We start from the raw sequence: 41971 nt of genomic DNA on the forward strand, positions 1-41971 counted from the left end.
GGCATACCGCAGGGATCATGAGACGTCAGCCCCTACGACACCACGCTTTGAAGGTCAGTAACGGGCCCGCGATCATGGGGGCGGGCTGTACAACGCCCGCGAGTCAGTAAGCGACCGCAGGCATCGCGCGCTGGGGGCCCATGACCACGGCCGCACTCGTCCGATGGCACGAGATCACGACGGCGAACGGGCTTGGCCTGGTCAAACTGCTACAGCGGATGCACGCGGACTGGACTGCCGCCGTCCCTGGCGTGCTGCGGGTTGGTGCGCCATGGTCCCGACCGGCGACCTGCTCGACCTCTTCCCCCTCGGGGCGCCGTCTCGACTCACTCCACCTTTCAACCTGAGCTCGAACCTCGAGCGATCAACGAAAGGCCCGAATCAGGCGACAACCCAGGAGGCCGTTTCCTCCAGCCCAGGAGCGTCGGGACTCGGTGTAAGAGCTGCTCTCCGGCCGCCTCGTCCCCCCGGTCCGCGCGCCGGATGATGTCGCCGAGTGCGTGCAGGTGACGAATCGCTCGCAGGACGGGCAACTCATCCCACTGCCGGATGTCGTATCCATGCCGACCCCTTGGGCGGTGTTGGCCAGGCCGATCTCGCGAGGGCTGAACGCTGCCTCGTCCCAGTCGCCGAGCCGCACGCCGTCGCCACGCCAGAGCGTGTTTCCGGGATAGGCGTCGCCGTGGATGTGACCCTGGCACGTGGACTCCGCCATCCACCTGACCGGGATACGCCGACGCCCCGCGCCCGGTGCGGATCCGGACGCGGGGCGTCAGCGCATCGTGCGTCAGCGATCGGCGGCGTGCGAGAGGAAGGCTGCCCACTGCTCGGCACCGAAGGCGAGCTGGGGGCCCTGCGCGCGCTTCGAGTCCCGTACGTGGATGGTCCTGCGGGCGAAGGCGACCTCCACGCACTCCGGGCCGTCGTTCGTGCTGTAGCTGCTCTTGAACCACTCCAGCGCGGAACCCTTCCCCGTCGAGGGGTTGGTCATCATGTCTCTCCCAGCGCTTTCTCGATGAAGGCCAGCGACTCACGGGGCGTGAGGGCCTGGGCCCGGATGATGCCATAGCGGATCTCGTGGATCTGGACCTCCTTGGGATGGGAGATCAGCCGACTGGTGAGCTGGACCTCGTTGTGTCCCACGGTGTCCCCTTCCTTGAGCCGGAGCAGCTGAAGCGACCCCGCAAGGCCGGCGTGGTCCTCGCGATCCGTAGGCATCACCTGGATCTCCACGTTCCGCCGCCGACCGACCTCCAACAGGCGTTCGAGCTGCTTCCGCATCACCATTCTGCCCCCGAGCGGGCGGCGCAGTGTCACCTCTTCCTGGACGAAACTGAAGACGGGAGCGGGCTGCCGGTCGAAGATCTCCTGCCGTGCCAATCGAGCGGCGACAAGGCGCTCGACCTCCTCCTCGGTGAAGGGCGGGCGCCGCATCCCGTACAACGCCCTCGCGTACTCCGGCGTCTGCAACAGGCCGTGGACGACAGAGTTGGCGTAGGCACACAGCTCGGCCGCCTCCCCCTCCAACTTCGCCAGATCCCGAACCTTCTTCGGATACCTGGCCTCCTCCACGTCCTTCTTCAAGCCGGCGATCAACCCGCCCGCGTCCAGCACTCCATCGGCCGCCTCCAGAAACGTCGGACTCGGCGCCCGCCGCCCCCGCTCCACCGAGGACACCTGTTCCTCGCTGTACCCGATGGCAGCCCCCAACTCGGCCTGCCGGAGCCCCTTCCGCTCGCGGCACGTCTTGACAACGCGCCCCACCGTCCGCAGTACCGCCGCCGACTCCTCGTCATCGGCCCCGTACGGCTCCATCCCGTCCCCGCCCTGCGGTTCAAGTCCCGTCACGCCCACGTCCGGACACCTCCACGTGCCGCCCGTACTCAACTCCCGCCGACCGACGACGTAACGCCACCCCGCCCGGACGGAGCCGGACAGCACCCGGACAGTGACGCCACGTACCGCTGTCGTCACTGGTCAGCGTAGAGTCGCGCGACCACGCTGAGTGACATGAACGCCGATATTGCCCCCACGACGGCCCCGCAGGCCGCCCCCGCCCGCCAGTTCGTGATCCGTCTCTCGGCCACACCCAGAGGCGCCCGCCTCGCCCGGCACCTGACCGCCGAGCAACTCCACACCTGGGGCTGGCCCTACGGCACCGACGCCAACCACACCGCGACCCTCCTGGTGGCCGAACTCGCCGCGAACGCCGCCCAGCACGGCCGGGCACGCGGCCGTGACTTCCGCCTGCGCCTCACTCTCCACCCGGACCTGGCACTCCGTATCGAGGTCACCGATGCTCGCCCAGACCGTCGCCCACCCGTCCCCGGCGACCTCCCGGCGCCTTCCCCGGAGTCGGACTCCGGCCGAGGCCTCGTCCTCGTCGAGGCCCTGTCCACCCACTGGGGAACGACCGGCAACGACCCGTACACCAAGACGGTCTGGTGCGAAGTCGCTCTCGGGTGACCTCCGCTGCCCTCGCGACGCACACGGCCCTCAGGGCCCATCGGTGATCATCACGGATCTCGCGACGTTCGCGTTCGAGGAGGGGCTCGCAGCGCTCAGGTCCCGACACCCCGGCGTCGATGCGTCGACCGTGACGGCTGCGACGGGGTGCCCATCGACCCGGCGAAAGCAGTCGAAAAGACACCTCGGCCCACGCGCGGAGAGCTCGATCTGCTTCGCACCGTGATCGACCCGTCCGGTCTCGTCCTTCGACCCATGGCGCGGTGACTCTGAAAGATCGCGCGGGCTCCGTGCCCTGCGTCCGCCGGCTTGGCTGATCAGAGGGCAGCGCACAGCGCTTGCTCGGTCTCGATGAGCCGCCATCGTCGTCCAAACAAGGATCTTGCCCGGGTCGGGTCGTGCACCGCCGTGGGCCGCCGCCACCGGCCCAACGCGACTGACAGCGCACGGTTCCAGTCCCGCGCACGGTCCAGCCCCCAGACGCCGCACGGCCTCGGCAAGGACCACCGCACCGGCGTGCGAAACCACCGCCGAGCCCGCCGCTTGGACCCGGACGCGCGGAGAGAACCCGGGAAGCCGCTTCACCAAGAGAGTGCTCCTCGGCTCGACCGTTTTGGAGCCTCAGCAAGTCCGGTCGTTCCAGCTTCAGGAGCACTTTCTGCGTCTACGTCACCCTCTCGTGAGCACTGCCCGCGAAAGGCCCGGGTTAGCGCTCCAGTTCGTGTCGAACTTGGGCAGGGCGTCGGGGGCGAGGTCGGCGACCGCGACACGAAGCGCGGCAGGGTGTTCGCCGCAGGGGCGAGCGGTGGCCTCAGTAGTGGTAGCGGGCCTTGAGGATCTTGACTGAGTGGTTGCTGGCGTACCTCAGGGGTGAGGACGTGACGGTGTGTTCTCGCGGCTTCGCGCCCGACCGCCCGTTCTTCGAACCGCCGAGCTGGACCGTGACCTTCACATTCCGCCCCTCCGCGCCCTCCACGGTGGGGGCGAGGCCCGGCGAGTGCATCCGTGTTGCGATTTTCGCAACTCGCTCGTACGGTGAACGCATGGGCGATGCTGTGACGGACCGGGTGCGGAAAGTGATGGGTGCGGCTTCGGTCAGCCAGGCGGTGTTCGCCGAGAGCATCGGGCTGGCTCCCGACAAGCTGTCGAAGTCGCTGAGCGGGGTCCGCAGGTTCACGTCTCTCGATCTCGCCCGGATCGCGGACTTCGGCGGCACCACGGTCGACTGGCTGCTGACCGGCCGGGAACCGGTGCGGCCCACCGTCGCGGCCCGCACCAGTGCGCCGGTGGTCGACGACCAGGGCCGCGGCAGGCTCAAGGACCTGGTCGAAAGGTTCGTCACCGCACACGAGGTACTGGACCTCCTGGGCCTGGCGCCTGAACTGCCGGAGCTGCCCTCCGTCCGTCCGGACCTCAAGCGATACGTCGACCAGGGCGTGGCCCTCGCGGACGACGCACTCGCCCGCCTCGCCGCCGCCGGTACGCCGGCGATCGAAGGCCTGGACACCGCCGATCTCCTCCAGGCTCTGGAGCGTACGTTCGGCGTCGACGTGGCGAAGATCGGCCTGCCGGACGGAATCGACGGCGCCGCCTGGCAGGCGGACGGGTTCCGCCTCATCATGATCGCGCGAACCAAGGTGCCGACCCGCCAGCGGTTCACCCTCGCCCATGAGCTCGGACACGTTCTGGCCAGGGACGCCCAGGACCTGCTGACGGAGTCCCAGCTCTCCCCGGGGCACCAGAAGGACCTGACCGAGGTGCGGGCCAACGCGTTCGCCGCGAACCTCCTCATGCCCCGGGACGAAATCAATTCGGTGGTGCGTGAGAAGGACGTCACGGACGAACAACTCACCTCGCTGGTGGTGCGCTTCCAGGTGTCTCCCAGCGCACTCGCCGCGCGGCTCACGCAGTTGGGGCTCATCGCCCCGGAGACGGCGGCCAGGCTGCGCGGCCTCACGACCCAGGCCTGCCACTGGCTGACCGGCCAGAGCGACCTCCTGGAGGCCCGCACCACCTGGGCGCAGACCAACCGACTGCCCTTCCGCCCGGCTCAGTTGCTGTACGAGGCCTACCTCGCGGGGGACACCACCCTGCGTCCGCTGGCCGCGTACACGGGCGTGGACGTCGACAGGATTCGTGAGGCCCTCGAACCTGAACCTGCACCGCAGGAGGGCGCGTCCAGCGGTACCGACCTGGACGAAGGGGACCTGGTCTACCAGCCATGACGCGTCACTGCTGGTTCCCCGACAACACCGTGCTGTGCAATTTCGCCGCCGTCGACCGTCTGAATCTGCTGGAGAAGGTGCTCGACGGCCGCGGTCGTTGGACACAGGCGGTCGCCGCCGAGGCCCAGCAGTCGACGCGGTACTGGCCGAAACTGGGTCAGGTGACGGCCGGTGGCTGGCTGGGCGAGCCCATCGAGATCGACGACCCTGCCGAGATCGCCGCGGTGGACCGGATCCGCCGTGTCGTCTTCGGCGGTTCCTCGTCCCGGCCGCTGCAGCACCTGGGTGAGGCGGAGACGCTGGTGGTCATCGAGCATCGCGATGGATTCGCGAGTTCTGTGTGGATCACTGATGACGGCGAAGCGGGCGACTACGCGCGCCGGAAGGGCATCACGGTCAAGGACACCGTCGGCGTCATGCGCGAAGCCGTCGTGGAGGGTCTGGTCCTGGCCGACGCGGGCCACGCCCTCCTCACGGGGATGCAGCAGGCAGGGCGCCACCTGCGAGGCGTCCCGCGCCGGTCGGAGGGCCTGTTGCGCTGACGGGGGAGGCGGGCCCGGCCCCGGTCCGGGGCGGCTGAGCGGATCGTCGGCGTCGAGACGCCCTGCAGCCCCGAGTGCGGCGTGCGGAAGTTCGGCGGACGGCTACCCGTCCTGGCCGGCTACCCGTCCTGGCCGGCTACCCGTCCTGGGCCGGCTACCCGTCCTGGGCCGGCTACCCGTCCTGGGCCGGCTACCCGTCCTGGGCCGGCCGCCCGTCCCGGTCCGTGCGGATCCGGGGGCACCGGCCGGTCATCGGCCGTGCGGGTTCCGGTGACGACCGTGCAGTACATGTCGTCGTCCGTGGACACGCGGGGGACCAGGCCGTGGTCCGCCATCGCCCGCGCGGTGAGGGGCGCCTGCTCCTCGCTCGTCTCGATCAGCAGGCTGCCGCCCGGCGCCAGCCACGCCCGTGCCCCGGCGGCCACCCGGCGGTGCACCTCGACACCGTCGGCGCCGCCGTCCAGCGTGTGCCGGGGCTCGTGGTCACGTGCCTCGGGCGGCATCATCGCGATCTCGTCCGTCGGCACGTACGGGGCGTTGACGGTCAGGACGTCCACGCGGCCGCGCAGCGAGGCGGGCAGCGCGTCGTAGAGGTCGCCCTCGTACACATGGGCGTCGAGGCCGACGTTCAGCCGGGCGCAGCCGACCGCGTTCGGGTCGATGTCGGCGCACGACAGCTCGATCCCGGGGACCCGCGCGGCGACGGCGGCGCCGATCGCCCCGGTTCCGCAGCACAGGTCGACGACGACCGAGCCCGGCCGGGCCGACTGTGCCGCCAGGTCGACCAGGAACCGGGTGCGCTGCCGCGGGACGAACACCCCCGCGGTCACCCGGATCCGCAGGCCGCAGAACTCGGCCCAGCCGAGGATGACCTCCAGCGGCTCGCCGGCCACTCTGCGGTGCACCAGTGCGTCCAGCTCGACAGGTGTCGCGGCGGCGTCGAGGAGCAGCGCCGCCTCCTCCTCCGCGAACACGCATCCGGCACCTCGCAGGGCGGCCACCGTGCGCGACAGCACCTCATCGGCGGGAAGGATCGACATCGAGGCCTTTCGGGAGAAGACGCCGGCCGGCGGCCGCGAACGCGTCACGTGCCGTCAGGCCGGGAGCGTGCCGCGTATCGACGTGCGGTGACCAGCGGGCGGGCAGCTTAGCAGGAGAGGCCGACGGCCTTCCTGGGCAGGGAAGTCGGCGCCGACCGCGGGCCCGCGGCCCCGGGGGCACCCCGACCACGACAGCCCGGAGCTGCCGGCCGGCACCCGCGTCCAGGACGGCATCCGTGGAGCGGGAGGAGGGCGGCGATCGGGGGAGGGGCGTGCGGGGTCAGACCGATCCGAGCAGGCCGTTGAGGATGCCCTTCTCGGCCAGGTAGAAGAGGAGACCGCCCGCGGGGGCGAGCACGGCGCACAGCCAGTAGCGGTGCGTCCCGGCACGCGCCAGGAAGACGGTCAGGAGCGCGGTGAGCAGCGCGCCGGCGGACAGGAAGACGGCCGCGTCCTTCCAGTAGGCGAGTCCCAGCCCGAGCCAGAGTCCCTCGCCCAGCACCACCATCGGGGTGACCGCGCCGGCCACCGCGCGCAGATCCCCCCGCCCCCGCCGCACCGTCCACCCGGCCCAGCCCAGCAGGGGTCCTCCCGCCAGCCCCGCCAGCGACCACACGGCGGCGCCGCCGAGCCCTCCGCTCCCGAAGGTGCCGCCGAGCGCCGATGCCGTGTAGTAGCCGCCGCAGGTGGCCAGCATCATCAACGCACCGGCCCCGACGGCGAGTCGGCGACCCCCGATCAGCGCACCGGCCAGGGCGGTCCAGATGATCCAGGTGGAGATTGAGTTGGTCGCCCGGTCCAGCAGGGGCGTCGTCCCGTGCACGGCGTACGTCGCCCAGCCGAGCAGCAGACCGAAGGCGGTGGCCGCGGGGAGAACGGTGACGGGCGCGTCGCGACGGAACGCGGTAACGGAAGCCATGAGGCAGGACTATACATGGCGTGTATACGCATGGTGTATACATGGCATGTGTAGCGGGGGGGGAGGGGTGGTCGGGGACGGCGCTCGGCGGTCCGCGGTGCTCCCGGTACGGCGGTGGCGGCGTCGTACCGGGAGGTGCTGGTCAGCGGTGAACCGCCGGGTTCCTGTGGGTGGCCGTCACCCCGTCGCCGGGCTCGGTGAGGCCGTGCTGTTCGGCGGCGGAGTGAGGACGACCGGTGGCTGGCCCGCGACGGCGGGCGGTGGGGTCAGGTTCTGGGCCGGGACGTTGGGCGAGGTGGTTTCCTGGACGAGGACCTGGCCGAAGTCGACCAGGCCGGTCTTCTCCACCGCGGAGATGTGGTCCAGGACGGTGCTGTTGACCTGGTCGGCCAGCGCCCGGACCAGTGAGTTCCTGGTGGTGGTGCGGACAGCGGCGACCGTGGTGAGGAACTGGCCGTTCGTCGTGCGCACGGTCGTGGCCAGGTCCGTGTCGAACTGCTTGCCGGTTTCCGCGTTCAGCCGGGACGCGAAGCTCTGCTGCTGCGGCGACGGCTGGTTGGGCAGGTCGATGCCCAACTGTCCGGCGGCCGTGCGGCAGGCGGCGTCCAACGCGGCGTCCCCGGCCACCAGTTGCTCTCCGACGGCCCTGACCGCCTTCGTCGTCCCCTTCTTCAGCGCCGTCTGGCCGACGGGGTACTCCCACAGCCCGGCCGCGCGCACCTCGACCACGAAATCCCGGTCCGCTTCTGTCAACGGCCCGGTCGCCGGGGTGGCGATGACCCGCGAGGGCGCGCTGCTGACCTTCTGCACTCCGAGCATGGAGGGGTAGAGGAGGGAGCCGAGGGTGAAGCTGAGCGCACCACCCACAAGGAGAGATCCCGCCGCCTTCCGTGAAACGAGCACTGTGTCTCCTGATCCGGTAATTCGGATCCCGCACGCACGGACATACGGATGCGACGGTCCGCAGAACCTTTTGGGCTCGTCATGAATGGGTAAAGCGACCGGCCCGGCGCCGCGAAGAGGGGCCGTTCGGCCCTATCGGCGGCCAGGGAAGGGACTGTTGGCCCTATCGGGACGGGGTACCGCTCGGTCGATCATGGTGCGGCGTCCGGGAAGGGCCAGGTCCAATCCCGCACTTATGGTCCTTCCCGGCGCGTCCACGACACCACGTGAGTCGACGACAACGACTGAGTCGATGACACCGAGGGAGGGGAGGGGCGCCGTTCGGGTGACGGTGTGCTGACGTCGGTGGTCTCGGCCGGGCGGAGTCGCGCCCGGAGTCATCCCCGGGCCGTGGTCGCCGCTCCTCTCGCAGGATGCTGGTGCCCGCGGGACAGCCGGGCCCGGACGGGGCCCCTGGGCCACGATGGACCGCCCCATCGCGCACAACCTTCGGCCGGGCCGCCGGTCTGAACAGACACAACACACGAACGCGAGCTACCGGGGGGTAGTCATGCGACGGACAGGTACTGCGCTGGCCGCGATGATCCTTGCGGGCGGCGGTCTGCTGGCCGGTACGGTCCCGGCGGTCGCCGCGCCGACGGCCGTCAACTGCGCCGTGACGTGGGGAAGCCTGGACAAGGCCGGTGACTCCGCCGCCGGCAGGCGGCTGACCGACGTGCGGACCGGACAGCACGAGTGCTACGACCGGCTGGTCTTCGACGCCCAGGGCACCTCGGCCGCCGCGATCGGCTACAGCGTCCGCTACGTCGACGTCCTGCACCAGGACCCGTCCGACGCCGTGGTGCCGATCAAGGGCGGAGCCATTCTGGAGATCATGCTCTTCGCGCCGCGCTACGACCCCGCGACCGGCAAGCCCTACCCGCCGCTGCCGGCCGTCGACGTCACCGGGTACCGGACGTTCCGGGAGTTCAAGGTCACCGGTGGGTCCGAGGGCTACACCCAGGCGGGACTGGGCGTGCGCGCCCGGCTGCCGTTCCGGGTCTTCCAGACGGCCAACCATCTCGTGGTGGACGTGGCCCACACCTGGTGACGAGCGGCTTGCCTGGTGCGGGGTGACCTGCGCGGCGTGACCGCGTATGTCGTGACCGGTGCGTTGTGACCGCGTGCGGCCGGGGCGCACAGCGGTCACGGGGCCTGCGCTCGGTCACGGCTCCGAGAGGACGAGCTGGTCGGCCAGGCGCTGTGCCTGGCTCAGCAGGGTGCCGTAGGTGGCGACCTCGTCGGGGTCGGCGGGCCGGGACCTGGTCAGCTGGCGGCGCAGTTCGTCGAGCGCGCGGTGCAGGCCGTCGACGGCGTGGCGCAGCCGCTCGTCGCCCCGGTCGCGGAAACGGCTGTCGTGGTACAGCTGGAGCGCCTCGGCGGTCTGACGGAGGAAGGCCGCGTAACGGCGGGCGAGAGCGGGCTGTGGCCGGGCGGCCCTGCGGTCACCGGCCGAGGCCTCCAGGACGGTGCGGGTGACGCCGACGGTGTGCACGGCGGCGTAGTCCAGGACCACCACCGCGTCGTCGTAGTCCCTGCCGGGTGCGGCGGCCGCGCGGGTGCGGCGGCGCGGGTTGGCGCGCAGGCTCTCCCGGCTGTCGCCGAGCGCGGCACGGGCCTGGTCGACCAGCCGGTGCAGGCGCAGGGCACGTTCGTGCCAGGTGCCGGCCTTGTCGGCGTCCCACCGGCCCTCGGCCAGCCCGTCGGCCACGGCGTCGAGGATGCCGTGCGCCTCGCGGGTGGCGTCCCGCAGGGCCGCCCGGACGTCCCGCAGGTACACCGGCGGACGGATCAGCGCGTTGACGGCGACGCCGACCGCCGCGCCGAAGACGGCTTCGGTGACACGTGCGGCGGCGGTGGAGATGCCGACGTTTCCACCGGTGAGCACGAACAGGGCGCCGGTGGCCGCGTAGATGCCCTGACTGCCCAGCCGCTGCCAGCTGCCCAGCAGCACCACCGTGGGCAGGACGAGCGCCATCGCCAGCATGGTGTCGTGCAGCAGCAGCGCGGCCACGGTGGCCACGACCGTGCCCGCGGCGATCGCCGCGAGCTGCTGGAGCCCGTGCGCGATCGACCGGTAGACGGTCGACTCCACCAGGACGATCGCCACCCACGGCGCGACGAACGCCATGGGCGCCTGCAGCCACCAGCCGGCCAGCGCCCACGCGAGCCACGCCGCGAGCGCCGCCTTTCCCGACTGCACGACCAGGTCCCGCTCCCGGCCCGGCCCCGCCCAGGCACGCCGCACCGCCTGCCCGGCGGCACGCACCTGACGCTTCGCGGCCCGAGCCGCTGTTCCCATCCCGTGCATGCGACGGCAGGTGCCACCATGGGACCCGTCCATGCCACCGGTCCCGCCTCCCGGCCGACGCGGCGCCCGCGCCCGCCCGCCGACGTACACCGAGCGGTCACCAAAACTTCACACTTGGCGGAGGCTGACGGCGGCCGCGAGGGCAACCCGTTCGGTGTCCCCCATCGGAAGGGTGCCGTCGTGATCGCTGTCGCTGCGTCGCTGTTGCCCGTGCTGGGTCTGCTGCTGTACGGAATGGACCGCGTGGAGGACTGGCTGGGCGGCGGACCGCCGCCCGCGCGCCATGCCCGGGACCGCCACCTCCGCCTGGTCCACAGCGCCGACCGCCCCCCGACGGACCCGAACCCGGCCGACCCCGCCCCCCACCACGTCGACGCGGCCTGACCCACCGGTACGACCGGCGCTCGCTCCGACGTCTCGCCCGTCGTGCGCCGCAACCGCCCGGCGCACGACTCGGCAAGCGGTGCAGGGGCAGCGGCGAGCGATGGCCTCAGTAGGTGGTGTCGGGCCTTTCCGAGCTCAGCCAGAACAGGAAGTCCTCCCACACGGCCGGATCGAGGTGGACCCTCCTCACCCGGCCCTGTCCCGTGCGACGGCTTCCATGGGACTGGGCGTGCCCCTCGTCCTCGGCAACGTCCTCGGCCGTGTCGCCGACTTCGGCCCGGCCCAGGGCGCCTACGACGACAGCGGCGCCGTCGGTGTGTCCCGTACCTGGGTGCGTGTCGGTGGCACCGGGCGTGTCAGGACCGCCGGTTGAGACACCTGTCGGCCCGAGTCAGGTCCGTGCGACGGCACATGTGCGTAGGCTGTATCTCCGCGCGGAGCACATCGACATCCCGCGCTGAGCACATCGACGAGAGGTCCGATCGTATGTCCGAGTCACCCGGCACGGAGCTGGCGTCCGAATACAGTGCGCGGATCGCGCAGGACCTCGAACTCAACACCGAGAAACAGGACCGCCTCGCCGCCGAGATCGCCGCACTGGAGGAACAACTGCGCGCGGTGCGGGAGAACAGGGTGGTGCTGGAGCGGCTCCAGCAGGCGCTCGCCCCGCAGGCCGGCGCCCCTGCCTCCGCGTCCGGGCCCGCCGAGCCGGCTGAGGCGGGTGACGCCGTCGAGGCCGCCGTGCCGCACCAGCGGACCGAGCCCGTGCCCAACCGCCGTGCCGCCAAGCCGAAGAACCGCGCGGAGACGAAGCAGAGCCTCGTCGAGGCCGTGCACGCCCATCTCGCGCAGCAGTCCGAGCCGGTGTCCGCGGCCGACGTCGCCGAGGCGATCAGGGCCGGTCAGCCCGGCCGCACCATCAAGACGACGGTCATCCGCACGACCCTGGAGAACCTGGTCGCCAGAAACCGGGCCCGGCGCTCCAAGCAGGGCAGGGCGGTCTTCTACACCCTGTCGGCAGCGGAGGCACCCCACGGGTCACAGACACCGGAGGCCGAGGCCGAGGCCGAGGCCGAGGCGTAGATCCCGGCCGGGGTGTGCAGACGCCGAGACACATGTGCCGGCCTGTCTCACTCCGACGGGCCGAGCGATCGCTTCCGCACGCCCTCCAGGTGGGCCTCGAACACCCCCGCCGGGTCCGGCGTCAACGTCCGCAACGCCACCAGCGCGGTGATCACCACGTCGCACAGTTCGCCCTGGACGTCCTCCCAGGTGTGGGTGACACCCTTGCGCGGGTTCTGGCCGGTCGCGCCGATCACCGCCTGGGCGACCTCGCCGACCTCCTCCGTGAGCTTGAGCATGCGCAGCACGAGGCCGGTGTCGCCGTCGTGCGCGCGGTGGGCGTCCAGCCAGGTCCAGAGGCCCTCGATGGAGCCCCACAGGTCCGGGGCGGCGGCCGGGCCTTCCCGGGGGGCCGCGGGCGGTGGCGTGTGCTGTTTCCGTTCCGTCATGGCGGACAGCCTGCCCCACCCCGCCGTTACTCCTCGAACAGGGCCGCCTGCTCGCCCTCCTTCGCCCGCCGCACCCGCCGGTTCCGGGCGCCGATGACCATCGCCGTCGCCGCCGCCGTCGCGCCCAGGGCCGCCGGGACCATCCAGCCGCGGTCGAGGACGTGGCCGAGCGCGTGGTCCAGGGAGAGCCGGCCGGGGCCCGCGACCGCGAGGCCCGCGGCGGCCAGGCCCAGGGACGCCGCGTACTCGTAGCCGCCCTCCTGGGCGAAGAAGCCGTTCGGCTGGTGCAGGGCGGTCGCGCCCGCCATCGAGCCGGCCGCCGCGGCCCCCGCCGCCGGCGTCGCCAGGCCCAGCGCCAGCAGCGCGCCGCCACCCGCCTCGGCCAGCCCCGCCGCCAACGCGCTCTGCCGGCCGGGCGCGTACCCGACCGACTCCATGAACTGGCCCGTGCCCTCGATCCCGCCCCCGCCGAACCAGCCGAACAGCTTCTGCGCGCCGTGCGCGGCCAGTACCCCGCCGGTGCCCAGCCGGAGCAGCAGCAGGCCCACGTCACGTCGGTCGTAGCAGGTCACGAGAGAACTCCCATCGACGGCAACGGATCACGGGTCTCCACCGTCGCACCCGGCACACCCGGTCGGCCCGTCCTCGCCGCCGTTCGGGTGGCGGGCGGGTGGCGGGGCGCCCGGACCGGTGTGACGCTGACTGCCATGACGATCAAGACAGCCAAGCTCAGGGATCCGGCCGTCCGGGCCTTCGTCACCGCCGTCAACGGCAACGACCGCGAGCGTCTGCGCGATCTCCTCACGCCGGACGCGACCATGGCGGACGACGGCTCCGACCGGAACCTGGACGACTGGATCGACCGGGAGATCTTCTCCTCCAACGGCCACATCGACGTCGACAACGAGTCCAACGGCGGCCGTTCCCTGCTCGCCCACTACCGCAACGACACCTGGGGCGAGATGGTCACCCGCTGGGACTTCACGGTCGAGGACGACGGCCGCATCTCCCGCTTCGAGACCGGGCAGGCGTGACAGCGACGGCGCCCGGCGCCCCTCCTGTCCCGGCGCTCCTCCTGTCCCCGCAACTCCTCGTCCCGGTGACCCTTGTCTTCGTGTGCGCTTCAACTCCTAGCGTCTGAGGCATGGAAACCGACAGCACCACCAGGACCCTGGGACGTTCCGGCATCCGCGTCAGCGCGCTCGGCTTCGGCTGCTGGGCCGTCGGCGGTGAGTGGCAGGACGCCACCGGGCAGCCGCTCGGCTGGGGCAAGGTCGACGACGAGGAGTCCGTGCGGGCGATCCACCGCGCCCTCGACCTCGGCGTCACCTTCTTCGACACCGCCGACACCTACGGCGCCGGGCACAGCGAGCGGGTCCTCGGCCGCGCCCTCGGCAAGCGGCGCGACGACGTCGTCGTCGCCACCAAGTGGGGCAATGTCTTCGACGCGGAGACCCGCACCCTGACCGGCGGCGACGACTCCCCGGCGTACGTCCGCCGCGCCCTCACCGCCTCGCTGCGCCGCCTCGGCACCGACCACGTCGACCTCTACCAGCTGCACCTGTCCGACGCCGACCCGGCCCGCGCCGCCGAACTGCGCGATGTGTGCGAGGAGTTGGTCGGCGAGGGGCTGATCCGGGCCTACGGCTGGAGCACCGACGACCCGGCCCGCGCCGCCGTCTTCGCCGAGGGACCGCACTGCACGGCCGTGCAGCACACCCTCAACGTGCTGCAGGACGCCCCGCACCTCGTCACGCTGGCCGAGCAGCTGGACCTCGCGAGCATCAACCGCAGCCCGCTCGCCATGGGGTTGCTCGGCGGGCGGCGGGCGGCCGCCACCGCGGGCGACATCCGCAGCAGGCCGCCGGCCTGGCTGCCCGGGTTCGGCGACGGCGACGGCGCCGATCCGGCGTGGGTCGAGCGGGTCGAGGCCCTGCGCGAGGTCCTCACCAGCGACGGGCGGACCCTCGCCCAGGGCTCCCTCGCCTGGATCTGGGCCCGCAGCCCGCGCACGGTCCCGATCCCCGGCTTCCGGTCCGTCGCCCAGGCCGAGCAGAACGCCGGCGCGATGGCGAAGGGGCCGCTCACCGCCGGGCAGCTGGCCGACATCGACCGTCTGCTCGGGCGCTGAGCGGCCCCGGCGGGCCCGCGCGCGGAACTCAGCAGCCCTGACCGCCGCCGTACTGCTGCGGCACCTAGGGCTGGTGGCCGTACCCGGCCTCCGCCGGCTGACCGGCGTGACCGGCGGCCTGCCGCGCGTACCGCTGTCCGCCGTCCTGCTCGGTGAGGGTGATCCGGCCGGCCGTGATGGTGGCCAGGCGCGGGGCCCGGCGGGCGATGGAGGAGTCGTGGGTGACCATGACGAAGGTCAGCCCGTACTCGTGCCACAGGCCTTCGAGCAGGGCCATGATGTCGTCCCGGGTGCCCTCGTCGAGGTTGCCGGTCGGCTCGTCGGCGAGCAGCACCTTCGGCTTCTTCACCAGCGCGCGGGCGATCGCGACCCGCTGCTGCTGGCCGCCGGAGAGCTCGGCGGGGGCGTGGCCGAGCCGCTCGCCGAGCCCCACCGAGCGCAGGGCCTCGGCGGCGCGCTCGCGGCGCTCGGCCGGCTTCACGCCCAGCGGCACGAGCGCCGTCTCCACGTTCTCCTGGGCCGTCAGGGTCGGGATCAGGTTGAACGCCTGGAAGATGATGCCGATCTTCTCGGCGCGCAGCCGGGTGAGCTTGGTCTCGCTGATCCGGGCGAGGTCCTCGCCGTCGAGCTCGACGCTGCCCTCGGTCGGGCGGTCCAGGCCGCCGATCATCTGGAGCAGCGTCGACTTGCCGCCGCCGGTCGGGCCCTGGATGACGAGCTGGTCGCCGTCCTCGATGGTCAGGTCGACGCCGCGCAGCGCCTCGACCGTCTCCTTGCCCCGCGTGTAGCGCTTGGTGACTCCGGTGAGTCGGTACATGGGGTTCTCCACTGGGTGCTTCGCCGTAAGGGGTGGGGCGGGGGTCACGAGACGCTGCGCAGGGCGTCGGCCGGGCGCATCCGGGAGGCGCGCCAGCCGCCCATCGCGCCGGCGATCAGACCGCCGGTGACCGCGAGGCCGACCGCGAGTCCGATGGTGGTGAGGGAGACCGGCGCGGAGAGCGCGATCTCCAGGGTGTTCTGGGAGGCCTGCCCGCCGGGACCGCCGCCCGGACCGCCGCCCATGCCACCGCCGCCGGTGCTGCCCAGCTGGGCGGTGAGCTTCGGGCTGACCGCGGTGACCGCGTAGGCCGCGCCGACGCCGAGCGCGATGCCGAGGGCGCCGCCGATCAGGCCGTTCACGATGGACTCGCCGACCACCTGGCGGGTGACGTTGCGGGACGGCCAGCCGAGCGCCTTCAGGGTGCCGAACTCACGCACCCGGCGGGAGACGGCGGAGGAGGTCAGCAGGGCCGCCACCAGAAAGGCCGCCGCGAGGACCGCGACGGACAGCCACTTGCCGACGCTGGTCGCCAGGCTGGAGGCGGTGGAGAGGGAACCGGAGACGGTGGACGCCAGATCGGCGGAGGTGGTCACCGTCGTGCCGGAGATGTTGGCGGTGATCTCCTTCTTCACGGTGGAGATCTGCTGGGAGTCGGTGGCCTTCACATAGATCGTGGTGACCTGGTTCTTGGCGCCGGCGAGGGTCTGCGCGACCTTCAGCGGGACGAACACGTCGGTGTCGGACTCGCTGCTGTCCGGGGTCGCGATCCCGATGACGGTGACCTTGGTGCCGGAGATCTTGAAGGTCGAGCCGACCTTGTACTTCTTCTCCTTGGCGTACGACTTGCTGACCACCGCGACCTTGGCGCCGGTCTGCGCGGAGGTGAAGGTCCTGCCCGAGGTGAGCTTCATCGTGGACAGCGGGCCGAGGCCCTGGTGGGCGACGTCGACACCGACCACGGAGTAGCTGTTGACGCTGAAGTCGGCGCCGCCGCCCTGCACCTGCGGCGCGCCGCCCGAGCCGCTGCTGCTGCCGCCGCCCGGCTGCCCCTGGCCGCCGGTGCCGCCCGAGCCGCTGCTGCTACCGCTGGTGGAGGACTTCGCCTTGCCCTGGGTGAAGGAGCCGTCGACCTTGGTGACGTTGAGGGAGAGCGCTCCGACCGCGCTCTCCACGCCCTTCTGCCCGGCGACCTCGGTGACCAGGGACGACTTCAGGGCCTGACCCCCCTGCGTCTGCACCCGGTCCGAACTCTGCGTGGAACTGCTGCTGGACCTGGCGTCGAACCTGAAGTTCGGGCCGCCGGAGCTGCCCGAGGTCGGCGCGGTACGAGCCTTGGTGACCGTCATGTCGGTCCCCAGGCCGTAGAGCGACTTGAGGACCTTGTCCTGCGCCTGGGTCATGCCGGCCGACACCGAGTTGACCGTGATGACCAGCGCGATTCCGAGCGCCAGACCCAGAGCGATGACCAGGGCCGCCTTCTTCCTGCGGCCCAGCTCGCGCTTGAGATAGATGCCAAACATCCCGTTCCTCGAAGGTTCTTGGCGCCCGCTGTGGACGCGAGCTCAAGTTAGGGAGCAACCTTTGAGCCACACTGGGTAAAAGATGTGTCAGAGCTGAGAAACGGGCAGGTCTCAGCGAACTTTCATAAGACGGCACATTCATCCGCCGGGGAGTCTGCCGGGGAGGGGTCCTCCCGGCGGACCGCTGCCGGCTGCGGTGTACGGTCCCGGGATGCGTGCTTCCTCTCGGCTGACCCGGCGTGCCGTCCTCGGACTGACGGCCGCCGCTCTTCCCGTCTCGGCGGCGACCGACGCCTCGGCCGTCCCGGCCGCCACCACCGCCTCCGCCGCCACCACCGCCTCCGCCACCGTCATAGGCGGCGAACGGCTGGCCCGCGGCGGCATACAGGTGGACGGGGCCACCGGCCTGCCCAAGAAGATCACCGCCCGCGCCTGGCTGATCGCCGACTGCCACAGCGGCGAGGTGCTCGCCTCGTACAACGCGCACCGGCGGCTGGCGCCCGCCTCCACGCTGAAGATGCTGTTCGCGGACACCGTGCTGACGAAGTTCGAGCGGACCGAGCGGTACCGGGTCAAGGACTCCGACGTCTCCGACGTCCCGGCCGGCTCCAGCCTGGTCGGCATCAAGCCCGGCCTCACCTACACCGTCGAGCAGCTGTGGCAGGGCGTCTTCCTGCGCTCCGGCAACGACGCCGTGCACGTGCTCTCCCACATGAACGGCGGGATCGCGAAGACCGTCGCCGAGATGCAGGCCAAGGCGGCGGACCTGCAGGCCCTGGACACGCACGTGGTCAGCCCGGACGGCTTCGACCACCCGGGCCAGCTGTCGTCGGCGTACGACCTGACCCTCTTCGCCCGGCACGGGCTGAAGGACGACGACTTCCGCGGTTACTGCGGCACGCGGACGGCGAACTTCCCGGCGGGCGGCAAGAAGACCTTCCAGATCCAGAACACCGACCGCCTGCTCACCGGCGCCTGGGGACTCGGCGTCTACAAGGGCCTGTTCGGCGTCAAGAACGGCTACACCAGCCATGCCGGCAACACCTTCACGGGCGGTGCCACCCGGAACGGCCGCACCCTGCTGGTGACCGTGATGCACCCGGGCCCCGGCACCAACGCCGTGTACGAGCAGGCCGCCGCGTTGCTCGACTGGGGCTTCGGGAAGGGGAGTTCGGCGCGACCGGTGGGGGTGCTGGTCGATCCGCTGAGCGAGGGCGGGGCGAGCGCGAGTCCGTCGTCGCAGGGCAAGGGGGCCGCGGGGGCGGTCGGGACGGGCGCCGCGGCCGGTTCCGGGGCGTCGGGGCCGTCGCCGTGGCGGGTCGCGGAGGGCGGGGCGGTGACGCTCGCCCTGCTGGGCACCGGGGTGTGGGCGCTGCGCCGGCGCCGGCGGGCGGCCGGTGCCTCGGCCGCTCCCGCATCGGGGGACGCGCCGACCGGATCAGACGGCGTGCCGAAGGGATCGGGGGACGCGCCGGTCGACTCGGCCGACACCACGGCCGGTTGACGTCTCGCGGCAGCCGCTCCACCCACCGGTGCGTACCCGCGGTCCCAGACGCGGGTCCACCCCCACCCGGTACGGTGGAACGGCTGCCGCCTCCCCCCTGGGTGTGGTCGGCGGAATGCCAGAGCCTCAACTGTGAAGTTCTGGTGGAGGAGAGTTGAGCATAGGCCCGTTACCGGCCGCAATACCGCGGACGTCCGAATTCCGCTTGTGCAGGTTGAGGATTGTCCGACTGAACGGCGGTTCAGCCCCGGCCGACGTACGGCATCGTCGTCGCCATCACCGTCGCGAACTGCACGTTCGCCGCGAGCGGCAGCTCGGCCATGTGCCGCACGGTCCGGGCCACGTCGGCCACGTCCATCACGGGTTCCGGGGCGACCTCCCCGTTAGCCTGCAGCGCGCCGGTCCGCATTCCCGCCGTCATGTCCGTCGCCGCGTTGCCGATGTCGATCTGCCCGACCGCGATGCCGTACGGCCGCCCGTCGAGGGACAGGGACTTGGTCAGTCCGGTGAGCGCGTGCTTGGTCGCGGTGTAGGCCACCGAGCGCGGGCGGGGGGTGTGCGCCGAGACGGACCCGTTGTTGATGATCCGGCCGCCCTGCGGCTCCTGCTCCTTCATCTGCCGGAACGCGGCCTGCGCGCACAGGAACGCACCGTTGAGGTTGGTGTCCACGACATGCCGCCACGCCTCGTACGGCAGGTCCTCCACGGCCACTCCGCCGGGCCCGAACGTCCCCGCGTTGTTGAACAGCAGGTCCACCCGGCCGAACCGCTCCACGGTGGTCGCGAACAGCGCGGTCACGTCGTCGGGCCGGGACACGTCCGTCCGGACGGCGACGGCGGCGCCCTCGGGCACCAGGGCGGCCGTCTCCGCCAGCCGCTCCGGGCGCCGGCCGGCCAGGGCCACCGACCAGCCGGCCCGCAGCAGTTCCGTGGCGACGGCGCGGCCGATACCGGAGCCGGCGCCGGTGACCACGGCGATCTTCGGTTGCTTGGTGTTCATGGGGCCGCAGCGTAGGCGCTCCGCTGGGAGGGCCGTGTTCGGTGCGGGGCGTGTGGGGCGGGGGTTTTATGCCTCGCCCGGGTAGCGGACGCCTGTCAGTTCGCGCAGGGTGTCCAGGGTGCGCATGACCGCGAGGGTGCCGGCGTGCGGGACGAGGGGGGACTCCTGGTCGCCGGCGCGGACGGCGCGCATGGCCTCCTGGGCCTCGTGGCGGAAGGTGGTGCGGGGGCCGTCCTCCGGGGTGAGGGCGAACTCCTCCGGGGCGCGGCCGTCGCGGTGGAGCACGAAGCGCTCGGGGTTGAAGAAGCCGTCCGGGATGTCGATCCGGCCCTGGGAGCCGGTGACCGAAGCCGTGGTTCCGGTGCCGCCGGTGATGGAGCAGTGCAGCATTGCGAGAGCGCCGCTCTCCCAGGAGAGCAGTGCACCCGTCTGGAGATCGACGCCCTCGTCCGAGAGCACCGCTCGCGCCGACATTCCGTCCGGCTCACCGAGCAGGAGGTGGGCGAACGACACAGGGTACACCCCGAGGTCGAGCAGCGCGCCGCCGCCGAGCAGCGGGTTCCGCAGCCGGTGCGCCGGCGGGAACGGCCCCTCCAGGCCGAAGTCCGCCTGCACGGTCCGCACCTCGCCGATCGCGCCGTCCGCGACCAGTGCCGTCAGCCGCCGGATCAGCGGGTTGCAGTACATCCACATCGCCTCCATCAGGAAGCGGCCGTGCTCCTCGGCCAGTGCGACCAGTTCCCCGGCCTCGCGGAGGTTCAGCGTGAACGGCTTCTCGCACAGCACGTGCCGCCCGGCCTCCAGGCAGAGTCCGGCGGCCGCCCGGTGCGCCGAGTGCGGCGTGGCGACGTACACGATGTCGACGTCCTCGTCCCGGGCCAGCGACTCCCAGTCCCCGTACGCCCGACCGATGCCGAACCGCTCCGCGAACCCCGCCGCCGACTCCGGGGACCGCGAGGCCACCGCCACGATCTCCGCGTCGGGCAGATCGACCAGGTCCGCCGCGAACGCGGCCGCGATCCCGCCCGTCGCCAGGATCCCCCACCGCACGCTCTGCTCACCCATCCCGGCCGCCCCGCCCTCGCTCATGTGTTTCCCGGCACTCTGTACGAGCTGAGAGCATATGTGGGGGCCGTCGGTGTCCTCCAAGAGCCGCCCGGACCGCGAGACCGACGCACAGCGTGCGACCTGACACGAGAACAGACGGGGGACCCATGCCCGAGCAGCCCGCGCCGCCGACACCGGACGCGCAGGACGCGCAGGACGCGCAGGACGCACGCGTCGCGCGTGACGCGCAGGACGCCGCCGTACCCGTCGCGGACCGGCCCGCCGTGCCCGTCACCCCCGCCCTCCCCGCGGCCCGCCGGGCCGGGCTGCTGCTGGTGCTGGTCCTCGGCGGGCTCACCGCGACGCCCCCGCTGGCGATGGACATGTACCTCCCCTCCCTGCCGGAGGTCACCCGCTCCCTGCACGCCCCCGCCGCGACCGTCCAGCTCACCCTCACCGCGTGCCTCGCCGGGATGGCCGTCGGGCAGCTGGTGGTCGGCCCGATGAGCGACCGCTGGGGCCGCCGCCGCCCGCTGCTGGCCGGCCTCGCCGTGTACGTCGTCGCCACCGCCCTGTGCGCCCTCGCGCCGGACGTCTGGACCCTGGTGGCCTTCCGCCTCGCGCAGGGCCTCGCGGGCGCGGCCGGCATCGTCATCGCGCGAGCCGTCGTACGCGACCTCTACGACGGGGACGCCATGGCCCGGTTCTTCTCCACCCTGATGCTGGTCTCCGGGGTCGCCCCGGTCGTCGCCCCGCTGATCGGGGGGCAGATCCTGCGGGTGACGGACTGGCGGGGCGTGTTCGTCGTCCTCACGGTCGTCGGAGCACTGCTCTCCGCGCTCGTCTGGGTCCGGCTCCCGGAGACCCTGCCGCCGGCCGGCCGGCACGCCGGGGGCGCGGCCGCCGCCGTCCGCGCCATGCGCGCCCTCCTCGCCGACCTGCCCTTCACCGGCTACATGCTCGCGGGCGGCTTCGCCTTCGCCGCGCTGTTCGCCTACATCAGCGCCTCGCCGTTCGTGATCCAGGAGATCTACGGCGCGTCCCCGCAGACCTTCTCCCTGCTCTTCGGTGTCAACTCGGTGGGCCTGGTGATCGCCGGGCAGGTCAACGGGAAGGTGCTGGTGGGCCGGGTCAGCCTGGACAGGGTGCTGGGCGCGGGCCTGGCCGTGACCGTGCTCGCCGCGACCGCCCTGCTGCTGATGTCCGCCGGGGCCCTCGGCCCGGTGGGTCTCGCCCCGGTCGCCGCCGCCCTCTTCGTCCTGATGTCCGCGATGGGCTTCACCCTCCCCAACGCCCAGTCGCTCGCCCTGCAGCGCACCCGGCACGCCGCCGGTTCCGCGTCCGCGCTGCTCGGGACCTCCTCGTTCCTGGTCGGCGCGGTTGCCTCGCCGCTGGTCGGGATCGCCGGGGAGAGAACCGCCGTGCCCATGGCGATCGTCCAACTGGCGGGGGCACTGGTGGCGCTGGCCTGCTTCGTGGGAATGTGCCGTCCCTGGGCAGCACGGGGGAACGCCCGTGCGAGTGCGGAGGGAGCGGAGAGCTGAGCGTACCGAGACTGCGCGTCGAGACACCGGAACGGGCCGGTCTCGACCCCGCGGAACTCAGGCACCTGGTCCACGAGGTGCACGACCTCACCACCGGTGAGCGGCCCTGGGCGGCCGGGGCCGTGGTGGTCGCCGGACGCGGGCCCGTCATCGCCGTGCAGGAGGCGGCCGGCTGGGCCGTGCGCTACTCCGCGTACGACCCCGTGGCCGACGCCGGTGTCGAACTCCCGCCCGCCGCCCGGGTCCCGGCCACCGTCGACACCCCCTTCGACCTGGCCTCCCTGACCAAACTGTTCACCGCGGTCGCCGCCGTGCAGCAGCTGGAGCGCGGCACCCTCGGCATCGACGCCCGCGTCGGCGCCTACCTCCCCGACTTCCATGGGGCGGCCGCCCACGGCGTCACCGTCCGCCAGCTGCTCACCCACACCTCGGGCCTGCGCCCCGAGCTCCCGCTGTACGACTGCCCCGACGACGCGGCCCGCCTCGACCTGCTGCGCGCGGAGACGCCGAGCAGCGCTCCCGGCGCCTACCGCTACTCGGACCTCAACATGATCCTGCTCCAGCACGTCCTGGAGCGGATCACCGGCCGCCCCCTCGACGCCCTCGTCCGGGACGGCATCACCCGCCCGCTCGGCATGACCGCCACCGACTTCGGGCCCTGCCCGGGGGCGGCGGCCACCGAGGACCAGCGGCGGCCCTGGGCCAAGGCGGACCGGGGCATGCTGCGGGGCGTCGTGCACGACGAGAACGCGTGGGCGCTGGGCGGGGTGGCCGGGCACGCCGGCCTCTTCTCCACCGCCCGGGACCTGGCGATCTTCAGCAGGACCCTGCTCGCGGGCGGCGCGTACGGCCCCGCGCGCATCCTCGGCCCCGATTTCGTGGACCTGCTGCTGGCCCCGCCCGGCCTGGGTTTCCTGGTGGACCAGCCGTGGTTCATGGGCGGACTGTCGGGACGGGGCGCGGCGGGGCACACCGGGTTCACGGGGACGTGCCTGGTCCTGGACCGGGCGACGGACACGTTCCTGGTGCTGCTGGCCAACACCGTGCATCCGCGCCGCCGCCCCGGCGACAGCGCGCCGCGGGCGGCGGCGGCGGACCGCCTCGCCAGGGCTGTCCATACAATCGCCGGGTGAACCATCCCGTCCCACCGGCCGACCGGCTCCGCGCCGCCCTCGCCGACCTGCTCGACGGCCTGCCCCCGAAGCAGGCGGCCACGGCCGTCGAGCGGCTGATCACCAACTACCGCGGGGCCACCCCGACCGACGCGCCGATCCTGCGGGACCGGGCGGACGTGGTGGCGTACGCGGCGTACCGGATGCCGGCCACCTTCGAGGCGGTACGGTCCGCGCTGGCCGCGTTCGCCGACGCGGTGCCGGAGGGCTGGGCGCCGGGCAGCCATGTGGACGTCGGCGGCGGCACCGGCGCGGCGACCTGGGCGGTCGCCGACACCTGGGCGGGCGCGCGGCCGGTGACGGTCCTCGACTGGGCCGAGCCGGCGCTGGCCCTCGGCCGGGAGATCGCCGCGGGGGACCCGGCCCTGCGGGACGCGTCGTGGCAGCGCTCTCGGATCGGAGCGGCGCTCACCATCGAGAGCACTGATCTCGTCACCGTGTCGTACGTCCTGAACGAACTCGACGAGGCCGGCCGTGCCGCCCTCGTCGACGCCGCCGCGGCCGCCGCGCAGGCCGTCGTCCTGGTCGAGGCCGGCACACCGGCCGGCTACGCCCGGATCATCGAGGCCCGGGACCGCCTGATCGGCGCCGGCTTCCACGTCGCCGCGCCCTGCCCGCACAGCGCCGCCTGCCCGATCGTGCCCGGCACCGACTGGTGCCACTTCTCCGCCCGGGTCAGCCGCTCCTCCCTGCACCGCCGGGTCAAGGGCGGGTCACTGCCCTACGAGGACGAGAAGTTCAGCTACGTGGCCGCCACCCGCTTCGAGCCCGCCCCGGCACCGGCCCGGGTGGTCCGCCGCCCCCAGATCCGCAAGGGCCAGGTCCTGCTCGACCTGTGCGAGCCCGACGGGGAGCTGCGCCGGACGACGGTCACCAAGCGCCACGGCGACCGGTACAAGGCGGCCCGGGACGCGGACTGGGGAGACTCCTGGCCCCCGCGGTGACGAAGTTCCCGAACACCCCGCTTCGCACCCGGACGGGACGATGAGGCATCCTGGCCGGACCAGAGCGAGGCGAGGCGATAGATGAGCGCGACGTTCGGCGGCCCCAGCGGCCGGCAGGGCAGACTCTCCCGGTGGCTGCGCGGACGCCGCCCGAAGGAGGCGGCCGCCGAGGACCAGGGCCGCACGGCCCTGCTGCTCGCCGCCGCCGAGGCGGGCCTCCCGCTGGCCCCGGCCGCCCACCCGGCCCCCGGCTACGGCTGCTCGTGCGACCGCGTCGGCTGTCCCACCCCGGCCCGGCACCCGGTGTCCTTCGCGTGGCAGACGCAGTCCACCACCGACCGCGCCCAGATCGAGCGCTGGGCCCGGCACCAGCCGCAGGCCAACTTCATCACGGCGACCGGCCTGACCCACGACGTCCTGGACGTGCCCGTGGAGGCCGGCCGGCAGGCGCTGGAGCGGCTGCTCGCGAACGGCGTCGAGGTCGGCCCGGTCGCCGAGAGCGACGACGGCCGCATGCTCTTCTTCACCCTCACCCGCGGCACCCCCGAGGACGAGGACGAGTGGTGGCCCTGCGAGCTGGACTGCCGCCCCGAGACCATGGACGAGCATCCGGGGCTGCGCTGGCACTGCCGGGCCTCCTACGTCCTGGTGCCGCCCGCCCGGCTGCCCGGCGACGACGACCGGCGGGTGCGCTGGGAGCGTGGCCCCGAGCACGCGCTGCCCGATCCGCTGAGCCTGCTGGAGGTTCTCACCGACGCGTGTGCCCGCTGGGCGGGGGAGGAGGCCGGGCAGGTGGGCGTGCGTCACCGCTGAGCGGGGCGCCGGGTACACCGCCCCGCACCCCTTCGGGGCGCTCAGGAGCCCTGGGCTGAGGTCAGGCCCTGGATTCGGCCCAGGACGGTGACCTTGCCGGTGCCCGGTGGGTCGAGGGCTACCTGGTTGGAGACGAACTGCATGGTCAGCGACTGCTTGATCTCGCCCTTGGTCAGTGCTTTGACGTCCTGGTTCGGCGTCGGCACGGAGGTGCCCGCGGCCGCGGTCTGCTTGGCGTAGTAGCGGGTGGCGAAGAAGACCATCGCCCCGCCGTCGGCGGTGCGCAGCGCGAGCGGCGCGTAGTCGCCGTCGGTCAGCGCCTCGTCGATGTACTGGGTGGCCAGGCCCGGCTTGGTGGACTTCCTGCGGTCCGTGCGCCAGCCGCTGGTGTGCGGGCCGTCGGCGAAGACGGCGCCGCCGTTCATCAGGTACGTGGCGTAGTCCTGGCTCAGGCCGGCGGGGGAGGCGGCGAACCGGGTGCTGTTCGCCGGTACGGCCTCGGCCCACCCGTCCTTGTCGGTCCGGAACTTCGGTACCTCGTCCGGCGCGACCAGCGTCAGGTACGCCACCTGGAAGGGCTGGGCGAGGCTGGTGCGGGTGAAGACCAGCAGCCACCGTTCGTCGCCGCCCTTGTTGCCGTGCGCGTCGGCGAGGAACCAGCGCGGCCAGCCGGCCTTCTTCGGGATGGTGTAGGTGACGTCGTCGAACGTCAGAGGCGAGTGGCCGGAGTTGCCGCCCGGACTGTTGACGTGACCGGCCTTCAGGCGCGCGGAGTCGATGTCGGCGAGGGCGCCGGTGGTGTAGTCGGCGTCCAGGGAGCCGTCGTAGGCCTTGTCGGCCTTGTTGTAGGCGTCGGTGAACTGCCGGAGCGCCCTGGCCGCCTCGGCGCGGGTGGTGGCGGGGAGCACCTCGCGCTCCCCGTGCACCACCACGCATCCGCTCGCCGTCAGCGACATGGCGGTCAGCGAGACCGCCAGGAGCGCGTTCCGTTCACGCCTGCGGAGTCCGCGGGGCCGTCGAGGGCCGCGATCCCTGGTCGTCAGGTGCGTCATCAGGTGCCTTCACCTTCCCCTTCCCGGAGCCGAACCCTACCGGGGCGAGGAAGAGGGCGAGTGTCGGGACCAGGTAGAGCAGCCACACCGTGACCTGGAGGACGGTGGGGTCCGGCTGGAAGTTGAGGACGCCCTTCAGCAGCGTGCCGTACCAGCTGTCCGGCGGGACGGTGTCGCTGATGTCGAAGGCCTGGTGGGTCAGGCCCGGGATCCAACGGGCCTCCTGGAGGTCGTGGAAGCCGTACGCGAGGACGCCGGCCGCGACCACGACCAGCATGCCGCCGGTCCAGGTGAAGAACCGGGCGAGGTTGATGCGCAGGGCGCCCCGGTAGAACAGCCAGCCCAGGAGGACGGCGGTGGCCAGGCCCAGGGCCACCCCGACCAGCGGGCGCGGGGTGCCGTCACTGGCCGCGTGCACGGAGGCCCACACGAACAGCGCGGTCTCCAGTCCCTCCCGGCCCACGGCGAGGAAGGCGGTGGCGACGAGCGCCCCCGTGCCCATCGCGAGGGCCGTGTCCAGCCTGCCGTGCAGTTCCGTCTTCAGGTGCCGGGCGGTGCGCCGCATCCAGAACACCATCCAGGTCACCAGACCCACCGCGACGATCGACAGCGACCCGCCGAGCGCCTCCTGCGCCCGGAACGTCAGCTCCTGGGAGCCGAATTCGAGGGCGCACCCGAAGCCCATGGCGATGAGCACGGCCACGCCGATGCCCGTCCAGATCGGCCTGAGGGCGTCGGTCCGCCCGGTCTTGACCAGATAGGCGATGAGGATGCAGACGACGAGGGAGGCCTCCAGGCCCTCCCTCAGCGCGATCAGGTAGTTGGAGAACATGGATCACGCCCCCTTGGACGTCTCGGCGGACTCGGCCGGCCCGGCGGAGCCGGCGTGCTCGGCGAACAGGGTCCGGCCCCACCAGTCGTCCTTGTCCCGGACGCCGGGCGGGACCGCGAAGACGGCCGAACCCACGTGCTGGATGTACTCGTTGAGCGCGTCGGACGCGGACAGCCTGCGCTGCAGCGGGATGAACCCCTTGCGCACGTCGCGCTGGTAGGCCAGGAAGAACAGCCCGGCGTCCAGCCGCCCGAGCCCGTCCGTCCCGTCGGTGAAGGAGTAGCCCCGGCGCAGGATGGTGATCCCGTCGTTGGAGTCCGGGTGCGCGAGCCGCACATGGGCGCCCGGCTTCATCGCCTTCAGGAACGGCGCGTCGTGCTCCTTGGCCTTGCCGACCGGGGCGCCCTCGCCCTTGTCCCGGCCGAAGACGTCCTCCTGCTCCTGGAGCGAGGCCCGGTCCCAGGTCTCGATGTTCATCCGGATCCGCCGCGCGACGAGGTACGACCCGCCGGTCATCCACCCCGGACCGTCCCCGTCGCCCACCCACACGAACTTCTTCAGCCGGTCGGTCTCGGTGCCGGCGATGTTGCGGGTGCCGTCCTTGAACCCCATGAGATTGCGGGGAGTCTGGGCGTCCGGGGTCGTCGAGGAGGTCTTCCCGAACCCGAGCTGGGACCAGCGGACGGCGACCTTGCCGAAGCCGATCCGGGCGAGGTTGCGGATGGCGTGCACGGCGACCTGCGGGTCGTCGGCACAGGCCTGGACGCACAGGTCACCGCCGGTGCGGGACGAGTCGAGGTTGTCCCCGGGGAACTTCGGCAGGTCGACGAGCGCGGCGGGCCGCTGCCCGGCGAGGCCGAACTTCTCGAACAAGGACGGCCCGAAGCCGATCGTCAGCGTCAGCCGGGACGGCCTGAGGCCGAGGGCCTCGCCGGTGTCGTCCGGCGGCGCCTCGGCGAGCCCGCCGTACGCGCCCTCGCCCACCGCCTCGCCCGCGGTCATCCGCCGGGCCGCGGCCGTCCAGTCCTTGAGCAGTTCCACGAACGCGGCCCGGTCGTCGGTCCGCACGTCGAACGCGGCGAAGTGCAGCCGGTCCTGGACGGGTGTGGCGATCCCGGCCTGGTGGGCACCGTGGAACGCCACCGCGCCCCCGGCCTCGGCGGCCGCCGGGTCGACGTCGTCGCCGGCCTCGGCCATCGCCACCGCGCCCCCGGCCACGGCGGCCCCGAGAGCGAGCCCGGCCCCGCCCCACCCGATCAGCGCCCGACGCGACGGACTGACTTTCCCGTTCATCTCCGGCCCCCTACTTGACCACGGCCGCGGCGAGCTTGGACAGCGGCTCCGCCAGGGCGTTGACCGCGTCGGACAGCTCCTTGCGCTGGTCCTTGGTCACCTTGTCGTAGGACACGAAGTCGTACGACGACGTGTCCGCCCGGTAGGTGTCGAGGAGCGTGTCGAGCGCGGCGAACTGCTTGTCCAACTCGCCGGTGAGCGACGGGTCGTTCTTCGCGGCGACCGGCTTCAGCAGCTGGTACGCCTTCTGCGCGCCCTCGACGTTGGCTTTGAAGTCGCTCAGGTCGGTGTGGGAGTAGCGGTCCTCCTCGCCGGTGACCTTGCCGGTGGCGACCTCGTCGAGGAGTTCCTTGGCGCCGTTGGCCATGGAGGTCGGGGTGATCTCGGCCTTGCCGACCCGCTGCTGCCAGTCGGTCAGGTCGGTGACGAGCTGGTCGGCGAGGGAGGCCTCGGTGGCACCGACCTTCTTGTCGGCCCACAGGGCCTTCTCCAGCCGGTGCCAGCCGGTCCACTTCTGCCCCTCCTCCAGGCCGTCGGCGCGGGTGTCGGTCTTCGGGTCGATGTCCCCGAAGGACTCGGCGATCGGCTCGGTGCGCTCCCAGCCGAGCCGCGAGGGGGAATACGCCTTCCTGGCGGCCTCCAGGTCACCGGCCTTGACGGCGTCGGCGAAGGTCCGGGCGAGCGGGACGGTGGCGTCGGCCTGCTCCTGGGCATACGCGCGGTAGTCGGCGACGGCCTTGTCGAGCGCCGGGTTGCGCTTGGCGACGGCCCCGGAGCCGGTGACGGTCAGCTTCTGCCGTACCCCGTGCCCCTTCATCCCGGGCCGGCAGGCTATCTCGTACGACCCCGCCTTCACCTCGGCGGTCAGCGTGTACCTGGTCCCCGGCCCGATGTTCTCCTTCTCGGAGACGATCCGGTCGTCGGGGAAGAGGATCTCGACCTCGGTGGCCTTGGAGCCCTTGTTCTCGATGGCCAGCGTGACGTGGCCGGCCGGCACCGACGTCGTGGACGTCTCGCACGTGGCGTCGGCGGCGGTGACCTTGATCGCGTCGTCGCCCTTGGCGTCGCTCTTCGCCGTGCAGGCCGAGAGGGCGGTCAGGGCGGCCGCGGTGGCGGCGGCGGTGACGGTGAGTCGGACGGCACGCATGCAGGCTCCAAGCGGGAGGGATGAAGGTGAGGCTGCCCTAACTTACCTGAGGCTTACCTCACCCTTACCCATCCGGGTCCCGATTCACCGGACACAGAAAGATCACAGACACGGCTTGATGTCGATGGCTTAAAACAAACGTCAATGAAAAGTAAAGGGAAGGTCAAGGGTTCCGTGGGTGCTTCAATGCCCGAGTGACTCATTACGACGTGCTGCGTGTCTTCTGCGCGGCGAACGGCGGCTACGGCAACGAGCTCGGGGTGGTCCGGGACGGCTCCGTGCTGCCCGACCGGGAGGACCGGCAGGCGCTTGCCGCGAAACTCGGGTTCAGCGAGACCGTGTTCGTCGACGACCCCGAGCGCGGGGTCGTCGACATCTACACCCCCACCCTGCGCCTGCCGTTCGCCGGGCACCCCTGCGTCGGCGCGGCCTGGTTGCTGGACGTGCCCGAACTGGTCACCCCGGCCGGTGTGGTGGGTGCCCGGCTGGACGGCGAGTTCAGCTGGATCGAGGCGCTTCCGGAGTGGGTCCCGCCGCGCACCCTGCGCCGGTACGCCACGGCCGCCGAGGTCGACGCCCTGCCGGTGCCGCCGCCGGGGGAGTGGGTCTACGCCTGGGCGTGGGAGGACGAGTCGGCCGGCCGGGTGCGCGCCCGCGCCTTCCCCGGCCGGGACGACGGCATCGACGAGGACGAGGCGACCGGCGCGGCCGCGCTGCTGCTCACCGCGGAGCTGGGCCGGGCCCTGAACATCACCCAGGGCAGGGGCTCACAGATCCTCACCGCACCCCAGCCCTACGGCTGGGTGGAGATCGGCGGGCGGGTCCTCCTGGAGGGCGAGGAGCGGCAGCCCAGGATCAGCCGGTGACCGGCTTGTCCTGCCGGGCGCGCCTCGCGTAGTACCAGGCCATGTTGGACGACAGGCCGGTCAGCAGCACCCAGACCACCCCTATCGGCCAGCTGCCCCGCACGAAGGAGACGACGGCGGCGGCGACGGCGAGGACGCAGACGACCAGGGCGTAGAGGGCGAGTCGCCGGGTCGGGCCGGGCGGGGGCAAGGCGGGCATGAGGTCGCTTTCCTGACGAGTGGCGGGGACACTGCTGGCGTCCACCAGTGTCCCCCATCCGCTCAGACGTCCGTGACGCGGAGTCCGGCGTGTGCCTTGTAGCGGCGGTTCACCGAGATCAGGTTCGCGACCAGCGACTCCACCTGGTGGGCGTTGCGCAGCCGCCCCGCGAAGACGCCGCGCATCCCGGGGATGCGCCCGGCCAGCGCCTGCACGATCTCCACGTCGGCCCGCACCTCGCCCAGCACCATCACATCGGTGTCGATCTCCTCGATCCCCGGGTCCTGGAGCAGCACCGCCGACAGATGATGGAACGCCGCCGTGACCCGCGAGTCCGGCAGCAGCGCCGCCGCCTGCTCCGCCGCGCTGCCCTCCGCCGGCTTCAGCGCGTAGGCGCCCTTCTTGTCGAAACCGAGCGGGTTGACGCAGTCCACCACCACCTTGCCGGCCAGTTCCTCGCGCAGGGACTCCAGCGTCTTCCCGTGCCCGTCCCACGGCACGGCGACGATCACCAGGTCGCTGCGGCGCGCGCACTCGGCGTTGTCGGCGCCCTCGACACCGTGTCCGAGTTCGTCGGCGGCGGCCTGCGCGCGCTCGGCGGCCCGGGAACCGATGATCACCTTCTGGCCGGCCCGCGCCAGGCGGTAGGCGAGTCCCTTGCCCTGCGGGCCGGTGCCGCCGAGCACACCCACGACCAGACCGGAGACGTCGGGCAGGTCCCAGGGATCCTTGGCGGGGGCCTTCTCGGCCGCCGGCTGCTGTGCACTGTCGGTAGAGGTCATGGGCCGACTCTACGTCCGGGCCTGCGGCCGCACCCGGTCAGGTGAGCCGGCTCACCGGCACCCGGCGGAACGTGATCGTCGTGTACGCGCTGAAGTCGCCCGTCTCGTACAGCAGACCGACGGTCGCCGCGTCGATCCGGGTCAGGTCGGAGTAGGCGGCGGGCAGTCCGTCGACCGTGTACGCGGGGCGCCAGGTGGTGCCGCCGTCGGCGGAGACGCGGATCGTCATCAGGGCGCGGGCCGCGGGGTCGGCGGGTCCGGAGTACAGCAGCAGGTCCGGATCGCGGAGTTGGAGGACGCTGGCCTCGCAGACGGGCGCACCGATCCCGGCCTGCGGACGGAACGGCTTCACGAGCGTGCGCCCGCCGTCCGCCGAGTGTGCGTCGGCCCTGTTCCCCGGCGCCGGGGAATCGTTGCGCGTGTTGAAGTAGACCCGGCCGTCGGGCAGTTCGGCGGCGGTGGTCTCGTTGACGTTGACGTATCCGTCGGTGTTCTCGTCGAGGTAGCCGAGGTACCAGGTCTCCCCGCGGTCGTCGCTGAGCAGGCAGTGCCCGCTGTTGTACCTGGCCTCGGTGCCGTTGTCCGTCCCGGTCGGCGGCAGCGTGTGGTTGGCGGCCACGACGACCCGCCCCGAGCGCAGTTGGAGGGCGTGCCCGGGTGTGGTGGCGTACCACCGCCACCCGGCCTTCTTCACCGAGCCGGTGATCTCCCTGGGCGCGGACCACGTCACCCCGTCGTCGTCGCTGTGCTGCACCCACACCCGCCGCCCGTCGGCGTCCGGCACCTGCCCGCGCAGGACGGCGTCCTCGGTGGCGGAGGCGGCGCTGCGCACGTGCACCAGCAGGATCCGCCCGCTGTCGAGCACCACGGGCGCCGGGTTCCCGGCGAGGTCCGCCCCGTTGCCCGCCGCCACCTGGAGAGGCCCCCAGGTACGGCCGCCGTCCCCGGACCTCTTCAGCACGATGTCGATGTTCCCGTGGTCGGCGGCGGAGTCGGCCCTTCCCTCGCAGAAGGCGAGCACGGTGCCCGCCCGGGAGACCACCACCGCCGGGATCCGGAAACTGGCGTAGCCCTCCGTGCCCGCGCGAAAGGGAATGCTTGCTTCGGCGTCACTCATGGGCCGCCTCCTCCCCGGGTCGGGCGAATTCGGGGTGAACTCCGCGTCACGACTGCCCGATTGCGGCAGTATGCGGTGGCATGGACGCCGTACGGGTCGCGTTGTTGCGTGACGTGCTCGCCGGGACCGAGTGGCTGACCGCGACGCGCAGGTTCGCGGGCGCGCTGCGCGGCTCGGTGGTCACCCACGGCGGCGGACTGCTCCTGCTCGGCACCCCGCAGTACGAGCCGTGGCATCTCGCCGCGCACCTGGTGGACGAGGCCGCGTGGTCCGGTACGCCGGAGCTGGCACCCACCCTCGTACGGCACGGCGCCCGCCCCACCGACCCGGCGCACCTCGCGGTCGGCCCCGCCCGCATCGAGAGGGCCCGCCGGGGCGAGACGCTGCTGGTGGTGGCGCCGGGGGACCCCGAACCCCTGCTGGAGCGCGTCCACACGGCCCGCCGCGCCGGGGTGACGGTCCTGACCCTGTCCACCACCGCCGACGACGCGCTGACCGCCATGGCCCACGAGACGCTCACCGTGCCGGAGGCGGCCGAGCTGGACCTGGACACCGTCCAGCACCTGGTCAGCGCGGCGGCCGGGGAGAACGGGCCGTCGCCCCGAGGGCGCCGCCGCTTCCGGGACCGCCTGGCGAAGCTGGCGGACACGGTACTGGCGCCGCCGCCGACACCCTGGTGAGACCTTGGCTGCAGGCGCGTCGTGGTTGCTCGCGCAGTTCCCACCTGGCCGCACCCGGTGAAAAGTGTTTGCCGCAGCCGAGCGCGGCGTCCAGCATGGCCCCTCGTGAGCCTCCTCCCCGACCTGACCCCCTGGAAGGCCTCCGTGGACTTCCGGCGGCTGTGGGTCTCCGGTCTGATCAGCAACTTCGGGAGTTTCCTGACCTTCGTCGCGCTCCCGGTGCAGATCAAGGACCTCACCGGTTCCGCGGCCGCCGTCGGCGCCCTCGGCGCTGTCGAACTGCTGCCGCTCGTGCTGTGCGGGCTGTACGGCGGCGCCCTCGCCGACGCCCTCGACAAGCGCGCGCTGATCGTGCGGACCGAGGTGGGTCAGGGGCTGCTCAGCGCCGGACTGCTGGTCAACGCCCTGCTGCCGCACCAGGCCGTGTGGCCGCTGTACGCCGTCGCCGGCCTCTCCTCGGCGCTGGTGTCGGTGCAGCGCCCCGCCCTCGACTCCCTCCTGCCGCGCATCGTCGCCCACGACGACCTCCCGGCCGCGGCGGCTCTCAACTCCTTCCGCTGGACGGTCGGCGGCGTGGCGGGCCCCGCCGTCGCCGGCCTGGTCGTGGCGTACGCGGGCCTCGGCTGGGCGTACGGCGCCGACCTCGCCACCTTCGCCGTCTCGGTCGTCCTCGTCCTCCCCCTCGCCCCGTCGCCCGCCGCCCACGAGGCCGCCGGTCCCACCCTCCGCTCCATCGCCGAGGGCGCCCGCTACGCCTGGAGCCGCAAGGAACTCCTCGGCACCTACGCCGTCGACCTGGCGGCGATGTTCCTGGCCATGCCGCTCGCGGTACTCCCTTTCCTCGCCGACGAGTTGCACGCGAACTGGGCGCTGGGTCTGATGTACGCGAGCATCCCGGCCGGGTCGCTCCTGGTGAGCCTGGTCAGCGGCTGGACCGCACGGGTGCGCCGGCACGGGCGGATGGTGGTGCTGTCGGCCGCGCTGTGGGGCCTGGCGATCGCCGCCGCCGGCGCCGCGCCGAACGTCTGGCTGGTCCTGCTCTTCCTCGCCCTCGCCGGCGCCTGCGACATGGTCAGCGGGCTGTTCCGGGCCGCCATGTGGAACCAGACGATCCCCGACGAGCTGCGCGGCCGCCTCGCCGGGATCGAACTGCTGTCGTACTCGGTCGGCCCGACCCTCGGCCAGGTCCGGTCCGGCGGCATGGCCGGGTGGCTCGGCGTACGGGCGTCCGTCGGCGTGGGCGGCCTGCTGTGCACCGGCGCGGTGGGCCTGCTGGCCCTCTGCCTGCCCGCCCTCATGGCGTACGACGCGCGGACCAACGAGCACGCGCTGCGGGAGCGCGCCCGGCGCACGACCGTGGCCGCCGCCCCCATCCAGCCCTGACCGCTCGCCCCTGCCGGTCCTGGCTGCCTGCCGAAGCCCGGCGCCTGCCGAAGCCTGTCAGCCTGCCGGTCCTGTCCGTCCCGCCGGTCCGGCCTGTTCCGCGGTGCTGTCAGCCTTCGTCCGAGGAGTCACCCGCCGGCGCGTCGTGCCAGCGCGGGTCGTTCTCCCACTGGAGGTTGCGCTCCCGGGCGAGCTCCATCGCGTGCTCGGCCTCCTCGCGGCTGGTGTACGGGCCGAACCGGTCCTTCGCGGGACACTCCGGCCCCTCCTCGACCTTCTGGTGCTGCAGGCAGTAGTACCACTCGCCCGCCTTCGCGACGGTCCGCTTCTTGAACAGTGCCATGACCCGCTCCTTTCGCCATCCACATGTTCCCGCATGCCCGCTGGATAGACTCGCTGACATGTCTGGCCAGTCGCTGCTCGTACCAGGGGAGCTCTCTCCCACCCGTTCGGTACCCGGAAACATCCGCCGCCCCGAGTACGTCGGCAAACCCGCGCCGACCCCGTACACCGGGCCCGAGGTGCAGACCCCGGAGACCATCGAGGCGATGCGGATCGCCGGCCGCATCGCCGCACAGGCGATGGAGGAGGCCGCGAAGATCATCGCGCCGGGTGTCACCACGGACGAACTCGACAGGGTCGCGCACGCGTACATGTGCGACCACGGCGCCTACCCGTCCACGCTCGGCTACCGCGGCTTCCCCAAGTCCCTGTGCACCAGCGTCAACGAGGTCATCTGCCACGGCATTCCGGACTCGACGGTGCTCCAGGACGGCGACATCGTCAACCTGGACGTGACGGCGTACATCGGCGGGGTGCACGGCGACAACAACGCGACCTACCTGGTCGGGGACGTCGACGAGGAGAGCCGGCTGCTGGTGGAGCGGACCCGGGAGTCCCTGAACCGGGCCATCAAGGCGGTCCGGCCGGGCCGGCAGATCAACATCATCGGCCGGGTCATCGAGTCGTACGCCAAGCGCTTCGGCTACGGGGTGGTCCGGGACTTCACCGGACACGGCATCAACTCGTCGTTCCACTCCGGGCTGATCATCCCGCACTACGACAGCCCGCACGCGACGACCGTGATGCAGCCGGGGATGACGTTCACGATCGAGCCGATGCTGACGCTCGGGACGCACGAGTACGACATGTGGGACGACGGCTGGACCGTGGTCACCAAGGACCGCAGGCGGACCGCGCAGTTCGAGCACACGCTGGTGGTGACGGACACCGGCGCGGACATCCTGACGCTTCCCTGACCCCCGGCCGCCCAGCCCCGTCCTCCCCGCGGAGGGCGGGCCCCGGGCCCGGCGCTACCGGCTGATCGAGCAGAACCCGTCCGTCCCCTGCCAGAAGCGGTACAGCTGCTGGCCGCAGTACTGGTCGAGGTCGCCGACGCCCAGGTGGCGCAGCAGCGCGTCGATCACGTCGAAGAACGCGCTGTTGATCGACGGCACCCACAGCAGCGCGAACACGAAGAGCAGGCCGAACGGGGCGAACGGCTCCACCTGGCGCTTGACGCCGTACGACAGCCAGGGCTCGATCACCCCGTAGCCGTCCAGGCCCGGCACCGGCAGGAAGTTGAGGATCGCCGCCGTGACCTGGAGCAGGGCGAGGAAGGCGAGGGCGAAGCGGAAGTCGGACGGGACGCCGTCCAGCGCGTCCAGCCAGAAGGGGGCGGTGCACACGGCGGCGAACAGGACGTTCGTCAGCGGACCGGCGGCCGAGATCAGGCTGTGCCGCCAGCGGCCCCGGATCCGGCCGCGCTCGATGAAGACCGCCCCGCCCGGCAGGCCGATCCCGCCCATGATCACGAACAGCACCGGGAGCACGATGCTGAGCACGGCGTGCGTGTACTTCAGGGGGTTCAGGGTCAGGTAGCCCTTCGCGCCCACCGTGATGTCGCCGCCGTGCAGGGCGGTGCGCGCGTGCGCGTACTCGTGCAGGCAGAGCGAGACGATCCAGGCCGCCGTCACGAACAGGAACACGGCGACCCCGGGCTGCTCGGCGAAGCCGGACCAGGTGGCCCACCCGGTGACCGCGGTGACGGCGAGGATCCCGACGAACACGGGCGAGATCCGCCGGTCACTGGGGCGGGTGGCGGTGGCGGTCATGGCGGGGGGCTCCCGGGGCGCGTCGACGGTGGTGGCGTGCGGGGTAGACCGTACAGGTGACGTGGGAAGAACGTCATGCGGAGGGCCACGGGTTCCGGAGAGCGCTTCCGCAACCCACAGGCGGCGGCCGGGCGTCCCCAGGGACAATGGGCCCCGTGCGCTACGCGATCCTCGGCACCACCCAGGCACTCCGCCCCGACGGCACCGCCGTCCCCGTGGGCGGGGCGCGGCTGCGTGCCCTGCTGACCGTGCTGGCGCTGCGGCCGGGCCGCGCGGTCCCCGCCGGGCTGCTCGTCGACGAGGTGTGGGGCGCCGACCCGCCCGCCGACGCGACCGGCGCGCTCCAGGCCCTGGTCGGCCGGCTGCGCAGGGCGCTCGGCGCGGCCGCGATCGACTCCACCGACGGCGGCTACCGGCTGACCGCCACCCCCGACGACGTCGACCTGCACCGCTTCGAGCGGCTCACCGACGACGGCCTGCGCGCCCTGGCCGACGGCGACCCCGCCAAGGCGGTCGCCGTCCTCGACGACGCCCTCGCCCTGTGGCACGGCCCGGCCCTGGCCGACCTGCCCGACCGCACCGCCGAGGCGGCCCGCGCCGACGTCCGCCGCCTGGACGCCCTGCGCGCCCGCCACACCGCCGCCCTCGCCCTCGGCCGGGCCGAGCAGTCCCTGCCCGAGCTCACCGCCCTGTGCGACGCCCACCCCCTCGACGAACCCCTCCAGGCCCTGCGCCTGCGCGCCCTGCACGCCACCGGCCGCACCGCCGAGGCGCTGGCCGCCTACGACGGCGTACGCCACCTCCTGGCAGACCGCCTCGGCTCGGATCCCGGACCCGAACTGCGCGCCCTGCACGCCGAGTTGCTGGAGCCGACGGTCGCCCCGGCAGCACCGGCGGCCCGGCCCGGCAACCTGCGCGCCCGGCTCACCTCCTTCGTCGGGCGCGAGGCCGACATCGAGGCCATCCGGGGCGACCTCGCCGCCGCCCGGCTGGTCACCCTGCTCGGGCCCGGCGGGGCCGGCAAGACCCGGCTGTCGCAGGAGGCCGCCGAGACCCTGGAACACGTCCGGGACGGCGTCTGGCTGGCCGAGCTGGCCCCCGTCGACGACCCGGCCGGCGTCCCCGAGGCCGTGCTCAGCGCGCTCGGCGCCCGCGAGGCCGTGCTGTACGGCGGCGGCGCCGAGGCCATGCGGGCCGCCGCCGACCGGCACGACGACCCGGTCGAGCGGCTCGTCGATCACTGCGCCCGGCGCCGGATTGTGCTCGTCCTCGACAACTGCGAGCACGTGATCGACGCGGCGGCCGACCTGGCGGCCCGGCTCCTGGAGCGCTGCCCGGACCTGACGATCCTGGCCACCAGCCGGGAACCCCTCGGCGTGCCGGGGGAGCTGCTGCGCCCGGTGGAACCGCTGCCGGAGCCGGTGGCACTGCGGCTGCTCGCCGACCGGGGCGCTTCGGCCCGCCCCGGCTTCACGGTCGACGCGGACGACGAGACCGCGGCGGCCTGCGCCGAGATCTGCCGCCGGCTGGACGGACTGCCCCTCGCCATCGAACTGGCCGCCGCCCGGCTGCGGATGCTGACTCCGCGCCAGATAGCCGACCGGCTGGACGACCGGTTCCGCCTCCTCACCTCCGGCAGCCGCACCGTGCTGCCCCGCCAGCAGACGCTGCGTGCGGTCGTCGACTGGTCCTGGGACCTGCTCGACACGGCCGAACGCGACGTACTGGGCCGCCTCTCCGTCTTCGCGGGCGGCTGCGACCTGGCCGCCGCCGAGGCCGTCTGCGGCCGCGCCGCCCTCGGCGCGCTCGGCTCCCTGGTCGACAAGTCGCTGGTCGTCGCGGCCCCTTCGGGCGGGGCCGAGCACGACGGGATGCGCTACCGGCTCCTGGAGACCGTCGCCGAGTACGCCGCCGCGCGCCTGGACGAGAGCGGCGGGCGCGCCGCCGCCGAGCGCGCCCATCTGACGTACTACCGCGAACTCGCCCGCACCAGCGAGCCGTCGCTGCGCGGCCCCGGCCAGCGGGCCGCCATCGCACGGCTCCAGCTGGAGTACGAGAACCTGCGCACCGCGCTGCGGCACGCCATCGCCGTGCGGGACGAGCAGGAGGCGCTGTGCCTGGTCCACTCCCTGTTCTGGTACTGGCAGCTGCACGACCAGCGCATCGAGACCCGTACCTGGTGCGCCGACGTCATGGCCCTCGGCCCGGACCCGTTCGCCGCTCCGGTGCGGCGGGCCGAACCGGTGTGGCAGCGCTGCACCGACACCCCGCCGCCGTACACCGGCGAGGCCCTGGCCGAGGCCTGGCGCGGCGTGCACCTGGCCCATCTGGCCTGCATGGACACCGAGCTGGACGTCTGGCAGACGCCCGCGGCGCAGGCGAAGCTGCGCGCCGTCACCGAGGTCTACGAGCCCGGCCTGCCGCAGACCTGCCGGGCGCCGGGCATGTTCTGGTTCTTCGCCGTGATGCTGACCGGGGGCATGGAGCGGCTGCGCGACATCCTCGACGCGGCCGTCCGCACCTGCCGCGAGACGCCCGGCTACCAGTGGGAGCTGGCCGGGTCCCTCGCCCTGCGCGCCAACCTGCTCGCCAACCGCGCCGCCTGGGCGGGCGACGCCACCCGGGACGCCGACGAGGCCCTGGAGATCTTCCGGCGCCTCGGGGACGACTGGGGCACCGCCGAGGCCTTCTCCGGGCGCGCCGAGGCCCGGGAGCGCAAGGGCGAGTACCTGGCGGCGGCCGCCGACTACGAGGCCGCGATCGAGCGCATGGGGCGGCTCGGGGCCCGCGCCCAGCGTGCCGTGCTGCACGCCCGCCTCGGCAGCGTGCTGATCGAGGCGGGCCGGACCGAGCGCGGGGAACGGCTGCTGCGCCAGGTCCTCGCCGACAACGAGGGCATGAACAACGAGGCGATGCCCGCCGCCCGGCTCTTCCTGACCACCTGGCTCCTGCTGAGCGACCGGGTCACCGAGGCCCGCGAGCAGGTCCGGCTGCTGCGCACCGAGTTCAAGATCTCGCACTTCGTGGTCTTCGACGCCCTGATCCGCACCCAGGAGGCCTGGGTGGACGCGCTCGACGGCCTGCCCGCGGAGGCCCTGGCCCGGCTGCGGGACGCGCTGCGGCTCGCCGCCGACCCGCTGAGCGAGGCCATCACCCCGCACCTGCCCTCCCTCTGCCTGACCATCGCCGCGGTCGCCCTGGCCGGCCTCGACGGGGGAGTGCGCGCCCTGGACGCCGCCCGCTGCCTGGGCGCCTCCGACGCCCAGCTGCCGGCCGGCCACCTCCGGGTCGGCCTGGAGCGCACGGCACGCGACCGCTCGGAGGCCCGGGTCCGGGCCGTCCTCGCCGACGACCGGGCTTATGAGTCGGCGTACGCCGAGGGCGGTGACCTCTCCCGCGCGGAGGTCACCGCCCTGCTCTGACGCCGTGCCGTACGGGTCTGACGCCGTGCCGTACGGGGACGTCCCGGCGGACGTCAGCTCTTCGTGCGGAACTTGTAGATGGCGTAAGGCGCCGCCACCGCCGTGATCCCCACCGACCAGCCCAGTGTGATCCACAGGTCGTGGGCGACCGGCCCGCCGACCATCAGGCCGCGCGCCGCGTCGGCGAGCGTGGACAGCGGGTTGTAGTCGGTGAAGGCCTGCAGCCAGCCCGGCATCGACTTCGTCGGTGCGAAGATCGACGAGCCGAACTGCAGCGGGAACAGCACCAGGAACCCCATCGCCTGCACGGACTGCGCGTTCTTCAGGATCACGCCCAGGGTGAGGAACACCCACATGATCGAGGAGGCGAACACCGCGGACAGTCCCACGGCGGCGAACAGCCCGCCCCAGTGGGTGATGTGGAACCCGACCAGCACGGCGACGATCATCAGCACGGCGGTCGCGAACAGCATCCGCACCAGCTCGACGGAGATCTTCGCGAACAGCACCGAGCCGCGTCCGATCGGCAGCGACCGGAACCGGTCCATCACACCGGAGTTGAAGTCCTGGCTGAATCCGGTGCCGACGCCCTGCGAGAGCGTCATGCTCATCATCGCGATCATGCCGGGGATGACGTACTGGACGTACCCGTCCTGACCGCCGCCCAGCGCCTGCCCGATCGAGCCGCCGAAGACGTACACGAACAGCAGCGTGAAGACGACCGGCATCAGCAGCGCGTCGAACATGGACTCCGGGTCCTGCCGGATCCAGAGCAGGTTGCGGCGGATCAGGGCCCCGGTGTGCCGCAGGTGCCCGCGCAGCGGGATCCGGACATCGGTGGCGGTGGCGGTGGCGGTCGTGGCGCTCATACGGCGACCTCCTGACGGTCGTCGGTGGGCCGGGCGTCCTGCGGGGCACTGGCGCGGTGGCCGGTGAGGGACAGGAACACCTCGTCCAGGCTGGGCAGTTCGGTGGTGATGGAGCTGATGGTGATACCGCGGGCGGTCACGGCGCCGACCACCGCGGTCAGCTGCTCGTCGCTGAGGATCGGCACCAGCAGCGTGCCGTTCTCGCCGTCCACGGCGGTACCGGCGAGACCGGTGATGCCCAGCTCGTCGATCATGGCGGCCAGCGGCCGGACCTGGAGCGGATCGACGGGCCGCACCCGCAGCGTCCGTCCGCCGACCCGCGCCTTCAGCTCCTCCACCCCGCCGTTCGCGATGACCTTCCCGCGGTCCACGACGGTCAGCTCGGAGGCGAGCTGCTCGGCCTCCTCCATGTACTGGGTGGTCAGCAGCACGGTCACGCCCTCGCCGACCATGGCCTTGACCTCGTCCCACACCTCGTTGCGGGTGCGCGGGTCGAGGCCGGTGGTCGGCTCGTCCAGGAACAGCACCTGGGGGCGCCCGATCATCGAGGCGGCGAGGTCGAGCCGGCGCCGCATGCCGCCGGAGTAGGTGCTCGCCGGCCGCTTGGCGGCCTCGGTCAGCGAGAACCGCTCCAGCAGCTCGTCGGCCCGCGCCCGCGCGTCCTTTCGCGGCAGGTCGAGCAGCCGCCCGATCATGTACAGGTTCTCCCAGCCCGGCAGCTTCTCGTCCACGGAGGCGTACTGCCCGGTCAGGCCGATCACCCGGCGCAACTGGCGGGGCTGGCGCAGCACGTCGTACCCGGCGACGGTCGCTTCTCCCGCGTCGGGCCGCAGCAGCGTGGACAGGATCCGCACCAGCGTGGTCTTGCCCGCGCCGTTCGGCCCGAGCACGCCCCGCACGGTGCCCTGGCGGACGTCCAGATCAACTCCGTCGAGTGCCTTGGTGTCGCCGTAGTGCTTCACCAGCCCCCGGACGGACACGGCGTTGTTGTCGATTCGCGTCATGGGAAGAACCGTGCCAGTCCCCACCGACAAACCACCGACAGCCCACCGACACCACCCTGCAGCGCGCCGACAACCGACCGACGCTGCACTCGCCGCACATCGGAACCGAGCTCCCACCGGCCCGTCGGGACCAAGCGGCAGCTGGTCCGCCGTGGACGGCGGCCGGCACGCCGTGGCGAGCGGCCGAGCCGGCGTGGCTGGCAGCCGGTCCGCCGTGGCCGGGGGCCGAACCGCCACGGACGGCGGCCGGTCCGCCGCGAAACGGCAGTCGGCCCCCGTGGACGGCGGCCGGCCCGCCCGCCGGGGAACTACAGCGTGCCGGCCTCGGAGGTTCCGCAGTGGCTCTCACAAGGCCCGCCGAACGGGCGCGGGGCGG

Annotated in this window: 43 protein-coding genes; 19 read left to right on the top strand and 24 right to left on the bottom strand. The window is 72.7% G+C overall.

Annotated features, from left to right (window positions below; genetic code table 11):
• Nucleotides 1–787: 787 nt before the first annotated feature.
• Nucleotides 788–994 carry a DUF397 domain-containing protein gene (locus AB0M11_RS30220; RefSeq protein ID WP_365711035.1) on the bottom strand — a complete coding sequence of 69 codons (207 nt, stop codon included), beginning with the start codon at nt 992–994 and terminating at the stop codon, nt 788–790.
• Nucleotides 991–1815 (bottom strand): helix-turn-helix transcriptional regulator, encoded by an 825-nt coding sequence (locus tag AB0M11_RS30225; RefSeq protein ID WP_365711117.1) that lies wholly within the window; start codon nt 1813–1815, stop codon nt 991–993. The genes AB0M11_RS30220 and AB0M11_RS30225 overlap by 4 nt, the downstream gene beginning before the upstream one ends.
• 195 nt (nt 1816–2010) lie before the next feature.
• Here AB0M11_RS30225 and AB0M11_RS30230 point away from each other — a divergent pair, with 195 nt between their 5' ends.
• Complete coding sequence (locus AB0M11_RS30230; protein WP_365711037.1) at nt 2011–2466, top strand: ATP-binding protein; 456 nt, start codon at nt 2011–2013, stop codon at nt 2464–2466.
• Nucleotides 2467–3277: 811 nt separating this feature from the next.
• On the opposite strand, the gene AB0M11_RS30235 is transcribed toward AB0M11_RS30230, so the two are convergent.
• Nucleotides 3278–3469 carry a hypothetical protein gene (locus AB0M11_RS30235; protein WP_365711039.1) on the bottom strand — a complete coding sequence of 64 codons (192 nt, stop codon included), beginning with the start codon at nt 3467–3469 and terminating at the stop codon, nt 3278–3280.
• Between the two features lie 40 nt (nt 3470–3509).
• Between AB0M11_RS30235 and AB0M11_RS30240 the strand changes: the two genes are divergently transcribed.
• The gene (locus AB0M11_RS30240; protein WP_365711041.1) at nt 3510–4691 is read left to right on the top strand and encodes an ImmA/IrrE family metallo-endopeptidase; all 1182 of its coding nucleotides are present in this window, start codon (nt 3510–3512) and stop codon (nt 4689–4691) included.
• Complete coding sequence (locus AB0M11_RS30245) at nt 4688–5233, top strand: hypothetical protein (RefSeq protein ID WP_365711043.1); 546 nt, start codon at nt 4688–4690, stop codon at nt 5231–5233. Before AB0M11_RS30240 ends, AB0M11_RS30245 begins: the two co-directional genes overlap by 4 nt.
• Before the next feature lie 119 nt (nt 5234–5352).
• Here the strand turns inward: AB0M11_RS30245 and AB0M11_RS30250 are convergent, their stop codons facing one another.
• From AB0M11_RS30250 to AB0M11_RS30260, 3 genes are all read right to left on the bottom strand, one after another.
• Entirely contained in the window at nt 5353–6273 is a 921-nt protein-coding gene (locus AB0M11_RS30250; RefSeq protein ID WP_365711045.1) for a putative protein N(5)-glutamine methyltransferase, read from the bottom strand.
• Between the two features lie 280 nt (nt 6274–6553).
• A complete protein-coding gene (locus AB0M11_RS30255; protein ID WP_365711047.1) occupies nt 6554–7192 on the bottom strand; it encodes a DUF6518 family protein in 639 nt (212 codons plus the stop codon).
• 177 nt (nt 7193–7369) lie between these two features.
• On the bottom strand, nt 7370–8059 hold the full coding sequence (locus AB0M11_RS30260) for a DUF4142 domain-containing protein (RefSeq protein ID WP_365711049.1): 690 nt from the start codon (nt 8057–8059) through the stop codon (nt 7370–7372).
• Nucleotides 8060–8645: 586 nt separating this feature from the next.
• Here AB0M11_RS30260 and AB0M11_RS30265 point away from each other — a divergent pair.
• Nucleotides 8646–9185, top strand: coding sequence for a hypothetical protein (locus AB0M11_RS30265; RefSeq protein ID WP_365711051.1), 540 nt, complete (start codon nt 8646–8648; stop codon nt 9183–9185).
• Nucleotides 9186–9299: 114 nt separating this feature from the next.
• Here the strand turns inward: AB0M11_RS30265 and AB0M11_RS30270 are convergent, their stop codons facing one another.
• Nucleotides 9300–10445, bottom strand: a complete 1146-nt coding sequence (locus AB0M11_RS30270) for an aromatic acid exporter family protein (RefSeq protein WP_365711053.1) — start codon at nt 10443–10445, stop codon at nt 9300–9302.
• Between the two features lie 180 nt (nt 10446–10625).
• Between AB0M11_RS30270 and AB0M11_RS30275 the strand changes: the two genes are divergently transcribed.
• The 3 genes from AB0M11_RS30275 (at nt 10626) to AB0M11_RS30285 (ending at nt 11912) form a co-directional block, all read left to right on the top strand.
• Nucleotides 10626–10829, top strand: coding sequence for a hypothetical protein (locus tag AB0M11_RS30275; protein ID WP_365711055.1), 204 nt, complete (start codon nt 10626–10628; stop codon nt 10827–10829).
• Nucleotides 10830–11046: 217 nt separating this feature from the next.
• The gene (locus AB0M11_RS30280; protein WP_365711057.1) at nt 11047–11202 is read left to right on the top strand and encodes a hypothetical protein; all 156 of its coding nucleotides are present in this window, start codon (nt 11047–11049) and stop codon (nt 11200–11202) included.
• A 113-nt stretch (nt 11203–11315) separates the two neighbouring features.
• On the top strand, nt 11316–11912 hold the full coding sequence (locus AB0M11_RS30285; RefSeq protein WP_365711059.1) for a hypothetical protein: 597 nt from the start codon (nt 11316–11318) through the stop codon (nt 11910–11912).
• 47 nt (nt 11913–11959) lie between these two features.
• Here AB0M11_RS30285 and AB0M11_RS30290 read toward each other — a convergent pair whose 3' ends face one another.
• Both AB0M11_RS30290 and AB0M11_RS30295 read right to left on the bottom strand, forming a co-directional pair.
• Entirely contained in the window at nt 11960–12340 is a 381-nt protein-coding gene (locus AB0M11_RS30290; RefSeq protein ID WP_365711061.1) for a MazG-like family protein, read from the bottom strand.
• 26 nt (nt 12341–12366) lie between these two features.
• Nucleotides 12367–12912 (bottom strand): DoxX family membrane protein, encoded by a 546-nt coding sequence (locus AB0M11_RS30295; protein WP_365711063.1) that lies wholly within the window; start codon nt 12910–12912, stop codon nt 12367–12369.
• Nucleotides 12913–13047: 135 nt separating this feature from the next.
• Between AB0M11_RS30295 and AB0M11_RS30300 the strand changes: the two genes are divergently transcribed.
• Nucleotides 13048–13374 (top strand): nuclear transport factor 2 family protein, encoded by a 327-nt coding sequence (locus AB0M11_RS30300; RefSeq protein WP_365711065.1) that lies wholly within the window; start codon nt 13048–13050, stop codon nt 13372–13374.
• A 110-nt stretch (nt 13375–13484) separates the two neighbouring features.
• Nucleotides 13485–14471 (top strand): aldo/keto reductase, encoded by a 987-nt coding sequence (locus AB0M11_RS30305; protein WP_365711067.1) that lies wholly within the window; start codon nt 13485–13487, stop codon nt 14469–14471.
• A gap of 64 nt (nt 14472–14535) precedes the next feature.
• On the opposite strand, the gene AB0M11_RS30310 is transcribed toward AB0M11_RS30305, so the two are convergent.
• Nucleotides 14536–15288, bottom strand: coding sequence for an ABC transporter ATP-binding protein (locus AB0M11_RS30310; RefSeq protein WP_365711069.1), 753 nt, complete (start codon nt 15286–15288; stop codon nt 14536–14538).
• Between the two features lie 44 nt (nt 15289–15332).
• Nucleotides 15333–16811 (bottom strand): ABC transporter permease, encoded by a 1479-nt coding sequence (locus tag AB0M11_RS30315; RefSeq protein WP_365711071.1) that lies wholly within the window; start codon nt 16809–16811, stop codon nt 15333–15335.
• 211 nt (nt 16812–17022) lie between these two features.
• Here AB0M11_RS30315 and AB0M11_RS30320 point away from each other — a divergent pair, with 211 nt between their 5' ends.
• Nucleotides 17023–18315, top strand: coding sequence for a serine hydrolase (locus AB0M11_RS30320; protein ID WP_365711073.1), 1293 nt, complete (start codon nt 17023–17025; stop codon nt 18313–18315).
• Between the two features lie 241 nt (nt 18316–18556).
• Here AB0M11_RS30320 and AB0M11_RS30325 read toward each other — a convergent pair whose 3' ends face one another.
• Together AB0M11_RS30325 and AB0M11_RS30330 are read right to left on the bottom strand one after the other, a co-directional pair.
• The gene (locus tag AB0M11_RS30325) at nt 18557–19315 is read right to left on the bottom strand and encodes an SDR family oxidoreductase (protein WP_365711075.1); all 759 of its coding nucleotides are present in this window, start codon (nt 19313–19315) and stop codon (nt 18557–18559) included.
• 66 nt (nt 19316–19381) lie between these two features.
• Nucleotides 19382–20380: a Gfo/Idh/MocA family oxidoreductase gene (locus AB0M11_RS30330; protein WP_365711119.1), complete on the bottom strand. Its 999-nt coding sequence runs from the start codon at nt 20378–20380 to the stop codon at nt 19382–19384.
• A 149-nt stretch (nt 20381–20529) separates the two neighbouring features.
• Between AB0M11_RS30330 and AB0M11_RS30335 the strand changes: the two genes are divergently transcribed.
• From AB0M11_RS30335 to AB0M11_RS30350, 4 genes are all read left to right on the top strand, one after another.
• Nucleotides 20530–21906: a multidrug effflux MFS transporter gene (locus AB0M11_RS30335; RefSeq protein ID WP_365711077.1), complete on the top strand. Its 1377-nt coding sequence runs from the start codon at nt 20530–20532 to the stop codon at nt 21904–21906.
• Nucleotides 21846–23039, top strand: a complete 1194-nt coding sequence (locus tag AB0M11_RS30340; protein ID WP_365711079.1) for a serine hydrolase domain-containing protein — start codon at nt 21846–21848, stop codon at nt 23037–23039. The genes AB0M11_RS30335 and AB0M11_RS30340 overlap by 61 nt, the downstream gene beginning before the upstream one ends.
• Nucleotides 23036–24022: a small ribosomal subunit Rsm22 family protein gene (locus AB0M11_RS30345; protein WP_365711081.1), complete on the top strand. Its 987-nt coding sequence runs from the start codon at nt 23036–23038 to the stop codon at nt 24020–24022. The genes AB0M11_RS30340 and AB0M11_RS30345 overlap by 4 nt, the downstream gene beginning before the upstream one ends.
• Before the next feature lie 81 nt (nt 24023–24103).
• A complete protein-coding gene (locus AB0M11_RS30350; protein ID WP_365711083.1) occupies nt 24104–24835 on the top strand; it encodes a bifunctional DNA primase/polymerase in 732 nt (243 codons plus the stop codon).
• A gap of 41 nt (nt 24836–24876) precedes the next feature.
• Here the strand turns inward: AB0M11_RS30350 and AB0M11_RS30355 are convergent, their stop codons facing one another.
• Genes AB0M11_RS30355 through efeO form a run of 4 tightly spaced genes read right to left on the bottom strand, consistent with a single transcriptional unit; the run spans nt 24877 to nt 29159 of the window.
• A complete protein-coding gene (locus tag AB0M11_RS30355; protein ID WP_365711085.1) occupies nt 24877–25887 on the bottom strand; it encodes a hypothetical protein in 1011 nt (336 codons plus the stop codon).
• The gene (gene efeU / locus AB0M11_RS30360; RefSeq protein WP_365711087.1) at nt 25826–26719 is read right to left on the bottom strand and encodes an iron uptake transporter permease EfeU; all 894 of its coding nucleotides are present in this window, start codon (nt 26717–26719) and stop codon (nt 25826–25828) included. The genes AB0M11_RS30355 and efeU overlap by 62 nt, the downstream gene beginning before the upstream one ends.
• A 3-nt stretch (nt 26720–26722) precedes the next feature.
• Nucleotides 26723–28012 carry an iron uptake transporter deferrochelatase/peroxidase subunit gene (efeB, locus tag AB0M11_RS30365; protein WP_365711089.1) on the bottom strand — a complete coding sequence of 430 codons (1290 nt, stop codon included), beginning with the start codon at nt 28010–28012 and terminating at the stop codon, nt 26723–26725.
• Nucleotides 28013–28022: 10 nt separating this feature from the next.
• Nucleotides 28023–29159 (bottom strand): iron uptake system protein EfeO, encoded by a 1137-nt coding sequence (gene efeO / locus AB0M11_RS30370; protein ID WP_365711091.1) that lies wholly within the window; start codon nt 29157–29159, stop codon nt 28023–28025.
• Nucleotides 29160–29353: 194 nt separating this feature from the next.
• On the opposite strand from efeO, the gene AB0M11_RS30375 reads away from it, so the two are divergent.
• Nucleotides 29354–30025: a PhzF family phenazine biosynthesis protein gene (locus AB0M11_RS30375; protein ID WP_365711093.1), complete on the top strand. Its 672-nt coding sequence runs from the start codon at nt 29354–29356 to the stop codon at nt 30023–30025.
• On the opposite strand, the gene AB0M11_RS30380 is transcribed toward AB0M11_RS30375, so the two are convergent.
• The 3 genes from AB0M11_RS30380 to AB0M11_RS30390 all read right to left on the bottom strand — a co-directional run bounded on the left by AB0M11_RS30380 (nt 30015) and on the right by AB0M11_RS30390 (nt 32123).
• On the bottom strand, nt 30015–30224 hold the full coding sequence (locus AB0M11_RS30380; protein ID WP_365711095.1) for a hypothetical protein: 210 nt from the start codon (nt 30222–30224) through the stop codon (nt 30015–30017). The genes AB0M11_RS30375 and AB0M11_RS30380 overlap by 11 nt on opposite strands.
• A 62-nt stretch (nt 30225–30286) precedes the next feature.
• Nucleotides 30287–31006, bottom strand: coding sequence for an NADPH-dependent F420 reductase (npdG, locus tag AB0M11_RS30385; protein WP_365711097.1), 720 nt, complete (start codon nt 31004–31006; stop codon nt 30287–30289).
• Between the two features lie 37 nt (nt 31007–31043).
• On the bottom strand, nt 31044–32123 hold the full coding sequence (locus tag AB0M11_RS30390) for a sialidase family protein (protein ID WP_365711099.1): 1080 nt from the start codon (nt 32121–32123) through the stop codon (nt 31044–31046).
• An 80-nt stretch (nt 32124–32203) separates the two neighbouring features.
• Here AB0M11_RS30390 and AB0M11_RS30395 point away from each other — a divergent pair, with 80 nt between their 5' ends.
• Both AB0M11_RS30395 and AB0M11_RS30400 read left to right on the top strand, forming a co-directional pair.
• Nucleotides 32204–32803 carry a hypothetical protein gene (locus tag AB0M11_RS30395; RefSeq protein ID WP_365711101.1) on the top strand — a complete coding sequence of 200 codons (600 nt, stop codon included), beginning with the start codon at nt 32204–32206 and terminating at the stop codon, nt 32801–32803.
• 105 nt (nt 32804–32908) lie between these two features.
• On the top strand, nt 32909–34186 hold the full coding sequence (locus AB0M11_RS30400; protein ID WP_365711103.1) for an MFS transporter: 1278 nt from the start codon (nt 32909–32911) through the stop codon (nt 34184–34186).
• A gap of 109 nt (nt 34187–34295) precedes the next feature.
• Here AB0M11_RS30400 and AB0M11_RS30405 read toward each other — a convergent pair whose 3' ends face one another.
• Complete coding sequence (locus AB0M11_RS30405; RefSeq protein WP_365711105.1) at nt 34296–34529, bottom strand: hypothetical protein; 234 nt, start codon at nt 34527–34529, stop codon at nt 34296–34298.
• 58 nt (nt 34530–34587) lie between these two features.
• On the opposite strand from AB0M11_RS30405, the gene map reads away from it, so the two are divergent.
• Entirely contained in the window at nt 34588–35445 is an 858-nt protein-coding gene (gene map / locus AB0M11_RS30410) for a type I methionyl aminopeptidase (protein ID WP_365711107.1), read from the top strand.
• Between the two features lie 54 nt (nt 35446–35499).
• On the opposite strand, the gene AB0M11_RS30415 is transcribed toward map, so the two are convergent.
• The gene (locus AB0M11_RS30415) at nt 35500–36300 is read right to left on the bottom strand and encodes a site-2 protease family protein (protein ID WP_365711109.1); all 801 of its coding nucleotides are present in this window, start codon (nt 36298–36300) and stop codon (nt 35500–35502) included.
• Nucleotides 36301–36446: 146 nt separating this feature from the next.
• On the opposite strand from AB0M11_RS30415, the gene AB0M11_RS30420 reads away from it, so the two are divergent.
• Entirely contained in the window at nt 36447–39722 is a 3276-nt protein-coding gene (locus AB0M11_RS30420; protein WP_365711111.1) for a BTAD domain-containing putative transcriptional regulator, read from the top strand.
• 53 nt (nt 39723–39775) lie between these two features.
• On the opposite strand, the gene AB0M11_RS30425 is transcribed toward AB0M11_RS30420, so the two are convergent.
• Both AB0M11_RS30425 and AB0M11_RS30430 read right to left on the bottom strand, forming a co-directional pair.
• On the bottom strand, nt 39776–40591 hold the full coding sequence (locus AB0M11_RS30425; protein WP_365711113.1) for an ABC transporter permease: 816 nt from the start codon (nt 40589–40591) through the stop codon (nt 39776–39778).
• Complete coding sequence (locus AB0M11_RS30430; RefSeq protein ID WP_365711115.1) at nt 40588–41595, bottom strand: ATP-binding cassette domain-containing protein; 1008 nt, start codon at nt 41593–41595, stop codon at nt 40588–40590. Before AB0M11_RS30430 ends, AB0M11_RS30425 begins: the two co-directional genes overlap by 4 nt.
• Between the last annotated feature and the right edge of the window lie 376 nt (nt 41596–41971).

The sequence above is a fragment of the Streptomyces sp. NPDC051987 genome, assembly GCF_040680735.1.
GTDB lineage: Bacteria > Actinomycetota > Actinomycetes > Streptomycetales > Streptomycetaceae > Streptomyces.

Excerpts from the sequence above, each read along its gene's own strand:
- AB0M11_RS30425 (WP_365711113.1), bottom strand. The coding sequence starts at position 40,591 with ATGAGCGCCACGACCGCCACCGCCACCGCCACCGATGTCCGGATCCCG.
- AB0M11_RS30405 (WP_365711105.1), bottom strand. The coding sequence starts at position 34,529 with ATGGCACTGTTCAAGAAGCGGACCGTCGCGAAGGCGGGCGAGTGGTAC.
- AB0M11_RS30245 (WP_365711043.1), top strand. The coding sequence starts at position 4,688 with ATGACGCGTCACTGCTGGTTCCCCGACAACACCGTGCTGTGCAATTTC.
- efeB (WP_365711089.1), bottom strand. The coding sequence starts at position 28,012 with ATGAACGGGAAAGTCAGTCCGTCGCGTCGGGCGCTGATCGGGTGGGGC.
- AB0M11_RS30315 (WP_365711071.1), bottom strand. The coding sequence starts at position 16,811 with ATGTTTGGCATCTATCTCAAGCGCGAGCTGGGCCGCAGGAAGAAGGCG.
- AB0M11_RS30335 (WP_365711077.1), top strand. The coding sequence starts at position 20,530 with ATGCCCGAGCAGCCCGCGCCGCCGACACCGGACGCGCAGGACGCGCAG.
- AB0M11_RS30255 (WP_365711047.1), bottom strand. The coding sequence starts at position 7,192 with ATGGCTTCCGTTACCGCGTTCCGTCGCGACGCGCCCGTCACCGTTCTC.
- AB0M11_RS30320 (WP_365711073.1), top strand. The coding sequence starts at position 17,023 with ATGCGTGCTTCCTCTCGGCTGACCCGGCGTGCCGTCCTCGGACTGACG.
- AB0M11_RS30230 (WP_365711037.1), top strand. The coding sequence starts at position 2,011 with ATGAACGCCGATATTGCCCCCACGACGGCCCCGCAGGCCGCCCCCGCC.
- AB0M11_RS30415 (WP_365711109.1), bottom strand. The coding sequence starts at position 36,300 with ATGACCGCCACCGCCACCCGCCCCAGTGACCGGCGGATCTCGCCCGTG.
- AB0M11_RS30265 (WP_365711051.1), top strand. The coding sequence starts at position 8,646 with ATGCGACGGACAGGTACTGCGCTGGCCGCGATGATCCTTGCGGGCGGC.
- AB0M11_RS30355 (WP_365711085.1), bottom strand. The coding sequence starts at position 25,887 with ATGACGCACCTGACGACCAGGGATCGCGGCCCTCGACGGCCCCGCGGA.
- AB0M11_RS30285 (WP_365711059.1), top strand. The coding sequence starts at position 11,316 with ATGTCCGAGTCACCCGGCACGGAGCTGGCGTCCGAATACAGTGCGCGG.
- AB0M11_RS30225 (WP_365711117.1), bottom strand. The coding sequence starts at position 1,815 with ATGGAGCCGTACGGGGCCGATGACGAGGAGTCGGCGGCGGTACTGCGG.
- AB0M11_RS30380 (WP_365711095.1), bottom strand. The coding sequence starts at position 30,224 with ATGCCCGCCTTGCCCCCGCCCGGCCCGACCCGGCGACTCGCCCTCTAC.
- AB0M11_RS30330 (WP_365711119.1), bottom strand. The coding sequence starts at position 20,380 with ATGGGTGAGCAGAGCGTGCGGTGGGGGATCCTGGCGACGGGCGGGATC.
- AB0M11_RS30325 (WP_365711075.1), bottom strand. The coding sequence starts at position 19,315 with ATGAACACCAAGCAACCGAAGATCGCCGTGGTCACCGGCGCCGGCTCC.
- efeU (WP_365711087.1), bottom strand. The coding sequence starts at position 26,719 with ATGTTCTCCAACTACCTGATCGCGCTGAGGGAGGGCCTGGAGGCCTCC.
- AB0M11_RS30290 (WP_365711061.1), bottom strand. The coding sequence starts at position 12,340 with ATGACGGAACGGAAACAGCACACGCCACCGCCCGCGGCCCCCCGGGAA.
- AB0M11_RS30305 (WP_365711067.1), top strand. The coding sequence starts at position 13,485 with ATGGAAACCGACAGCACCACCAGGACCCTGGGACGTTCCGGCATCCGC.
- AB0M11_RS30270 (WP_365711053.1), bottom strand. The coding sequence starts at position 10,445 with ATGCACGGGATGGGAACAGCGGCTCGGGCCGCGAAGCGTCAGGTGCGT.
- AB0M11_RS30390 (WP_365711099.1), bottom strand. The coding sequence starts at position 32,123 with ATGAGTGACGCCGAAGCAAGCATTCCCTTTCGCGCGGGCACGGAGGGC.
- AB0M11_RS30430 (WP_365711115.1), bottom strand. The coding sequence starts at position 41,595 with ATGACGCGAATCGACAACAACGCCGTGTCCGTCCGGGGGCTGGTGAAG.
- AB0M11_RS30310 (WP_365711069.1), bottom strand. The coding sequence starts at position 15,288 with ATGTACCGACTCACCGGAGTCACCAAGCGCTACACGCGGGGCAAGGAG.
- AB0M11_RS30280 (WP_365711057.1), top strand. The coding sequence starts at position 11,047 with ATGGGACTGGGCGTGCCCCTCGTCCTCGGCAACGTCCTCGGCCGTGTC.
- map (WP_365711107.1), top strand. The coding sequence starts at position 34,588 with ATGTCTGGCCAGTCGCTGCTCGTACCAGGGGAGCTCTCTCCCACCCGT.
- AB0M11_RS30420 (WP_365711111.1), top strand. The coding sequence starts at position 36,447 with ATGGGCCCCGTGCGCTACGCGATCCTCGGCACCACCCAGGCACTCCGC.
- AB0M11_RS30235 (WP_365711039.1), bottom strand. The coding sequence starts at position 3,469 with ATGCACTCGCCGGGCCTCGCCCCCACCGTGGAGGGCGCGGAGGGGCGG.
- AB0M11_RS30395 (WP_365711101.1), top strand. The coding sequence starts at position 32,204 with ATGGACGCCGTACGGGTCGCGTTGTTGCGTGACGTGCTCGCCGGGACC.
- npdG (WP_365711097.1), bottom strand. The coding sequence starts at position 31,006 with ATGACCTCTACCGACAGTGCACAGCAGCCGGCGGCCGAGAAGGCCCCC.
- AB0M11_RS30350 (WP_365711083.1), top strand. The coding sequence starts at position 24,104 with ATGAGCGCGACGTTCGGCGGCCCCAGCGGCCGGCAGGGCAGACTCTCC.
- AB0M11_RS30250 (WP_365711045.1), bottom strand. The coding sequence starts at position 6,273 with ATGTCGATCCTTCCCGCCGATGAGGTGCTGTCGCGCACGGTGGCCGCC.
- efeO (WP_365711091.1), bottom strand. The coding sequence starts at position 29,159 with ATGCGTGCCGTCCGACTCACCGTCACCGCCGCCGCCACCGCGGCCGCC.
- AB0M11_RS30240 (WP_365711041.1), top strand. The coding sequence starts at position 3,510 with ATGGGCGATGCTGTGACGGACCGGGTGCGGAAAGTGATGGGTGCGGCT.
- AB0M11_RS30220 (WP_365711035.1), bottom strand. The coding sequence starts at position 994 with ATGATGACCAACCCCTCGACGGGGAAGGGTTCCGCGCTGGAGTGGTTC.
- AB0M11_RS30300 (WP_365711065.1), top strand. The coding sequence starts at position 13,048 with ATGACGATCAAGACAGCCAAGCTCAGGGATCCGGCCGTCCGGGCCTTC.